Raw genomic sequence first — 55884 nt, 5'->3', positions numbered from 1 at the left:
GCCTTGCCCGCCAGGCAGAGGAAGTCTCATGAGTGGAAACGGGCGTTTATTACATCGCCGTGTAGTCCTTGCACGCTGCATAGCCGCCGCCGGCACCGGGCGCAGCCGCCGCTTCGGCGGCCTGGCGCGGATGCGGGCGGCGCTGGTGCTGTCGCTCTCGGTTTCGCTGGCGGCGCCGCTGCCGGCCGCGGCGGCCCAGGGCGGCGGCATGGAGCGCAGCGGCGGCAGCGCCAGCGAGGGCGGCCCGGCGATGCGTGCTGATCTGCAGTACCTCACCCGCGCGCAGACCCTGCTGGGCAGCAGGGTGAAGAACGCCGCCGGGGAGAATCTCGGCAAGGTAGAGGAACTGGTGGTGGATACCACCCACCAGGTCGCCCACTACGCGGTGCTCAGCTTCGGCGGCGTACTGGGTCTGGGCGACAAACTGTACGCCTACCCGGTACGCATGCTGCGGCCGACCTCCGCCGTCGGCGAGCTGACGCTGGACGTGGAGCGCGAACGCCTGCAGCAGGCGCCCGGCTTCAGCCCGGAGCGCTGGCCGGAGTGGGGAACCAGCGCCTATCTGCGCAATGTGGACCGCTACTTCGGCTCCGCCGAGGCTACCCAGACCGGCCCCACGCTGCGGCTGCTGCGGGCCAGCGAGCTGATGGGCAGCGAGGTGGTGGATGGCGAGGGCAAGGAAGCTGCGAAGGTGGCCGACCTGGTGGTCGGCCTGGGCAACGGCAGGGTTGCCTGCGCGGTGCTGGAAGTCCAGCCTGCGGAGGGTGGGCCGGTGCTCGTGCCAGTGGCGCTGTCGTCCCTGGTCTTTCCCCACGGCGGCAAGGCCGCGGTGCTGCGCGCGCCGTTGAGCGACGAGGCGATGCGCCATGCTTTCGCGCGCGATCAGTGGCCCAACTTCAACGACGAACGCTATCAGCGCGAGCTGGATAGATACCTGCGGGACAGCGAGGTGAAGAATGCACGCCCTTGAAGCCGCGGCCTTCGCCGCCGAGGACTCCACGCAGGATTTCGCCGGCGCCCTGCTCGCCGGCCTGCACGCCCAGCCCAAGCGGGTGCCCTGCAAGTTCCTGTACGACGCCGAGGGCTCCGCCCTGTTCGAGCGTATCTGCGAGCTGCCGGAGTACTACCCCACCCGCACCGAGATGGCCTTGCTCAAGGAGCATGCGGCCGAGTTCGCCCGCTACATGGGGCCGGACGTGGAGCTGATCGAGTTCGGCGCCGGCTCCGGCCGCAAGGCCAGCATGCTGCTGGACGCGCTGGAGCAGCCGCGGCTCTACATGCCGATCGACATCTCGCCGGATGCGGTGGCCGCGGCGGCGGGCACGGTGTGGCACGCCTTCCCCCGCCTCAAGGTGGTGCCGGTGGAGGCGGACTACACCGGCCCGCTGGCCCTCGAGCCGCAACGCGGCCAGCGCCGGGTGGGCTTCTTTCCCGGCTCGACGATAGGCAACTTTCCGCCGGACGAAGCGCTCGCCTTCCTGCGCCGGCTGGCCGAACTGCTGCGCGGCGGCGGCCTGTTGATCGGCGTGGACCTGGTGAAGGACCCGGCGCTGCTGCATGCCGCCTACAACGACGCCGCCGGCGTCACCGCCGCCTTCAACCGCAACCTGCTGGCGCGCGCCAACCGCGAGCTGGAGGCGGATTTCCTGCTCGACCGCTTCGCCCACTACGCCTTCTACCAACCGGTGGCGCGGCGGGTGGAGATGCACCTGGTCTCGCTGGTGCAGCAGCAGGTGCACGTCTGCGGCCAGGCCATCTCCTTCGCCGCCGGCGAAACCCTGCACACCGAGGATTCCTACAAATACTCGGTGCTCGGCTTCCACTCGCTGGCCGCCCAGGCCGGCTTCCTGCCGCGGGCGACGCGGGTGGACCCCGAGCACCGCTTCAGCCTGCACTGGCTGGAGGTGCCGGCCTGAGCCGCGGCCCGCCGCCAGCAAACGACAAGGAGATTCCCATGCTGCCCAGCACCCAGCAACGCGTACCGCTGCACACCGCAACCCATGTGAACCGGCACATCCGCGAGCAGGCCCGCGCCTCGGTGCAGAATGCCGCGCTCGGCGGCCTGCCGGGCATAGACCGCCGGCTCGCCGAACTCGACCGCGAGTGGGACGTCGAGCGCGTGCTGGAGGCCAACGCCGCCTCGCTGGTGGTGGCCGGCTGCGCGCTCGGCGCCTTTGCCGACCGCCGTTTCTTCGTCGTGCCGGCGCTGGTGGGCGGCTTCCTGCTGCAGCACGCGCTGCAGGGTTGGTGTCCGCCGCTGCCCTTGCTGCGCCGGCTGGGGATACGCACCGAGGCGGAGATAGAGGATGAGCGCCGCGCGCTGCTGGCGAGCCGGGCGGACGTCCTCGCCGCTTCCCGTGTCGGTCCGGCGGGCAGAGCGCAATGACGGCCAGCTTGCAGGACACCCCAGTGGGCCGTCTCAGCGGCCATGACATCTACCTCTTCCGCGAGGGCTCCCACACCCGGCTGTACGAGAAGATGGGCTGCCAGCTCGACGAGGGCGGCGAGGGTGCCAGCTTCGCCGTGTGGGCGCCCAACGCCCGCGCCGTCTCGGTCGTGGGCGACTTCAACGGCTGGCGTGACGATGCCGCGCCGCTCAGCCCGCGCCCGGACGACTCCGGCCTGTGGGAAGGGAATGTGGCTGGCGTGCGCTCCGGCGCGCTGTACAAGTACCGCATCGTCTGCGCCAACGGCGAGATCGCTTACAAGGCCGACCCCTACGCCGCCTACGCCGAGGCGCCGCCGCAGACCGCTTCCCGCGCCTGGCGCTTCGACTATGCCTGGGGCGACGGCGACTGGATGCAGAGCCGCTCCCGCCGCCAGGCGCTCGACACGCCGATGAGCATCTACGAGGTGCACCTCGGCTCCTGGCTGCGGCCGGAGGGCGGCGGCCTGCCCGGCTACCGCGAGATCGCGCCACGGTTGGCGGAATACGTGTCCGGCATGGGCTTCACCCACGTGGAATTTCTGCCGCTGGCCGAGCATCCCTTCTACGGCTCCTGGGGCTACCAGTGCACCGGCTACTTCGCGCCCACCGCCCGCTACGGCACGCCGGAAGACTTCATGTTCCTGGTGGATTGCCTGCATCGCGCCGGCATCGGCGTGATCATGGACTGGGTGCCCTCCCACTTCCCCAGCGACGCCCACGGCCTCGCCGAGTTCGACGGCACCCACCTCTACGAGCACGCCGACCCGCGCCAGGGCTACCACCCGGAGTGGCACTCCAGCATCTTCAACTACGGCCGCCACGAGGTTTGCGCCTTCCTGCTCTCCAGCGCCACCTGCTGGCTGGACCGCTACCACATCGACGCCCTGCGGGTGGATGCGGTGGCCTCCATGCTCTACCTGGACTACGGCCGCAAGCACGGCGAATGGATACCCAACCGCTACGGCGGCAAGGAGAACCTGGAGGCGGTCGCTTTCCTGCGCCGGCTCAACGAATCGGTGTACCGCGAGTTTCCGGATGTGCACACCATCGCCGAGGAATCCACCGCCTGGCCCATGGTGTCGCGGCCGGTGCACCTCGGCGGCCTGGGCTTCGGCATGAAGTGGAACATGGGCTGGATGCACGACAGCCTGGACTACTTCAAGCACGACCCGATACACCGCAAGTTTCACCACGGCCGCATCACCTTCTCCATCTGGTACGCCTTCCAGGAGAACTTCGTGCTGCCGCTGTCGCACGACGAAGTGGTGTATGGCAAGGGCTCGCTGATCGCCCGCATGCCGGGCGACGACTGGCTGCGCTTCGCCGGCCTGCGCTGCCTGTTCGCCTACATGTGGGCGCACCCGGGCAAGAAGCTGCTGTTCATGGGCGGCGAGTTCGCCCAGCAGGCCGAATGGAACCACGAGGGCGAACTGGACTGGGGCGCGCTGCAGGACCCGCGCCGCGGCGCGCTGCGCCTGCTGGTGGGCGAGCTCAACCACCTCTACCGCGCCCACCCTGCCTTGCACGCGCGGGACTTCGATACCGGCGGCTTCCAGTGGGTGGACAGCGAGAACAGCGACGACAGCGTCATCGCCTTCCTGCGCCGTGCCGAAGGCGGGCGGGACGTGCTGGTGGTATGCAACTTCACGCCGATGCTGCGCAACAACTACCTGGTGGGCGTTCCCCAGGGCGGCTACTGGCGCGAGGAACTGAACACCGATGCCGCGCTGTACGGCGGCAGCGACGCCGGCAACTTCGGCGGCGTGGAGGCGGCGCCCGCGCCCTGCCACGGCCAGCCCTGGTCGCTGGCGCTGACGCTGCCGCCGCTTGCGGTCCTCTACCTGGTGCCGGAGGGCGACCATGGAAGCACACAAGGATGAGCTGCCGGATGAAGGCAGGGTGCGGGCCGTCGTCGAGGCGGTGACGCCGCAGGTGGATGGCGGGCGCTTCCCGGCCAAGCGCAGCGTGGGAGAGGAACTGGTAGTCGAGGCGGACTGCTTCGCCGACGGCCATGACGCAGTGGTCGCCATGCTGTGCTGGCGGCGGGAAGGCGAGGGTGCCGACACTCTCCCCAGGGCCGCAGACCTGGGCGCTGCGGGCACCGGGCGCTGGCATGCGGTGCCGATGCGGCCGCTGGGTAACGACCGCTGGCGCGCCAGCATCCGCCTGCCGGAGATGGGCCGCTGGTGGTACACCGTGTGCGCCTGGGTGGACGGCTTCCAGTCCTGGCGCAACGAACTGGTCCGCCGCACCGATGCCGAAGACATCCGCATCGCCGCGCTGGTCGGCGCCGAACTGGCGGAGGCCGCCGCGGCCCGCGCCGGCGGCGACGATGGCCAGCGCCTCGCCGCCTGGGCGCGGCGCCTGCGCGACAGCAGCGCCGCCGCCCACATCGACGAGCTGAAGGCCCTGGCGCTGGACGCCGGCCATGCCGAACTCGCCGCCCGCCACCCGGACCGCCGCTTCGCCGCCACCCATGCGCCGCTGCCGCTGGACGTGGACCGGGAGCGCGCCCGCTGCGGCGCCTGGTACGAGTTCTTCCCCCGCTCGCTGACCACCCCGTTGCACGGCACCCTGGCGGACTGCATCGCCCACCTGCCGCGGGTGGCGGCGATGGGCTTCGACATCGTCTACCTGCCGCCCATCCACCCTATAGGCCGCGAGCGCCGCAAGGGCCCGAACAACGCCCTGGCGGCCGGTGCCGACGATGTCGGCAGCCCCTGGGCCATCGGTGCGCGCGAAGGCGGCCACCTCGCCATCCATCCCCAGCTCGGCAGCGCCGAAGATCTGCGCCGCCTCATCGCCGCCGCCCGCGGCCACGGCATGGAAGTGGCGCTGGACGTGGCCCTGCAGTGCGCGCCCGACCATCCCTGGGTGGCCGAGCACCCCGAGTGGTTCCGCCGCCGGCCTGACGGCAGCGTGCAGTACGCCGAGAACCCGCCGAAGAAATACCAGGACATCTACCCCTTCGACTTCGAGAGCGAAGACTGGCGCGCCATGTGGCAGGTCCTGGCCGGCATCTTTCGCCACTGGATCGCCGAGGGCGTGCGGGTGTTCCGGGTGGATAACCCGCACACCAAGTCCTTCGCCTTCTGGGAATGGGCCATTTCCGCCATCCGCCGCGACCATCCCGACACCATCTTCCTCGCCGAAGCCTTCACCCGGCCGCGGGTCATGCACCGGCTGGCCAAGCTGGGCTTCAACCAGTCCTACACCTACTTCACCTGGCGCAACACCCGGCCGGAGCTCACCGCCTATTTCCAGGAACTGGCCCACGGCCCCGGCTACGATTACTTCCGCCCCAACGTCTGGCCCAACACGCCGGACATCCTGCCGGAATACCTGCAGACCGGCGGCCGCGGCGCCTTTGCGGTGCGCCTGGTGCTGGCCGCCACGCTGGCCGCCACCTACGGCATCTACGGCCCGGCCTTCGAACTGATGGAACAGCGTCCGCGCGAGCCGGGCAGCGAGGAATACCTCGATTCGGAGAAATACCAGCTGCGCGACTGGCAGGCGGTGCGCCAGGAGCGCGGCGACGGGCTGAGCGAGTTGGTCGCCCGGGTGAACCGCATCCGCCGCGCCAACCCGGCGCTGCACGGCAACGCCTCGCTGCGCTTCCTCGACATCGACAACGAGCACATGCTGGCCTACGCCAAGCACGCGCCGGCGAGCACGGAGGGGGAGGAGGAGGGCGGAGCGGAGGATGCCGAGGGCGGCAACCTCATCATCGTCGTCGTCAATCTCGACCCCTACCACGTCCATGACGGCTGGCTGGCGCTGGATCTGCCGGCGCTGGGCATGGAGGCGGACGCCTCCTACCAGATGCACGACCTGCTCACCGGCGCCCGCTACCTGTGGAACGGACCCCGCAACTTCGTCCGCCTGGACCCCGCCCGTCTGCCGGCCCACATCTTCCGCGTACGCCGCAAGCTGCGCAGCGAGCGCGACTTCGACTACTTCTTCTGAGGGCCGAGCGCCATGGACACCCTGTTACCGGGCGGAGAAGGGAACACAGGCGGCAAGGACGACGACTACTGGTACAAGGACGCGGTGCTGTACGAGCTGCACGTCAAGGCCTTCTTCGACAGCAACGACGACGGCATCGGCGACTTCCCCGGCCTCACCCGCAAGCTCGACTACATCCGCGACCTCGGCGTGGATACCCTGTGGCTGCTGCCCTTCTACCCCTCGCCGCTGAAGGACGACGGCTACGACGTCGCCGACTACCACGGCGTGCTGCCGGCCTACGGCACTCGCAACGACTTCCGCAACTTCGTGCGCGAAGCTCACCGCCGCGGCCTGCGGGTGATCACCGAGCTGGTGGTGAACCACACCTCCGACCAGCACCCCTGGTTCCAGGCCGCCCGCCGCGCGCCGCCCGGCTCGGCCAAGCGCGACTACTACGTGTGGAGCGACGATCCCAACCGCTACGCCGGCACCCGCATCATCTTCACCGACACCGAAACCTCCAACTGGGCCTGGGACCCGGTGGCCAACTCCTACTACTGGCACCGCTTCTTCAGCCACCAGCCCGACCTCAACTACGAGAACCCGCGGGTGCTCAAGGCAGTGCTGCGCACCATGCGGTTCTGGCTGGACATGGGGGTGGACGGCTTCCGCCTGGACGCGGTGCCCTACCTGCGCGAGCGCGAAGGCACCAACAACGAGAACCTGGCGGAAACCCACGCCACCATCCGCGAGATCCGCCGCGTCATCGACGAGCACTACCGCGGCCGGGTGCTGCTGGCCGAGGCCAACCAGTGGCCGGAGGACGTGCGCGAATACTTCGGCGGCAACGAGCGCGGCGAGGGCGACGAGTGCCACATGGCCTACCACTTCCCGCTGATGCCGCGGCTGTTCATGGCGCTGGCGCAGGAAGACCGCTTCCCGGTCATCGACATCATGCGGCAGACGCCGGACATCCCGGACAACTGCCAGTGGGCCATCTTCCTGCGTAACCACGACGAACTCACGCTGGAGATGGTCACCGACCGCGAGCGCGACTACATGTGGCAGTTCTTCGCCAACGACCCGCGCATGCGCATCAACGTCGGCATCCGCCGCCGGCTGGCCCCGCTGCTGGAGAACAGCCGCGCCCGCATCGAGCTGATGAGCTTCCTGCTGCTCACCATGCCCGGCTCGCCCACGCTGTACTACGGCGACGAACTGGGCATGGGCGACAACGTCTTCCTCGGCGACCGCAATGGCGTGCGCACCCCCATGCAATGGACCTCGGACCGCAACGCCGGCTTCTCCCGCGCCGATCCGCAGCAGCTCTACCTGCCGCCGGTCATGGACCCCGTCTACGGCTACCAGGCGATCAACGTCGAAGCCCAGGCGCGCAACCCGCACTCGTTGCTCAACTTCAACCGCCGGCTCATTTCCACTCGCAAGCAGTACCGCGCTTTCGGCCGCGGCAGCCTCAGCTTCCTGGAGCCGGGCAACCGCAAAGTGCTGGCCTACCTGCGCGAATACGGCGACCCCGGCCCGGACGGCGGCGGCGGCGAGCGCCTGCTGTGCGTCGCCAACCTGTCGCGCACGCCGCAGGCGGTGGAGCTGGACCTGGCGCGCCACGAGGGCAGGGTGCCGGTGGAGATCTCCGGCCGCACCCCCTTCCCGCCGATAGGCCGGCTGCCCTACCTGTTGACGCTGCCCGGCTATGGCTTCTACGCCTTCGAACTCTCCTGCCAGGCGCCGCCGCCGGAATGGCACGAGGAACGCCTGCCGCAGACCGACCTGCCGGTGCTGGTGCTCACCGACGGCTGGCGCACCTTCCTGCGCATCGTCGAGAGTGCAGCCAATCGCTCCCGCCAGGCCATCGCCAGCCGCAGCCGCGCGCTGCTGCAGGACCAGGTGCTGTTGCCCTACCTGCAGACGCGGCGCTGGTTCGCCGGCAAGGGCGAAATCGCCACCCGGGTGGAGGTGCTGCAAGAACAGGAGTGGCGCAGCGACGGCAGCAGCTGGTTGCTCACCGTGCTGAAGGTGAGCTTCGCCGCCGCCGAGCCGCAACACTACTTCCTGCCGCTGGCGGTGGCCTGGGAAGAACACGGCGAGTATCCGGCCGACCGCGTCGGCGCGCTTGCGCTGGCGCGGGTGCGGGAGAAGGCGCGCGTCGGCTTGATCTACGACGGCTTCGCCGATCCGCTGTTCTGCCGCGCCCTGCTGGGCGCGATGGCGGCCGGCGAAACCCTGCCGCTGGGCGGCGGCAGCGTGCGTTTCGGCGCCGCCGCCCAGGAACTGCTGAGCGCCGCCGCCGGCGAGGAAGTGCGCCTGCCCGCGCTGGAGCAGACCAACACCGGGGTGTTCTTCGGCAAGCGTCTCTACCTCAAGGGCTACCGCCGCCTGCAGCAGGGCGTGAATCCCGAACTGGAGATGGGCTACTTCCTTGCCCGCGCCGGCTTCCCCCACATCGCCCAGGTGGCCGGCGCCGCCGAATACCTGGATGCCGACGGCAACAGCGCCGCGCTGGCCATGGCCCAGGTCTATGTCGAGAACCAGGGCAACGCCTGGGACTACACCCTGGACCACCTCGGCCGCCTGTTCTCGCCCGACACGTGGCCGGGCAGCGGCGAGGAGCGCGACGCCGAAGGGTTGAACCGCGTGTACCTGCTGCAGATGGAGTTGCTGGGCCGCCGCATCGGCGAACTGCATGCGGCGCTGGCCTCGGATTCGGCCGATCCCGCCTTCCAGCCGGAGCCGGTGACGGCGGAGGAGGTGGAGGCCTGGCGCGGCGCGGTGGCGGCCGACCTCGCCCGCACGTTGGACATGCTCGAAGCCCGCCGCTTCCAACTGGAAGGCGGCGCCGCCGATGACGCCGAACGGGTGCTGGCGATGCGCGCCGACCTCGGCGCCCGGCTGGCGACGCTGGACCTCGCTCCGATCAATATGGTGAAGACCCGCTACCACGCCGACCTCCACCTCGGCCAATTGCTGCTGGTGCAGAACGAGTTCGTCATCGTCGACTTCGAGGGCGAGCCGGCGCGGCCGATGGCGCTGCGGCGGGAGAAACACTCGCCGCTGCGCGACCTCGCCGGCATGCTGCGCTCGTTCGACTACGCCGCCCGCAGCGCCGAGGCCCGCGCGGCGCAGACCCAGCCGGAACGCGCCGCCGAATTCGCCCGCGAGCTGGCCGGCTGGCAGGCGCAGACCACCGCCGCGCTGGTCGCCGCTTACCACGAAGTCGCCCAGCCCGCCTCCTACGGCGGGCCGGACTTCCTGGTGCTCTTCGTCCTGGAGAAGCTCCTCTACGAACTGCGCTACGAACTGGAGAACCGGCCGGACTGGGTGCGCATACCGCTCGCCGCGCTGGCCGACCTGGCGGCGGGCGAGGGCGGCTGAAAGTCCGCCTGCCACGGCTCGCCGGCGAAGCGTGCGGCGAGGAAATCCAGCAGCGCGCGCACCGCCGGCGGCAGGTGGCGGCGGGAGGGATAGATGGCATACACGGTGAGCACCGCCGGCCGCCACTGCGGCAGCACCACCTCCAGCTTGCCCTCGCGTACCAGCGGGCCGACCAAGTAGGTCGGCTGCAGCGCGATGCCCGCCCCGGCGAGGGCGGCGGAGGTCAGCACCGTAGCGTCGTTGGCGGTGAGCCGTACCGGCACCGTCACCAGCCGCTCGGCGCCATCCGCCGCATGGAAGCGCCACTGGTCGCGGCCGAAGTTGGTGTAGCCCAGGCAGCGGTGGCCGGGCAGTTCGTCCGGATGGCCGGGGCGGCCGGCGGCCTCCAGGTAGGCCGGCGCCGCCACCAGCACCGAGGCGCATTCCGCCAGCGGCCGCGCGATGAGGCCGGCATCCGGTTCATGGCTGATGCGGATGGCGAGGTCGATGCGGGCCTCGACCAGGTTGAGCGCGCCGTCGCTCACGTCCAGATGCACCTTCAGCTGCGGGTGCAGGCCGAGGAAGTCCCCCAATGCCGGCGCCAGCTGCGCATAGCCGAAGGACACGCTGGAGGTCAGCCGCAGCTGGCCGCGCAACTGGCCATCGGTGGAACAGGCGTCCTCTTCCACCTCCTGCACGATGGACAGTACCTGCAGGCAGCGCCGCAGGCATTGCTCGCCGGCGTTGGTCAGCTTCACGCTGCGGGTGGTCCGCTGCAGCAGCCGCGTCCCTAGCCACTGCTCCATCTCGGCGACATAGCGCGTGACCATCGCCCGGGACATGTCCAGGCGGTTGGCGGTGCCGGTGAAGCTGCCGCTGCGGGCAACCTCGGCGAAGACGCGCATTGCGGTCAGTCTGTCCATGTCCTTAGGGGAAACCTGGTCGATTGAAGAAACAAACAAGCCCATTCTGATGGGTTTATTGGCGTCGTTTCAATACCTAAAGTGGCGGCATCGTTTCATCCCATCAAAGAGGAGTCGCCATGAAAGTGCTTCACACCCTGTTCGCCGCCGGCCTCGCGCTGGCCGCCACCGCCGCTGCCGCCGGCGAAGCTCTGAGCCTGAAGGTTTACAACGCCGATGCGCAAAGCTTCAACGTCAACTCGGTGCTGATCTCCGGCCCCACCGAAGCGGTGGTGGTGGATGCCGGCTTCACCCGCGCCGATGCCTACCGCATCGCCGCCAACGTGCTCGACAGCGGCAAGAAGCTCACCACTGTGCTGGTCAGCAACGCCGACCCGGATTACTACTTCGGCGCCGAGGTGCTCAAGCAGCTGTTCCCGGATGCGCGGGTGGTGACCACCCCGGCGGTGCGCAGCCGCATCCAGACCAAGATGCAGGCCAAGCTCGGCTTCTGGGGGCCGAAGATGGGCGCGAACGCGCCGCAGTCGCCGGTGCTGCCTGACCTGCTGCAAGGCAACACGGTGACGGTGGACGGCGAAGCCCTGGAAGTGCGCGGCACCACCGGCCTGCTGGCGCACCGCCCCTATGTGTGGGTGCCGGCGCTGCGCGCCGTCGTCGGCAACGTGGCGGTGTTCGGCAACATGCATGTGTGGACCGCCGACACCAAGACGGTGGAAGAGCGCGCCGCCTGGATCGCCCAGCTGGACGAGATGGCCGCGCTGATGCCGGCGGTGGTGGTGCCCGGCCACATGAAGGCCGGCACGCCGATCGACGCCGCCAACCTGAGCTTCACCCGCGACTACCTGAAGCGTTTCGACGCCGCAGTGCAGGAATCCGCCGGCAGCGCCCAGCTCATGCAGGCCATGCAGGCTGCCTACCCGCAGCTCGGCACCAGCCTGTCGCTGGAGATAGGCGCCAAGGTGGTCAAGGGCGAAATGCCCTGGTAAGCCAGCCTCCGGCAACTGCGCGCCAGCTGCAGGAAAGGCGCCGAGCCGGCAGGTGCCCGGCGCTGGGGCAAACCCGCGGCCTGCGAAACGCCCACCCATCCAGGTGGGCGTTTTGCTTTGCGCGCCGGCTTTCCTTTGCTGCCTTTCGGCGCGCGCCGGGCCGGCGGACGAAACGTTTGCCGGGCGCGCGGCCTCGAAGCTCCAGGTGCCGGTGCACCGGCCTGTCTCGCAAGCCCGCGCCCGTGGTCGGCACCCATGGGGCGTGGAACAGGAGATCACACCATGAGCGCATCGCCTGCCCACATCGCCGTCTCCACCAGCAAGGATTTCAGCGCCAGCGCCGAGCAGGTGTTCGATGCCTGGCTGGACCCGGCCCAGGTGGCGAACTGGTTCGCACCCGGCCTGGGGCCGATGTGCCGCATCGACATCGACGCCCGCGTCGGCAGCGGTTTTCACCTCGACCAGGAGCGCGCCGGCGGCATCGCCCGCCATCAGGGCGAATACCTCAAGCTGCAGCGTCCGCGCCGCCTGGCCTTCACCTGGCAGGTAGAGGGCGGCGAAGGCTACAGCCTGGTGCAGATCGACATCCAGCAACTGCCGGATGGCGGCTGCCGCCTCGAGCTCATCCACACCATGGATGCCGTCTGGGCCGATTACGCCGATCGCACCCGCCAGGGCTGGGCCAACATGCTGGAGGGCATGGCGCGCGGCCTGTCGCGCGAGGCGGAGCAGGGCGGCGCCGAGCGCAAACTGGTCATCACCCAGGCTTTTCCCGCCACGCCCGAGGTGCTCTATGCCGCCTGGACCGATCCGGTGGTGGCCGGCGGCTGGCTGTTCACCGGCGCTGGCAGCGAACGGGCCGAGCATCTGCTCGACGTCCGCCCCGGCGGCCGCTGGCAGATCACGGACCGCCGCGACGGCACCGACTACACTGCCTGTGGCGAGTATCTCGCCGTGGAACCGGCGCACCGGCTGGTCTTCACCTTCGCCATGCCCCAGTTCTCGCCCGACAGCGACCGGCTCAGCGTCGAATTCGAGCCAGCCGGCGACGGCTGCCTGCTGCGCTTCACCCAGGAAGGTGCAGGCGTCGCCACCGAACTCGCCAGCCTGCCCGACGGCACCGTCAGCGGCAGCGAAGCAGGCTGGCGGGAAATGTTCGATCGCCTCGCCACCCTGCTGATCCGCAGCAGCGGCCGCGCCGAACAGCCGGATACCGCCACCCTGCATTTTGAACGCCTGCTGCCCGGCAGCCCGGACCAGCTATGGCCCTGGCTGACCGACAGCGACAAGCGCGCCCTATGGCTGGCAGCCGGTGAAATGCCGCAGGGCGTGGGCGACGCCTTCGAACTGCACTTCGACAACACCCGCCTGTCGCCGCGCCGTTCGCCCGTCCCCGAACGCTTCCGCCGCTACGACCAGGCCTGCACCACCGCCCACCGGCTCACCTGCCGGGAGGCGCCCCATCGCCTCGGCTTCACCTGGGGCGGCGAGGGCGAGGAGGCCTCGGCGGTGCACATCGAGCTGTCCGCTGCCGGTGACCGGACCCGCCTGACCCTCACCCACGACCGCCTGGTGGACGGCGCCGAACGCATTGATGTCGCCAGCGGCTGGCACACCCACCTCGCCATCCTCGCCGACCAACTCGCCGGCCGGACCCCGCCGCCGTTCTGGCTGCTGTTCGAGGGGCTGGAGACGGACTATGCGAAGCGGCTGAAGGCCGCCGATCTGGACGTGGGGGTTTAGCGCAGGGAAGACGCCAAGCCCGGCGATCTCGCGCGCTGACCGGCATCGCGGCGGCGGCCCCGGCAGCCAGACCGTCCCGGCGGCGCTGCGGTAGCATCCGGCGCTCCTACTGACTGGAGCCCGCAATGGCAATCGAGCTGAACAAGGACGCGCGCCGCGAGGCCATCGCCTCCATCGAACGCTACTTCCGCGAATACATGGAAGAGCCCATAGGCAACATCGCCGCCGGCGGCCTGCTCGGCTTCTTCCTGGAGGAGATAGGCCCGGCGATCTACAACCAGGCGGTGGCGGACGTGCAGGCGCGTCTGCAGGCGCGGGTCATGGAACTGGACATCGAGATCCATGAGGAGGAGTTCCAGTACTGGCGGAAGCTGGAGCGGGGCGGGAAGGGGAGGAGGTGAGCTTGTGTGAGGCCGCTGCCCGGGTGGGTGGAGTTCTGCATTGCGGGGGCAGGCGGCTTCCGAGCAGCGCGACCATTGAACCTTGAGGAGGGCTGTCGTTCAACGTTGAAGCTGAGCCGCGAGCCGCCCGCTTGGCCCACGGTCTCAGGCAATCTGCTCGATACGGCACGCCGCACAAAGCGGGTAGGGGCAATGAAGCCGGAAAGCAGGTGCTTCATTCTCTTGAACAACTCGCCATACATGTAGAAGGCCAAACTAGGCCGCAGCATCATCAAGGGGCACGAGCAGATGAAGAAGCTTGCGCTGCGCTTCATGCGCTCTCTTTGCCAACCGTAGGCTTCACTCAAAAACCACTTGAACTTCGATGAGTGAAGTTGCGCCTAGGGTAGCCTTGCAAAGGCGGCCAATTTCCACGGTCTCTGCCAGGATAGCCATTCGCTTCGCGTCTTCAGCAGAAATCTTCATCATTTCTTGATAGGCCTCGATTTTTTCTGGAGAGACGTCTTTTGGAGCTTCGTGCTGAGGAGTGCAAGTAAGAATTAGGTTATCTCCTGAGTATGTCGCATTTATACCCCGTGTCGTTTCATCATCTATGCCTTTTAAGACCTGTTTTTTATCGATTTTTAAACTGTATTGGTCATGCGAAAAACTGCCCCCCAACACGCAAAGATCTATGTTTGACGACACTTCACCAATTTTCACCGAGTTCGATTGACACACTGGCTTTCCGGGTTTCGACACGATTTTGAGCCTTGGAGCGTCCTCTGCTATGACGACTGACGATAAGGAGGTCAAGGAGATCAAAGTCAATAAACTGGCTGAAAAGCGCGTATTCATAAAGAGTTCCTTCAGGAGAGACGGATCAATAATTAAACCTAATAGGTCGATGCAACAGTAATTCGCAGATGGGCGGTGAAAAATCCGACCCCTCAAAAGCGTCTCCAAGACGTTTTTTTCACCGAGGGAAGGGCTGGGCCGCCCCCCGAAAATCGTCATGTTCACAACTTCAATGGGTTCTGCATCACCCTGTTAACCTTGCTTTAGGGGCCACAGTCTTGCCGCATAACATCGGCATGTCTGCTCACATGCTCTGTAAGTTACTGATTGGAAGCAGGAGCTACACAAGGCAACATAACAAGACAGGAGAAGCTGCAGCCGACGGCATGGTGAGTGTACGGTTGACAGCGCACACAGGCCAAAAGCATACCTCCTCGCCGACGTGGCAGCTATCTGGACGAGGAAGACTGGCGGCATCTGGCCGAAAGCGCTTTTTCCGGGTGTATAAGCCCGGCTAGAAGCTGCAGCAATCCAAACAAATAGCCCCGGCGTCCTGAACAAGGACGCCGGGGCTATTTGTTTCGCGGCCGCGAATTCAGCCCATCGTCAGAACCGATGCCCCAGCACCAACTGGAAGGTTTCCAGTCCGGGGTTGGGGAGGTCTATGCCGGCGTTGGAGTAGTGGGTGACGCGGGCGCCCAGCCAGGTTTCGCCGGTGCCGCCGCGGCTGCCGCCCCAGGCGACGCCGAGGCCGATGTATTCGCCGAACTGGAAGCGGGTGGAGAAGTCCTTGGAGCCGAGGTTGTTGCGCGACAGCACGTTGAGGCCCAGGCCGAGTTCCAGGTAGGGCCTCAGCGTTTGCACCGGCGGTTCGAAGCGGAAGTTGGCGAAGGCGCCGCCCTGCCACATGTCGTCGCCTTCGTGGTGGTGCAGGTTCAGCTGCAGTTCCGGCGAGCCGGTGATGCGCCAGCCGCCGGGGGTGCTGGTAAACCAGGGTGCCATGGTCCACTGCAGGCCGTAGCTGTCCACGCTGTTGCGGGTGCCGCCGAGCAGGGCGAAGCTCTGCTGGGCGAAACAGGCGGGGGCGATGCCCGCAAGCGCGCCGGTGAGGGCGAGGGTGGCGGCCAGCCGGGAGCCGCGCTGCGGGCTGCGGCGGGTACGAGCGGAATTGGCATTCTTCATGGTGTTTTGTCCTTGTTTTCACCGCGGCGCGGCGACGCGCTGACCCAGCAAAACCTGTTCCCGCCGGTCCGGGCAGTCAGGCCGGCCCCGGCGGCGCCCCGGGAGTGCGCCCGCGGGGCCGGAGCGCATCCATTTTGTTCCTCTTCGCTGTAATTCCTACCGCTGCGGCTCGCCGGGGCTGTCTTGCCGCTGCCGGCCGGTCGGGAACAGGCTTTGCACCGCGATAGCTTGTGCAATTGCCAGTGCGAGCGAGCGCCGCATGGAGGCTATCGAATGGTGAGAGAGGCGTGTGATGGATCTGCTGGCTCATACCGGCGTGCCGCTTGAGGATCAGATGCTGACCTGGCGCGAGATGGCCGGGAAGCCGATCAGCAAGTTGGACGACGACGCCTTTACCCGGGTGAGGGTCATCCTTATGAACGCGCTGGAGCTGGATGCGATGCGCCTGCAGGATTCCGGTGCCCGCAACGAGGCGGACTTGCGCCTGTCGCTGGCCTGCGTGCGCCGCATCGAGCAGCACCAGGCCACGGCGGTGAGCTGGATGCTGTCCGCCGACCACTCCGCGCTGGAGGCCACGGTGGCCTGCGAGCAGGTGGCGGTGGAATTGACCGCCGCCATCGCCCAGCACGAGCAGGATCCCTACCTCGCCCAGGTGTACCGCTTCGGCCTGCTGGAGAACCTGGACCGCCTCTACCGCTATGCCGCGCTGCTCGACCGTCTGGAGGGCAAGGATGCCAACAACATCCTGCAAGGCTACACCGACATCGTGCCCGGCCGGCCCACCCCCGAAACCCATCGCGCACCGCGCGACGACCTGCGCCGCCCCAGCGGCCCGAAGGCGAGGCTGGCATCCCGTTTGCACATGATCCTGGTGGCCGCGGCGGCGCTTCGGGCGCGGGATTACTACATGACCGTAGGCCCGGCCTTTGCCGACCCGGTGGCACGCGAGCTGTATGCGGAGATCGCCTCCTGCGGCGAGCAGCACGCCACCCAGTACGGCACGCTGCTGGCGCCGGGGCGGACATTCCTCGAGAACTGGCTGCTGCACGAGGCGGCCGAGGTGTATGCCTACTTGAGTTGTGCTCAGTCAGAAAGCAATCCGCGCATACGCGCGGTGTGGGAGCGCTTCTGTGACTACGAGCTGGGCCAGCTGCAGCATGTGGGAGAACTGATGCGCCGCCATGAACACCGCGACCCGGCCGAGCTACTGGCCCCCGGCCTGCCGGCGCCGCTCGAGTTCCGCAACCAGCGCGACTTCGTGCGCGACGTGCTGAGCGAGGAGGTGCATCTGCGTGCCCGCGACAGCGGCTTCGTCGACCGGGGCGGCGAAAGCGCCGAATCGCTGGATTACCGCCGCCGGGTGAATGCAGACGGCTCACCCTCCACCCAGGTGGCCCAGTCTTACCACTGGACGGCCGGCACCGAACTCAACCGCCCGCGGCCGCCGTCCTGAGCCTGCTCACTTCCTTCCGCCGCGCCTGCGGCTTGCCGAGGATTTGCGATGAATGCAGCCGATACCCCTGTTTCCCGCTTCGTCCGCCGACGCCCCCGCAGCGGCGCCGCCGGCTTCAACCGCACTGGTGCCCAGACCTCGCCGCTGGCCTTGCGCAGCATGCAGTCCTACGCCGACGAGCAGGTGGCGCTGCCGACACCGATTGCCGACAGCGCTGCCGGCAAGGGTATCGCGGCGATGCGGCTGGCCTATGTGCGCGATGCCGGGGAGGTCGGATCGGTACCCATGCCTGGGGCCATCACCGGCGCCTTCGCCCTCTGCGCCACCCGCCTTGCCGGTGGCGCGGCGGAGCTGCTGGTGGACAAGCTGGGCGAGCGCCTGGCCTGGGAGCGCAGCAGCGTGCGCCTCTATCAGGCCTTGATCGACAAGGCCACCGCGCTGGCGGCTAGCACCGCGCTGCCGCTGGAGGTGGAGGAGCTGCGGCAACTGCGCGACGAGGCGCTGGAGCATATGCACATCGCCACCTCGGCGCTGGACTCCCTGGGTGCCGACTCCTCGGCCCTCACACCCAGCGCCGCCATCTCCGCGCTGGTCACCCACGGGATCACCCAGGTGCTCACCGATCCCCGCACCACGCTGCACCAGTGCCTGGAGGCCATCCTCACGGTGGAACTGGCCGACGAGGCGAGCTGGGAGTTGCTGATGCGCCTGGCCGAGGCGGCCGGGCAGGACGAACTGCTGTTCCACTTTCACCGCGCCTTCCGCCACGAGCACACCCATGTGAGGAAGCTGAAGCGCTGGCGCGACGAACTGGTGCTGGGCGCGCCGGACCACTGAACCGACGCCGGGCGGTGCGCCCGGCATTCCGCGTCCCGCCAGGGCGCTTCACCAGCAGGAGGACATCATCATGGAAGAAACCCGCTTTCCGCCCGACCCCAAGGATCCGGTGCAAGGCAACGGCCAGCGCGCGGACGCAAGCCGCGCGGGCGATGACGACGTCAAGATCTACTCCAGCGACAGCGGCCACCAGCTCGGCCCCCAGCCGGACGCCGGCGAGGGCGACCAGGGCGAACAGGACGGTGCGCACAACGGCCGCCTGGCTACGATGGATGCCCGCTGCCGGGAGCAGTTCGCCGAACGCCCCTGGACGGTGTTGGGCGTCGCCACCCTGGCCGCCGGCGCCCTGGGCGCGGTGGCCGGCTACTGCTGCGGCAAGCGCCACGGCAGCCTGTTCTGACGCGCGGCTGGCAGGGGCCCACCACGGCTGCTGAAGGCCGCGGACGGCCCTTGCCGTCGCGCACCCTTTCCCCCGATCAAGAGGACGACACGATGAGCGGAAACGAATCCGGCAAGAGCCTGCCGCCCCAGCATCAGGAAACCCAGCCCGGCCATGTCGCGCCGATGACGCCGCAGCCTTGCGACGAGATGCGCGGCTATACCGGCGCCGGGAAGCTCAAGGGCAAGGCCGCCATCGTCACCGGCGGCGACAGCGGCATCGGCCGCGCGGTGGCCATCGCCTTCGCCAAGGAGGGCGCTGATGTGACCGTGGTCTATCTCAACGAGCATGAGGATGCCGCCCATACCCAGCGCAAGGTCGAGGCCGAGGGCGTGCGCTGCCTGCTGCTGGCGGGTGACGTGGGTGACGAAGGTTTCGCCGCCCGGGTGGTGGTCGAGACCACCCAGGCTTTCGGCCGGTTGGACATCCTGGTGAACAACGCCGCCGAGCAGCACCCGCAGGACAGCCTGGCGGCGGTGAGCCGCGAGCAGGTGGAAAAGACCTTCCGCACCAACGTCTTCTCCATGTTCGACCTGTGCCGCCATGCGCTGCCGCAGCTGAAGGAAGGCAGCTGCATCATCAATACCACCTCGGTCACTGCCTATCGCGGCAGTTCCCACCTGCTGGACTATTCCGCCACCAAGGGTGCCATCGTCGCCTTCACCCGCTCGCTGGCGCAGGCGCTGGCGGAGAAGGGCATACGGGTGAATGGGGTGGCGCCGGGGCCGATCTGGACGCCGTTGATTCCCTCCACCTTCGAAGCGGAGCAGGTGGAGAAATTCGGCGCCAAGCAGCCGCTGGGCCGTCCCGGCCAGCCGGACGAAGTCGCGCCCAGCTACGTTTTCCTCGCCAGCGCGGACTCCAGCTACATGAGCGGGCAGGTGCTGCACCCCAATGGCGGCGAGGTGGTGAACGGCTGAACGCAGCCGGGCCTGCCGGCCGTTGCCTGCCGCCGCCCCCGGCGCCGGCCTGCTCCTGCCGTGGATACGCCGGGGCGCGGCGCCGAGGGCGCTTAATGCGGCGCAGGCGGGCCGTGCAGCAGCGCCGGCAGCACCACCCGCTCGGCGCAGTACCAGCCCTCGTCCGCATGGGCGAACACCAGCTTCTGCGCCGGCGCCAGCGTCTGCTCGCCCACCTCGGTGACCAGCGCGCCGGCGGCCTCCAGTGCCGCGTTGCGCAGCCGTACGGAGGCGCTCTCCGGCAAGGTCCGGGTGCCGGCCTCGCAGCCGGCCACCGTGCCGGCGGGCAGGCCGAGCAGGGTGTCCAGCTCGTCCTGGGTGCGCTCCAGGACGCGGCGCAGGAAGTGGATGCCATCCGGGGCCAGGCGGTGATGGGAGCGGCTAAGCTCCAGGGTGATCGCCCGCATCAGCCCGTCCGGGTCGCGGTACTGCACGCCGCCGCCGGCAAGCTCCTCGTAGCCGTTCTTCAGCCACAGCTCGTTCAGGCCGCCGATGTGTTCCTTGTGCATGAGTCGCCCTCCAGGCTCGAAACGGTTCCGCGCACGGCTGCAAACCACGTTCCGTGGCGTCGGTGGAAGAAGCGCCGGCGCGGTCCGGCGGGGCACGCCCGGGGTATGGCGCGCGGCTGCGCCTCCCGGCGGTGCTGGCTGCCGCATCCATGCCGGCATGCAGGCGCCGCCCGCCGCGTCGGACCGCGCCGGCGGGAGGGGATTCCCGCGGCGGCCCGGCGCCGGAAGCGGTGCACGCGGAGAAGCAAGCGAGGATTTGCGTCGCGGCTCCTGCGGAACGTGTCTTGCAGCTTCCCCTCCGTACAGGCGCCGGCATCCGGCCGCGCCGCTTTTTTCGGGGGATACACCATGGCTCAATCCGAACTTTCGTCCGAGATGATGGCCTGCATCCAGGCTTGCCGGCATTGCCAGCGCATCTGCCTCAACATGGCCACCGGCCACTGCCTGGAGAAGGGCGGCCGGCATGTGGAGCCGGAACACCTGCGCACCATGCTCGTCTGCGCCGAGATCTGCGGCACCGCGGCCGACGTGATGACCACCGGCTCCACCCTGCATCGGCAGGTCTGCGCGGTCTGTGCCGACATCTGCGATGCCTGCATCTCCAGCTGCCGCGATCTCGACGAGATGGACGAGTGCATCGACGCCTGCGAGCGCTGCAAGGACAGCTGCGAGGCGATGACCTCGGAGTGAGGCGCTCGCTCCATCACTGGCAACGGGGGCAGCTTCCCGTTGCCGATGCAGCCGCCCTTGCAGGGCGCTCCCTCTGCCCAGCCCTCCCGCGAGGCGCGCCCAGGCAGAACCGCGCATGGGAATGAAGACTTGCAGACTGCAGGGCCGGGGTGGAGCCCGGGCGCAGCCGGCCACCTTCGGTGCCATCCTTCGTCCAGCTGATTTATCCCTCAGGCGGGCAAGCCCTCCGCGCGCCAAGGCGGGGCCGCTCCTCCGCCGCTTCCGCCCGGCCCATGCCGACGGCTACAGATCCGGATTCCTGTCCTCTCCGGTGCCGATGTCCAGCCGCCCATCCGCCGCGCGGCTGGCGCCCGGCGCTTCTTCCTTGTCCGCTTTCAGGGTGCCCATGCGTTCGCCGAGCGCGACAAGGTCCAGCCGGCTCTTGCGCGCCAGCGGGAAGATCACCTTTTCCACCTGGTCCATGTGCTGGCCCAGGCGCTCGGCGAGCTTGTCGAAGGCATCGCGGTAGCAGCCATCGCGGTCTTCACCGCCATCCACGCCCTGGTCCACCGTGACCAGGCCTTCCGCCTGTTCCAGCAGCTTGCAGTTGATCTCATGCTCGGCGCGCGCCTGGCCTACGGCGGGGTCGTCGCAGACCTCGGCCAGGGCGGGGTAGAAAACTTCGCTTTCGAGGCGGCAGTAGTGGATGAGCCGGCGCCGCAGCGCCGGCAGGGTCTCGCGCAGGGCGAAGTCGCCGCGCGCAGGCGCGCTGGGCGACACGCCGATGGCGACCGTATCAGCTTTTTCGCGCGCGGCGGCGAACAGCGAACGCAGGTCGCGGTGCTGGGCCTGGAGTAGCTCCAGGGCATCGGGGCTGCGGGTTTGCTTCATGGTCGTCTCCTTCCCGGCCGGGCCGGTTGAACGCGAACGCGGCCAGTGCGGCCGCCCGGCGGCTACGCAAGACCCATGCCGCCGTGGCGGGCGCGGAATCTCTGCCCGCTCGTCATGAGGCGGCGGGTAGGAATTACATCGGGCGGTAAGAATTTCGCGCCTTTCCGGGCCGCAGGAACGGGCTTTTCCCGTGGCCTCTCCGCGCCGCGCGCCAGTCTCTGGGGCGCCGCCCGGCGGCGCGCTGGCGGCTTGGGCGGCTTTGCGCCGGGCGGGGTGGGCTGCGCGGCCGGGCGGCGGGGCTTTCCTTCCCGCGCCGGGGGACGGGCCGGGGTGTGGAATGGGGTTTGCTCAGTCAGCGCAAGCGGTTTGGTGCCGCGAGTATCCCTCCGTCAAGTCTTGTGAGGTCTAGCCATGGAAACCCGGACCATAGAAGCCACGACAGTCGAAAGCTCCCCGCTGATCAATGGCATTCACTGGAGCGCCATCTTCGCCGGCCTGGCGGTAGGCCTGGGCGTGCATTTGCTGCTGATGCTGGCCGGCATTGCCGCCGGTTTCGCCGTCTACGGCGCTGGGGCACGGCCGGATGGTGGAAGCGTGTCCGTCGCGGCGGCGGTGTGGAACACCTTGAGCATGCTGATTTCCGCCTTCGTGGGCGGCTATGTGGCGGCGCGCAGTTCCGGTCTGCGCCGCAGTTCAGACGGCATGCTGCACGGCGTGGTCTCCTGGGGGGCGACCATGCTGTTCTTCGCTGTCATCACTGGCTCCCTCACCGGGAACGCGGTTACCGGCATGTTCGGCATGGCGGCTTCCACGTCCACCGCGGCGGTGGCGCAGGCGGACGATTCCACCGTGGGCGAGTTGTTCGCCAGCCTGGAGCGGGGCGACCGAGCCAGCGCGGTGAACCTGTTGCGCGACCGCCTCGGCTTGAGCGAGGAGCAGGCCGGCCGGGCGGCAGACCAGGCAATGGCGATGATGGGCCGGACCAGCGCAGGCGCCCAGCCGGGCACCGTCAACGATGCTGCGCAGGCCGCCTCCATCGCCAGCACCTGGCTCAGCGTCGCCATCCTGCTGTCGCTGATGGCAGGTGCGGCCGGCGGCACCGTGGGCGCCCGCAGCGCCCGTATGCGCGCCATGCCGGGCCGTTACGGCGAGCGTCGCGTGGTGCGCACCCGCAGCACCGCCCATCGCGTGCCTACCGCGACCTGAACCCCCGTGTGATGCCGGCGCCGGTGCCAGCCGGCCAGCGCCGGCTGCGCACGATCCCGGAAGAAGGAGACCCAGTACATGACTGCAAGCACGTCGTCCCGCAGCGGTCTGGCCGGCCTGGGGCCGGCCCAGCCCGGCGAGGAGCCAGCAAGCTCGGTAGGCAGTGAAACCGGCCGCGCCGGGGAGGTCGATCCCTTCGTGGGTTCGGCCGAGGTGCCACCGGATGCCGCCGCCAGCGGCGAGATCCAGGGCGCGGAGCGGTCCCGCTTGCCCTCCGGCCGCAGCGATGGCGATGTGATCGCGGTGGACCGGCTGCAGGGCCAGGAAGTGAGCGGGGCGGGCGGTGTCCTTCTCGGCCGCGTCCGCCATGTGCTGGCAGATCTGACCGGCGGTCGCATCGCCTTCCTGGTGCTCGAACTGGAAGGTCGCGGTGGCGACTGGCTGTGCGCCGTGCCCTGGCCCGCCTTCCGGCGCAAAGGGGAAAGGCTGGAGCTCCCCCACGGCGCCGAGGAACTGCGCCAGGCCCCGGGCTTTTCCGCGGGCAGCTGGCCTTCCTTCGCCGACCCGGACTGGCTGGAGCAGCTCTATTTCTTCTTCGACTGCATGCCCTATTGGGTTGCCGACCGCCGCTGACGGCGGGCGGGCCCGCCCGGGAACGTCGCTTGCAGGCAATTGGCGGACAAGGCAACAGCGGCGGGCGTTTCCGCCGCCGGCGACGGTGAGGGAGCCAGCATGGCGAGGGTGATCTGGAAAGGCGCGGTGAGTTTCGGGCTGGTGCACATCCCGGTCTCGCTGCTGCCGGCCACCAATCGCGGCGGCGTGGACTTCGACTGGCTGGACCGCCGCAGCATGGACCCGGTGGGCTACAAGCGCATCAACAAGACCACCGGCAAGGAAATCAGCAGCGAGAACATCGTGCGCGGCGTGCAGTACGAGAAGCACCGCTACGTGGTGCTGGAAGACGAAGAGATTCGCGCCGCTTACCCGGAGGCCACGCAGACGGTGGACATCGTCTCCTTCGTGGACAGCCGGGACATCCCGCCGATGTTCATCGACACCCCTTATTACCTCGCGCCCGAGCGCCGCGGCGAAAAAGTCTATGCGCTGCTGCGCGAGGCCTTGCGCAAGACCGGCCGCGCCGGCCTCGCCCGGGTGGTGTTGCACAGCCGCCAGCGGCTGGCGGTGCTGCTGCCGGTAGGGCCGGCGCTGGTGCTCAACACCCTGCGCTGGGCGGCGGAAGTGCGCGGCATCGACGAGATCGGCCTCAAGGCCGAGACCCTGGAGGCCAGCGTCGCCAAGAAGGAGCTGGACATGGCCACCCAGCTGATCGAGGGGATGAGCGAAGACTGGGCGCCGGAGCAATACAGCGACAGCTTCGAGGCCCGGATCATGCAACTGGTCGAGCGCAAGGCCCGCGCCGGCAAGCTGGAGACGGTGGAGAGCGGCCGGGTTGAGAAAGAGGGCGGTGGCGGCGCCGACGTCATCGATCTGGCCGAACTCCTCAAACGCAGCCTGGCCGGCAAAGGCAAGCCGGCGGCGGCGAAGACCCCGGCGCGGACCAAGGAAGGCGAAACCCGCAGCCGCCGCAGCACCCGCAGAAAAGCCGGCTGAACAGACCGGCGCCCTGACAGGGAGAGACCTCCAACCCCGACACCGAGAGCACGCAGAGGCCAGGACGACAGAGAGCCCCGGCAGAGAGACGGATCACGGCCCGCTTCCGGAAGAGGAGCGGGGCAGGCAGGCGGGGCGCGGTGGCCGGTAAGGCTGCCGCGCCCCGCGGATGAAAGACACCGCGTGGCAACAGCGCGCCCGGCGAAGCCGGGGCTGGAGGGAGAAGGGCATGGAGGACGTGGGAAGAGGGGACTCTGTGGGGGAGTCCGCAGGGCGCAAGGCCGACGCCGCGGGCGAGGGCGGCACCGCCGCCCTCGCCGAGTACGACCGCAAGCGCGATTTCACCGCGACGGCGGAGCCGCCCGGGACGCGCGGGAGCGGCGAGCGCAAGCATGCCGCGGCTGCCGCTGCCGGGCTGCGCTTCGTCGTGCAGAAGCATGACGCCAGCCACCTGCATTACGACTTCCGCCTGGAGATGGACGGCACGCTCAAGAGCTGGGCGGTGCCCAAGGGCCCCAGCCTGGATCCCGAGGTGAAGCGCCTGGCCGTGCAGGTGGAGGACCACCCGCTGGAGTACGCCGGCTTCGAGGGCCACATCCCGGAAGGCCACTACGGCGGCGGCGACGTCATCGTCTGGGACCAGGGCGCCTGGCAGCCGGCCGAGGCCGATCCCGCCGCCGCCTACCGCGCCGGCAAGCTCAAGTTCCATCTGCTGGGCGAGAAGCTCTCCGGCGGCTGGACGCTGGTGCGCACCCGCTACGGCGACGCCGCCAGGGACAAGGCACAGTGGCTGCTGATCAAGGAGGCGGACGAGGCTGCCCGCAGCGAGGGAGAGTACGACATCCTGGCGGAGCGGCCGGAGAGCGTGTTGAGCAAGGCGCTGCTGCCGCGCGAGCAGGGCGGCGGGAAGGCCGCCGGGAAGGCCGCCGGGGGCAAGGCGCGTACCGCCGCCAAGGCGGTGAAGGTGCCGGCCGGGGCGGAGAGCGCCCGCGCCGCCGCGCGGGCGACCGGAACCGCGAAGGGGGCCGGTACGCAGGCGGAGCCCTCGGCCGGGAAATCCACCGGCCGCGCCGTCGCGGCCGCTGCCGTGGCGGACAAGCCGTTGCGCCGTGGCCGCAAGGCTGGCCTGCCGGCCTGGATCGCGCCGCAACTCGCGGTGGCGGTGGACCAGCCGCCGCCCGGGCAATGGCGCTACGAACTCAAGTTCGATGGCTACCGCCTGCTCGCCCGGCTGGAGAACGGCAAGGCCCGCCTGCTGACCCGCAACGGCCACGACTGGACGTCCAGGCTGGGCCCGCTCAAGCGCGCGGTCGAAGCCCTGGGTTTGAGCAACGCCTGGCTGGATGGCGAGATCGTGGTGCCGGACGAACGCGGCGTACCTGACTTCCAGGCCCTGCAGAACGCGCTGGAAGAGGGCCGCAACGGCGATATCCGCTACTACCTCTTCGACCTGCTGCATGTGGACGGCGAAGACCTGCGCAGCCTGCCGCTGGACAACCGCCGCGCTCGCCTGCGCCAGCTGCTGGGGCCGGAGGGACATGAGCACATCTACTACTCGGAAGACTTCGCCGTGCCGGTGGAAGACATCCTTGCCGGCGCTTGCGAGCTGCACATGGAAGGCGTGATCGGCAAGCGCGTGGGCAGCTACTACCGCTCCGCCCGCAGCACCGATTGGATCAAGCTCAAATGCAAGCTGCGCCAGGAATTCGTCATCGTCGGCTATACCGCGCCGCAGGGCGGCCGCCAGGGTTTCGGCGCGCTGCTGCTGGGCGTGCATGACGAGCGCGGCGTGCTGCGCTATGCCGGTCGAGTCGGCACCGGCTTCACCAGCGAGAGTCTGAAAGCCTTGCACGCCCGGCTGCAGCCGCTGCGCCGCGACGTGCCGGCGGTGGAAGGCGCGCCCGCCAGCGGCGTGCGCAGCCGCGGCGTCAGCTGGCTGGCGCCGGAGCTGCTGTGCGAAGTGGAGTTTGCCGCGTGGACGCGCGAAGGCGTGGTGCGCCAGGGCGTCTTCCACGGCTTGCGCGACGACAAACCGGCGGCGGCCATCCGCCGCGAGCCGCGGCTGGCCGCCGCCGCACTCGCGGTCGAAGCGGGGGACAAGAAGATGGAGCGGAAAGCAGCCAAGGGCAGGGCGGGGCATACCAGTACCGGCAATGGCGCCGGCAAGCGGGCGGTGAAATCCTCGCCGCTGGTGTCGCCGGGCGACGCGCCGGACGAAGCTCCGCCGGCGGGCAGCCACGGTGCCAGGGCGGCCTCGCGCGGGGCCGCGCCGGCAGGGGCGAATGTGGCGGCCACCGCCGGCAAGGCCACCAAGGCCACCAAGGCCACCAAGGCCACCAAGGCCACCAAGGCCACCAAGGCCACCAAGGCGGCCCAGGCGGAGGCCGGCGCTGCGGCGGCCAGCGCCGGGAGGGCGGGGAAGAAAGCCGGAAAGCCGGCAGATACCGCCTCCACCGGAGCGGCGGCCGGGTCGTCGCGGCGCAAGTCCGCCCGGCACAGCCCCGAGCGCGTCGCCGACATCGGCATCAGCCACGCCTCCCGCGTCATCGACGAGGCCAGCGGCTACACCAAGGGCGAGCTGGCCGCCTTCTACTGCCGCATCGCCGACCATCTGCTGCCCCACCTCAAGGGCCGGCCACTGTCGCTGCTGCGCGCGCCCACCGGCGTCGCCGGCGAACAGTTCTTCCAGCGCCACGCCGAGAAGATGAGCATGCCCGGCATGCGCCTGCTGCCGGCCGAGCTGGACCCCGGTCACGATCGCCTGATGCAGGCCGACGACCTGGAGGCGGTGGTGGGCGCGGTGCAGATGGGTGCGATCGAGTTCCACACCTGGAATGCCGCGTCCGCCCGCATCGAGCGGCCGGATCGCATGGTCTTCGACCTCGACCCAGATCCCGCGCTGCCGTGGTCGCGCATGGTCGAAGCCACCCGGCTGGTGCTCACCCTGCTGGACGAACTCGGCCTGGAGGCCTTCCTCAAGACCAGCGGCGGCAAGGGCATGCATGTGGTGGTGCCGCTGGCGCGCCGGCACGGCTGGGACGAGGTCAAGGCCTTCGCCCGCGCGGTGTCCCTGCACCTGGCGCGCACGCTGCCGCAGCGCTTTGCCGACCGCATGGGGCCCAAGAACCGCGTCGGCAAGATCTTCGTGGATCACCTGCGCAACCAGCGCGGCGCCAGCACCGTCAGCGCCTACTCGGTGCGCGCCCGGCCCGGTCTGGGCGTGTCGGTGCCCATCGCCCGCGAGGAACTGGAGCGCATAGACGGCGCCGCCGCCTGGACGGTGAATACTGTCGAAGCCCGCCTCACCAGGCTCAAGCGCGACCCCTGGGAAGGCTACGCCTGCCGCCAGACCCTGACCCGCGCCATGGCCCGCCGGCTGGGGCTGAAGGCGGAGGAAAGCGGAGAGGGCTGGGAGGATTGAGGGCCGCCAGCCTCTGCGGGGCCCGCCCCTTCCCGCGCCCGCGCCTGGCCCGGCAACTGCCGCCGCATCCGGCGGACGCACCCCGGCCGCTGGCGGAGGCCCTTGTCTGCCCGCCGCCGCCTGGCTGATCTCACACCGTCCCCCAGGCCGTTCCCGGTTTCCCCCGGCGAGAAACAAAGGCATCGGTGCCGCTGGTGCCCACTGTGCCTTGTAGACAGCACCGGGCGGCTCCGGATTTCGCCCTGCTCCGTTCGAACGGATCAGGGCCCGCCTGTCCGGCCTGCGCGCTTCTGCGGCAGACTCCCGCTTTACCGCTATCGCGCGTGGGCGCCGGTTTGCACAAGGGGGGCCGCCGCGCGCTCCTGCTTCGTCTCGCCAAACCAGCTATCAGGGAGAAAAAAATGGGCAAACCGGGCCGGACTCCGGCAAGCATGCCAAGGCGGCGCATCGCCGCCGTACCGCGGTGGCTGGCTGCCGCTTGGGCTCCGTTCCCGCGGGCTGGTGGCGCGCAGTGGGGCCGGGGCGCCCGGCGTGGCGGCATCATGCGGGCCCGGCGGCGGGCGGGGCTGCGTTTGACCCTGGCCGCCGGGCTTGCCCTGGCCGCCTTGCTGCCGCCCATCGCCGCCATCGCCGCAACCGGGTCGCCGCCACCGCTGCCCGCGCTCGGTCTCGACACCGGCCGGGTTTCGCTGTCCGGTCTGTCCTCCGGTGGTTTCCTCGCCGTGCAGTTTCAAGTGGCGCATGCCGATATCGTGCAGGGGGTCGGCATCATCGCCGGCGGCCCTTATTACTGCGCCCAGGGGCAGCTGCGGCGGGCCTTGAAGGACTGTATGTGCGCAGACCCGGAGCAGTGCCGGGGGGATGCGCTGAAGGCCGACATTCCGGCCGCCATCGCCTACCTCAGGAAGGCGGCAGTCGCCGGCGAGGTCGCCGATCCGGCCCAACTGGCCCGCCAACGTGTGGTGCTGCTCTCCGGCGGCGCCGATACGGTGGTGCCCCCGGCGGTGGCCGACCGCCAATTGGCCGAGTTCTACCGCGCGGCGGGCGTGCCGCCGGAAAACCTGCTGCGCCCGCCGCTGCCGCCGGCCACCGCCCATCAACTGCCAACCCTGGATGCCGGCACCGACTGCGGCAAGCAGGTGCCGCCCTACATCGGCCGCTGCGGCTTCGATAGCGCCGCCGCCATCCTGCAAGGCATCTACGGCGAGCTGCGACCGCCCGCTGCGGAGAAAGCAGCCAACTGGATCGCCTTCGACCAGCGCCCTTACGACCCCCGCCGCCAGCGCGGCGTCTTCGGCATCAGTGGCGTGCATTTCTTCCCCTCCGGCCTGGATGACAGCGGCTGGCTCTACCTCCCCGACGCCTGCCGCGCTGGCGAGCTCTGCCGCCTGCACATCGCCCTGCACGGCTGCCGCCAGGGCCAGAACTACGAGCTCGGGAACGAGGAGGGCGGCAGCAACGGCCGCTTCGGCATGCTCTACGCAAAATCCACCGGCCTCGCCCGCTGGGCGGAAAGCAACCACATCGTGCTGCTCTTTCCGCAGGCGAAGCCGATATCGCCGCTTCCGTACTTCTACGCCGCCAACCCGCTGGGTTGCTGGGACTGGTGGGGCTACAGCGGCGCGGCTTACGCGACGCGGAATGGCGTGCAGATCCAGGCGTTGAGGACGATGGTGGATAGACTGGGGGCGGGGCGGCAGCGCAAATGAGCTTGCATTGGCGCCGCTGGGAAATGCTGGTAAGGCTGATGGGATAAATGACGTTTGACTGAATGGGGGCCCTGTGAGCTAATCAGGACGTTCAACATTCTTCCAGGAAGGTTGATCCTGATTAGTCGCCTGTTCGCCGCTGGATTCGCTGAAGGCTTTGAAGCAGCGGCTTCTTTCTTCGATCTACGTATCTTTTAAGGGATTCAAAGGGAGGTATGAATGCCATACGCCTTGATTTCGTTCTTGATGTTCGCTTTATGGTCTTTTGTGGTGTTCTTTTTTTTTCGACCATTTAGCTATTTTTCGATCTTCCTTTTTGTTTCGCTTGGAACGGTGCTTGCCGAATTGATTGCGGCGAGCTCAAAGAGCCTGAAGCCGAGAGTGAAGATCAAGTCAGTAGTGTTGCTTGCAGCGGCGAACGCCATGGTCGCCGCAACTTTTCTCGTCACGTTCTTCCACCTTGTTTTGGCCGCCATCCAGATATCCGGACCGGGGTTGCCATATACCCCGCCACCTCTGGGTGTCCTCTTCGGAAGATATTCAATATGCGTTTTTATATCGTCGTTTCTAGCGCTGCTGCTCGTGCGCTGGCTTTGGTCACCACCCCGCGCTCAGGGTGAGCTTCCACAGGCCGAGAGGTAGTGTTCTGTGGGGTGTCGAGACGCTGGAGGTAACTGCGTTTGCTTCTTGGTATCAAGCATCAGAAGGGGCTGATGGGGATTCTGATTTTCGTTGCCCCGTAGCTGGCGCTCTGGACATTTATTGCATGGGATAGACGCCGCTTGACGACAGCGGGCTTGAACCCGGCCCCGTCAGCCCGACAGCGATGACGCTGGGCCACAACAGCTGAGGTGGATGCGGTCATGGCGCAGGCCGGCGCGGCGGGAGCAAACATCGTCAAACCCGCGCAGGGCACCTTCTACGGCGGGTATGCCGGCTACTTCCAGGACCCGGATGGACATCTCTGGGAGGTGGCCTGGAATCCGCAATGGTCGGCTGAGACTGGGGCCGGGTCTGGGGCCAATGGAGCCTGAGGCCGGGCCGGCTCTCCATCGGCTGATGGCTTTCGCCAGGCTTTCAGGAAGTGCCCGGCCTGCAATGCCGGTCGCGCGCTGCATGCCAGAACGGCCGTAAGAACGCCGTTGCCGGGAAGGGCGAGCCTGAATCGTCCTTTCACTATTGCCTCAGCGGCTTTTGCCGATGGTGCTTGTACCTTCTTCCTGAGTGCCATCCTCCCGCGCCCGCCTCCCCATGTACGACCGCTCCCCCGCCGGCGCCGACTCCGCGCCAGGCAGCCCGGCGCGATGCACCTGCAGCGTCGGGTGATCGTGCAGCGCTGCCTGCAGCGCGGCGACCACGTCGGCGCGCAGCGCGGTCCAGGCGGGGCCGCCGGCGGTGGCGTGGCGCTGGTTGAGTTCCAGTTCCACGCCGATGTAGCGCGCGGCCGGGTAGCGGCGGCGCAGCCAGGTGCAGAAGCCGTCGGAGCGGCCGGTGTAGGGATAGTTGCGGCGCAGGCGGAGTTTGGGCGCGCGGCCGTGCAGGGCGGCGAGCCAGCGCTGGCAGAGGGCGACTTCGCCGGGGCGGCCGGGGTCGTAGAGGAAGCCGACGTCGGCGTTGCGCACCCGGCCGTCCATGATGGGGGTGAAGCTGTGGCTGGAGAGGTGCACCACGGTGGCGCCGCGGGCTATGGCGGTGGCGATGAGCTTCTCCACTTCTTCCCGGTAGGGCAGGTAGTGCTCGGCATGGATGCGGGCGCGCACTTTGTGCGGCAGCGGCCGGGTGATCTCGGAGTAGCGCCTGGGGTGCCCGGGTGAGCGGTTGAGGTCTACCAGCAGCCGGCTTGTGGTGGCGGCGACCAGCGGGGCGTCCAGCGCGGCGGCCATTTCCTGGGCGAGGAGGAGGGCGCCGGGGTCGTGGCCGCGGTGGCTGTCCAGCAGCGGGGCGTAGCCGGCGAAGTGTTCCCGGTACTCCGGCGGGATGTGCTTGCCGCCGTGCTCGCAGCTGACGAGGACGAAGAGGCCGCCTGCGGGCGCGGCCGGCGCGGCGGTGGCGCCGTGGCCTTTCAGCGGCGGGCGCCGTACTGGCGGTTGTCTTGCAGGCATGCGCTCAACTCCCGGTAGACGTCGCGCAGGCGGCCCGGGGCGTCGTCCAGCGCGATGGCGAGGCGGCGGGCCAGCGGCCCGTGCTCCTGGATGAAGCGCAGCGGCGCGCGCGCCTCCGCCGGCAGCTGTCCCCTGGATTCGAAGCGGGCGAGCAGCGCCGACCACAGCTCGCCGGCGCTGCACGGCCCCGTGCCGCAATCCAGCAGTTCGAGGTAGCGGGCGTCATCGATCTCGGCGCGCTCGGCGTCGCGTATGCAGCGCTCGAAGAGGGCGACCAGGGCCGGAGTGTCCAGGCCGGCGTCGGCCTGGGCGCAGGCGCCGTCGTAGAGGTGGCGCACCAGGGCGACGGTGGCGGCGGCGATGGCGAGGTCGGCGCTCGGGCATTCCTGGGTGTCCAGCACCCGGATCTCGATGGCGCTGCGCTCGAAGCGGGGTGCGGCGCCGCGCACGTTCAGCCATTCGTGGCGCAGTTCGCCGGCGTCGCCTTTGCACGGTACCGCGCCGTATTCCGCCACTTCCCGGTACATCGGCGCCAGCACCTGGGCGCGGTATTCCGCTTCGGAGTGGCTGGGTTCGGGAATGCAGTCGCCCATGGAGGAGGGCACCTCGCGCTGGTGCTGGCGGTATACCGCCAGCCGGTAGTCCATGCAGCCGGTGGGGCGGCTGTCGGCCCAGGGCGAGCTGGCGGCCAGCGCCGGCAGGATGGGCAGGGCCAGGCGGATGGCGGCGTGCAGGCGGGCGAATTCCCCGTCGCCGGCGAAGGGCAGGTTGAGGTGCATGCTCTGCAGGTTGCCCCAGCCGTGGCGGCGGCAGTTGAAGATGCGGTCGTAGCAGCTGTAGAGCGCGGCGCGGTCCCAGGTCCACAGCCGGGTTTCGGTGCTGGGGTCCATCCAGGGGTGCATGCCGCCGGGCAGCAGCCGGGCACACATGCCGGCCAGCAGCTCGTTGGCGGCGCGCACCTCGGCGTGGAAGGCCTCCGCCAGCCCTTCCAGGCGGGCGACCGGCGCCGGGTTCTTGATCTCGATGACGTGCAGCGCCAGCTCGTTGGACCAAGCCATGGCGCCGCGCGGCACGTCCGCCGCCGGGTGGCCGGCGGCGGCGCACAGCAGCTGGTCGGCGATGGGCTTCACGTCGAGGTGGGCCTGGTCGACGATCATGTATTCCAGTTCCACCCCGTAGCCGGAGAAGGCGGGGAGGGGCCGCGCGGCCGGGGCCGGCGGGAGATGCGTGTCGCTCATGCTTCGCCTCCGTCGCGGCGGCGTTCCAGCCGGCGCAGGAAGACCCCCATGACTTCGCGGTACAGGGCGTCCTTCAGGATGCCGTCCTCGTTGCCCGCGTCCACATTGGGGTTGTCGTTGATCTCGATGATGCAGTAGCGGTTGCCCGATTGCTTGATGTCTACGCCGTAGAAGCCGTCGCCGATGAGGTTGGCGGCACGCAGGGCGATGTCCACCACTTCCTCCGGCGCCTCGCCCACCGCCAGCGCCTCGGTGGCGCCTTCGCGCGGGCCGCCGTCGGCCTTGTGGTCGATGATCTGCCAGTGGCCTTCGGCCATGTAGTACTTGCAGACGAAGATGACGCGGCGGTCGAGCACGCCCACCCGCCAGTCGAAGTCGGTGGGCAGCCATTCCTGCGCCACCACCAGGTCGGACTTCTCCAGCAGGGTATTCACCTGTTCGCGCAGTTCCTGTTCGGTCTCCACCTTGTCCACGCCGGAGGAGAAGGAGCTGTCCGGCTGCTTGAGCACGCAGGGCAGGGCCAGCAGCGGCACTACCTGGTCGATGTTGTCGCGGTGGATCAGCAGGGTGCGCGGCGCCGGCAGGTTGTGGTGGGCCAGCAGCTCGGCCAGGTAGACCTTGTTGTTGCACTTGAGGATGGAATCCGGATCGTCGATCACCACCAGGCCTTCGCCTTCGGCGCGGCGGGCGAAGCGGTAGGTGTAGTGGTGGACGAAGGTGGTGTCGCGGATGAAGAGGGCGTCGAACTCGGGCAGGCGGCCGAAATCCCCCGGGGTGATGAACTCCGGGCGCATGCCCAGGGCGGCGGCGGCGCTGGCGAACTTGTCCAGCGCGGCCGGGTTGGAGGGCTGCTCGCCACCGTCCGGGTTGTGCAGGATGGCGAGCGCGTAGTCGCGCGCCGGGCGGCCGTCGTCCAGCCGGGCGCGGGTGGAGAAGTGGCTGGCGGCGGCTTCGTAGAGGAAGTTGCGGTGGGTGTCGGAGAGCTCGTTGATGCCCAGCAGCCGCACGCTGCGGGTGTGCCAGTGGCCACCGGCGCGTTCGAAGCGCACCCGCAGCAGGGGCGCCTGCAGCAGCGCGAACAGCTGCTGGGCGAGCACGTTGTAGCGCTGGGTGAGGTTGCGGCCGAAGTACACGCTGAGCTCGAAGCGGTCTGCCTTCAACGGCGCCAGCGTCTGCTCCACCAGCTGCGACAGCGTGGCGGTGAGTACCTGCACCAGGTTCTGCGACTGCAGATCCTCTATGGTGCCGGCGCGCGGCCACGGCCGGTGGCCGCGCGCCTCGGCCAGCAGGGAGACGTAGTAGCCCAGGCTCTGGTAGCGGTAGGAGCGGCACAGGTTGAATACCCGCGCCGCCCGGTCTTCGCCGTAGGCGGGGTCGGTGAGGTAGCGGCGGGCGGGGACCACGGTGATGCCGGCCCCGCCCGCCGGCCAGTCTCCGGCGTCGTCTACAACGATCAAGGTGCTCATGGCTGGTCTCCGGTGTGGTCGTGCTGCCGGCGCGGTGCGATCACCAGCAGGTTGGCGTCGTGGGTGACGATGCCCAGCAGCACGGCGTTGAACACGCGGTCCATGCGTATCCAGTAATCGCGGGTGCCGCCGTAGGGGTGGGGGCCGTAGGGGTCGGCCACCAGCAGCTTGCGCGCCGGCCTGTCGTAGCCGGCGATGACGACGAAGTGGCCGGCGGGCTTGCCACGCACGTCATCGGGGATGTCGGTGGGGCCGTACTCGCGCGCGGTGCGGTAGAGGAAGGTGGAGCTGAGGCCGGTGATGATGGGCCAGCCGCGCCGCAGCAGGCCGCGCACCAGCGGCGGCGAGAGGTCGCTGAAGCGCAGCTTGCCGCCCAGGCGCAGGAATTCCAGGTAGCCCTCGGTGGCGTGCAGCAGGCGCGGGTCGGTCTTGAACTCGCGCTGCATGCGCAGGCGTTCGGCGATGTCCATGCGCTGGCGGAACCAGGTGGGGTCGAACACGGTGACGTTGTAGGTGTAGATGGTGGCCGAGTAGCCCCGGGCGAGCGCGTCGCAGGCGAGGAAGACGGCGAAGGTGCCGCCGTGGGTCAGCGTGCGGGTGCGGCCTATCACTTCCTCCAGCGGCGCGTCCTCCCCCCAGTAGCGGTAGATGGACTGCAGGCAGGTGGGGCCGCAGGTGGTCTCGGTGGGCTGGGGCATCATGTTCAGCGGCAGATGCAGGGAACTGGGCAGCATGGCGGGCTCCCCCTTTCAATGGCGCGTGGGCGGCGGAACCTCCACGTTCAGGGGTTCTTCCATCGGCGGTACGGGCTCCGGCTCGGGATCGCGCAGCGGGTCGCGGTTGGGCACATGTTCCGGCACCGGGTCGGGCGCGGGGTTGGGCACCGGCTCAGGCCGGTGGGCCCGCATCTGGCCGCCTGGCCATCCTGCCGCGAACAGCGCTGGCACCCCTGCAGGGGGCGTGGCGGGCAGGGGGAGAACTGTCTCCATCGGAATGTGCATATCGACCTCCGGATCATCGTGGCTGGGGATGTCGCAAATGGCGTGCCTCGCGTCGGGGCGGCCGGGGCGGCGCCGGCCGGGCGAAGCCCGCGGGTACGGGGCTTGCAGCCCCCAGATGCAGCATAGACCCGCTGGGGCGCGTCCTCAGCTGTTCGGTCTGATGCTGATTTTCCTCAGTCATATCAAGGAGGTGCATCATGCTGGTACGAGAAGCGATGACCAGGGACGTGAAGCTGGTCAATCCGAGTCAATCCATACACGAGGCCGCGCGGATGATGGCGGACTGCGACGTCGGCTCCCTGCCGGTAGGCGAGAACGGCCGCCTGGTCGGCATGGTCACCGACCGCGACATCGCCATCCGCGGCGTGGCCGCCGGCATGGCTGGCGAAACCGAGGTGCGGAAGGTGATGAGCGAACAGGTGAAGTACTGCTTCGACGACGACGAACTGGACGGCGTTGCCCGCAACATGGGCGACATCCAGTTGCACAGGCTGGTGGTGCTGGATCACGACAAGAAGATGGTGGGCATCATCTCCCTGGCGGATCTTGCCAACCGCCAGGGCGAGCGGCCGGCGGGGCAGGCGGTATGCGGCATCTCGCAGCCCTCGCACAGTCCGGGCAGTTCTGCCTCTCCCCCCGCCGGCCGCAACAGCGGCGGGCCGGGTTCCAGCACGCAGATGTCCTGAGCCGTGGCTGGCGGCGGCCGGCCTGAACAAGGAAACGCCCCCTGCGGCGCCGCCGCAGGGGGCGTTTCCCTGAAGGCGCGGCGCAGCGCAGGCCGCCGCGCCCGTCGCTATATCGCGCCCATCAGCAGCAGGATGAGGACGACGACCAGGACCAGGCCGATGAGGCCGCTGGGCCGGTAGCCCCAACCGGCGCTGTGGGGCCAGGTGGGCAGGGCGCCAACCAGGAGCAGGATGAGAATGACCAGCAGGATGGTCGATACGGTCATGGCATGTCCTCCTTTTTATGGCGGCGGGGCCGCGGTGCCGGCAAAGGCGCAGCTTTCATGCCCGGCGCCGCGGGGGTGCGACCAAGCCCGGCAGCCTGTAATAGTTACCGGTCAGATGGCGTTTTTTCAGGGATTTCCGCCGGAAAAGGCCGAGCGTGCGCCGTGGCTGGCGGAAAAGGCGTGAAAGCAGGGGGCTGAACCGGCGGGCACGGCGCAAAACCGGAGAAGTGCCCCGGCTATCAGCGGCTTTCCCTGCACGGAGGGGCAGAAGTCGCGGGAAAAATCACCCTGAAGGCCGGCGGGAGGACGGGAAACGGCCGTCGCCGGCGGGGGCGGGCGACAGGCGGTGGGTCATAGGCGAGGGCCGGAAAGCGGGCGCAAGCGGAGCCGCCATTCTCCCCGCTCCCGGCCGCGAGCCGCCGGGGAAGGCACGCTGTTTGCTGCCGCGAGGGTCGTAAACAGCCGCTTCCGGACCGAGGAGGTCAGCCATGCTCTATTACGCCGCGGTTTTCCTTGTCATCGCCATCATCGCCGCCCTGTTTGGCTTCGGTGGCATCGCCGCCGGCGCCGCCGGCATCGCGAAGATCCTGTTCTACATCTTCCTGGTGGTCTTCGTGGTGTCCCTGGTGCTGGGTGTCCTGCAACGCTAGCCAGGGAGGCCGATGAGCATGAACAGCATGAGCCCCCCGATTTCCCTGGGCGCAGCCGCCGCCGCCAGCCTTGCCGGTTTTCACGGTGCCGGCGCGTTGCCGCCCCTGCTTGCCGTCGTGCGCGGCGACCTGCCCGCCCGTGGTGGGACGGCACGGCGGCCACGCCCGGCTCGCCTGTTCGTCACCCTGTTCGCCGTCTTCAGCCTGGCGCTCGCCGGCTGCGGCGACAAGATCCAGACGGAGGAAGGCCCCACCTCGGTCAGTGAAACCTCCCGCCCCACGCCGGAGCCGGTGAACGACGATGTGCTGAGGGCGCGGGTGAACGCCGCCCTGGGCGCGGACAGCCGGGTGCAGGCCAGTGCCATCACCGTCACCGTCGCCCGTGGCCAGGTCACCCTGGACGGGCTGGTACCGGCGGACCAGATCACCCGGGCGGATGCCATTGCCCGCGAAGTTGCCGGCGTGGAGGAGGTGATCAATGCCCTCCGCCCGGCGATGCCGGCGTCGTGAGCCGTTCCGCGGCGCGCAGCGCCAGCCGCGCCACCGCGCGCTGGAGCCGGCGAGAGCACCGCGACCCGGCAGGCACCGGCCCGCGCACCCGCGCTGGCCGCGAGGACGCCGCCGCCGCTCCGCAGGTGGCGCGCGATTCCGAATCCAGGCTTTCCAACCACCGGAGGAACCCGGCGATGATGAACAGACGATCCATGTTGGGCGCCGCAGCCGCGGCACTGGCGCTGCCGCTGCTCGCGGCCTGCGCACCCACCGCAACCCGGCAGTCCACCGGCGAGTACGTCGATGACGCAACCATCACCGCCCGGGTGAAGGCCAGGCTGGTGGACGACCCGGTAGTGAAAGCCCGTGAGGTGAAGGTGGAGACCTATCGCGGCGTGGTGCAACTGAGCGGCTTCGTCGCGACCGCGGCAGAAGCGCGCCAGGCGGTCGAACTGGCGCGCGGCGTCCCGGGGGTGCAGTCGGTCAAGAATGACATCCTCATCAAGCCTGCGCCCTGAGCCTGCGGGCTCGCGCCCTGAGCCGACGGGCTCTGGGCTTGAGCCGGCGAGCCCGCATCCCGAGCCGCCAGCCCCCGCGGGCAGGCGCCGGCCGCAGTGGGGGCTGCTGCTCCTGCTGTGCGCCTTGCTCGGTGCCTGCGTGTCCGGCCCGGCCGCCACGCTGCCGGAGGCGGCCGGCACGCCGCGCCTCGCCGAGCTGCGGGTGGAGGACGAACGCGGGCCGCTCAGCGCCCGCCGCGCCGAGGCCGCGCTGCGCCGCCTCGGGCGGGATGCCAGCGAGCAGAGCCTGCTGGCGCACCACCTCGCCCAGGTGGAGGGGGTGGTCAGCTCGCCGCTGGTGCTGGGCAACGATGCCCACCTGCTGGTGGATGGCCCGAAGACGCAGGACGCCATGTTCCAGGCCATCGCTCAGGCGCAGCATCACATCGATCTCGAAACCTACATCCTCGAAGCCGACGGTGCCGGCGAGCGCTTGGCCGAGTTGCTGGAGGAGCGGCGGGCGAGAGGCGTTGAAGTGCGGGTGCTGTACGACAGCGTAGGCTCCATCGCCACCCCGGCGGCCTATTTCGACCGGCTGCGCGCGGCCGGCGTGGCTGTGTGCGAGTTCAACCCGGTGAATCCGTTGCGCCTGGCGGGCGATACCCAGCTCAACATCAACAACCGCGATCACCGCAAGATCCTGGTGGTCGACCGCCAGGTCGCCTTCACCGGCGGCATCAACATCAGCGCGGTCTACAGCTCCGGCTCCTTCGGCCGCAAAGTGAAGACGCCGGACCCGAAATCCGGCTGGCGAGACACGCACGTCATCGTCCGCGGCCCGGTGGTTTCCCAGTTCCAGAACCTGTTCGACGAGGGCTGGCAGGGCCAGCGCTGCCAACCGGCGGCGCCGCCGCGTGAGGCGGTGCAGGACAAGGCGCCCGGCCGCGCCGGCGCGATGGCCATGCGGGTAGTCGCCGCCGACCCGGCCAGCCAGCGCAGCGAACTCTACGTTGCCCTGCTGTCCGCCATCGACCACGCCAGCAAGCGGGTGTGGCTCACCTACGGCTACTTCGTGCCGGATGAGCGCACGCTGGAATCGCTGATCGCGGCTTCCAGGCGCGGGGTGGACGTGCGCCTGGCGCTGCCCGGCTTCAGCGATTTCTGGGCGCCTTTCCACGCCGGCCGCTCCCATTACGACACCTTGCTGGAAGCCGGCATCCGGGTGTTCGAGCGCCGCGACGCGCTGCTGCACGCCAAGACGGCGGTGATAGACGGCGTGTGGTCCAGCGTAGGCTCCACCAACCTGGACTGGCGCAGCTTCGTCCATAACTACGAGGCCGACGTACTGGTGCTGGATGCCGGCTTCGCCCGCGAGATGGAGGCCTTGTTCGCCCGCGACGAGGCTGCCTCCCACGAGATCCTGGCGCAGGAATGGAAGCGCCGCGATGTCGGCAAGCGCTTCCTGGAGTGGCTGGCCCGGCGCTGGGAATACTTCCTGTGAAGGCGCCACTGCGCGGCAGGCAGGCGGGGCGCCTCCCCGCCGGCGGCGCGGGCCGCCGCGGCCTCACATCATCCGCAGAATCCGGGGGCGTCCATGCCTTGGCTGAAAGTCTTTCACTTCGCCGCGCTCATCGTCTGGTGCGGCCTGCTGCTCTACCTGCCGGTGCTGGTGCGCGCCGCCTGGGCGCCGCAGGACGCCGACGAAGACCGGCTGCATGCACGGCTGGCGCGGCTGCTCTTCATCGGCATCTCGACGCCGGCCGCCTTGCTCGCCATCGCCTCCGGCACGGTGCTCTTCGTGCGCGAGGACGTGGTCCAGCTATGGCTGGTGGCCAAGCTCACCGCGGTGGCCGGCATGGTGTGCTGTCACGCCGGCTGCGGCGCGTTGATCCTGAAGGTGGAGCGCGCGCCGCCGCCGCCGCTGGGCTTGCGGCGGCGCGCCAGCGCTTGCGGGCTGGGCGCGGCGGTCTTCATCGGCCTCACGCTGTGGCTGGTGCTGGCCAAGCCCTTCCAATGAGCGGCGCCGCCTTGCCCTCAGGCGCCGCCGCTGCCGTCGGCCTCGGCCGCGGCGGTGCCCGGCGGCACATGCGGCTCCACCAGGCGGCTCTTGTGATGCACGCCGACCGCATGCTCATAGACCAGCCGGCCACCGAGGTAGCCGGCCAGGGCGATCAGCACTGCGGTGAGCAGGGAGAGCCAGGGCCCGGCCAGCGCCACGCCGTCTTCCGCGCGCAGGCGCACCAGCCAGTTGAGCGAGGCGGCGGAGAGCATCATCACCGCGATCAGCGCATGGCACCAGGCGGTGATCTTCTCGCGGATGCGCGGCACGGTGAGCAGGTCCACCAGCCCCATGGCGCTCGCCACCCAGCCGCCGCCGGCGCCCACCCCGGCCAGCCACAGGCCGGCACGCGCCCAGAAGGGGTCGCCGGTGAGCCACCAGCCGGCATCCACCGCCACCAGGCCGATCAGCGCCGCCACCGGGAAGTGGATCAGCATGGGATGCAGCGGATGGCCGCCGATGGCGGCGCGGCTGCGGATCGGCTCCGGCACTTCGTCCGGCAGCGGCGGCGCCAGCGGCAGGTCGGGCAGATGGGGGCGGTGGGGCATGCGGGTCTCCTGGAGTCTGGGCTGGGGGGAGCCGTCCGGTGCGCGGCCGGCAGCGGGGAGCCGGGGCGGCCGGCGGCGACGCGGGGCAATGGCGATGCCTGCCGCCGCCTTCTCGGCCTGCTGGCCCTGGCCTGCGTGTTGGCCTGTGTCCTGGGCGGCTGCGCCGGACCGGTCTCCACCCTGCAACCTGCGGGCCCGGCGGCGCGGGAGGCGGCGCAGTTGTGGTGGGGCATGCTGACGGTGGGAACGATCGTGCTGATCGGCGTAGTGGCGCTGTGGCTGCATGCGCTGCGCCGGCCCTCGGCCATGGTCGGGCCTGTGGAAGCGAAACGCATCACCTTGCTCTGGCTGGTGGGCGGCGGGCTGCTGTTGCCGGGCTTCGCCATCATCGCCTTGCTCGCTTTCGGCATTCCCGCCGGCCACCGCATGCTGCCTCTGCCGCCGGCCAGCGGCGAGGCGCCGCTGCGCATCGAGGTCATCGGCCACCAGTGGTGGTGGGAGGTGCACTACCCGGACACCGGCGTGGTGCTGGCGGACGAGCTGCACCTGCCGGCCGGCCAGCCGGTGGACGTGGTGGTGCGCAGCGCGGACGTCATCCACTCGTTCTGGATTCCCCGCCTGGCGGGCAAGATCGACATGGTGCCGGGGCGCAGCAACCTGATTCGCCTGCAGGCGGACGAGGCGGGCGAGTACCGCGGCCAGTGCGCCGAATATTGCGGCGTCAGCCATGCCTTCATGGTGCTGCGGGTGGTGGCCCACGAACCGGCGGCCTACGCCGCCTGGCAGCAGGAGCGCGGCGGATGAGCGGCGACGCGAGGGACTGGCCGCTGCCCCGGGGCGGCAGGGAGGGCGAGGGTGCCGGCGAAGGCGGCGGCGCGGGCACCGGCCCGGCCGACAAGGCGCCGCAGTCCAGCGGCGGCGATCCCGACCCCGCCCGCCTGCACGAGGACTTCAACGCCGTCTGGGGCAACCCGCGCGGCTGGCGCGCGGTGACCATTGTCAACCACACCGCCATCGGCCTGCGCTTCATGCTCACCGGGCTGGGCTTCTTCCTGTTCGGCGGCCTGCTGGCGATGCTAATCCGCACTCAGCTGGCGCTGCCCGGCCACACCATCATGACGCCGGAGGTGTATGCCCAGGTCTTCACCATGCACGGCACGGTGATGATGTTCCTGTTCGCGGTGCCGATGATGGAAGGCCTGGCGGTGTACCTGCTGCCCAAGATGCTGGGCGCGCGCGACCTGGTGTTTCCGCGCCTGTCGGCGCTGGGTTACTGGTGCTACCTGTTCGGCGGGCTGATCCTGTGCGCCAGCCTCTTCCTCGGCATCGCGCCGGATGCCGGCTGGTTCATGTATACGCCGTTGGCCAGCGCCACCTACACGCCGGGGCCGAACTCCGACTTCTGGCTCATCGGTGTCACCTTCGTCGAGATCTCCGCGGTGTCCGCCGGCGTGGAACTGGCGGTGTCCATCCTGCGCGCCCGCGCGCCCGGCATGGCGCTGGACAAGATGCCGCTGTACGCCTGGTACATCCTGACCATGGCAATGATGATCGTCATCGGCTTCCCGCCGCTCATCCTCGGCAGCATCCTGCTGGAGCTGGAGCGCGCCGCCGGCATGCCCTTCTTCGACCCCACCCGCGGCGGCGACCCCATCCTGTGGCAGCACCTGTTCTGGCTGTTCGGCCATCCGGAGGTGTACATCATCTTCCTGCCGGCGGCCGGCATCGTGTCCACCCTGCTGCCGGTGTTTGCCCGCCGGCCGGTCGTCGGCTACGCCTGGGTGGTGGTGGCGGTGCTCACCACCGGCTTCATCAGCTTCGGCCTGTGGGTGCACCACATGTTCGCCGTCGGCATCCCGATGCTGGCGCAGGCCTTCTTCTCCGCCGCCAGCATGCTGGTGGCCATCCCCACCGCCATCCAGGTGTTCTCCTGGATCGCCACCCTGTGGCTGGGGCGGCCGGTGTTCCACCTGCCGATGCTGTGGCTCACCGGCTTCCTCGTCATCTTCGTCGCCGGCGGCCTCACCGGCGTGATGCTGGCGCTGGTGCCCTTCGACTGGCAGGTGCATGACACCCACTTCGTCGTCGCCCACATGCACTACGTGCTGGTGGGCGGCATGTTCTTCCCGCTGATCGCCGGGCTGTACTACTGGCTGCCGCACTTTTCCGGCCGCATGGCCTCGCCGGCGCTGGGGCGCTGGGGCTTCTGGCTGGTGTTCGGCGGTTTCAACCTCAACTTCCTGGTGATGCACTGGACCGGGCTGCTGGGCATGCCGCGGCGGGTGAACACCTACGAGGCCGGGCTGGGCTGGGACCTGCCCAACCTCATTTCCTCGATCGGCGGTTTCGTCATGGCGGCCGGGGTGGTCACGGTGCTGGCGGACATCCTGCTGCACTTCCGCTTCGGCCGGCCGGCGCCGGACAACCCGTGGCAGGCGGACACGCTGGAGTGGGCCACCGCGCTGCCGCCCAATCCTTACAACTTCATCAGCCTGCCACGGGTGGAAGGCCGCCACCCGCTGTGGGACCAGCCCGGCATCGGCCGCGAACTGGCCGCCGGCCGTGGCGGGCTGGCGGTGATAGACCACGGCCGCCGCGAAACCTGGGGTACCGACCCGGCCAGCGGCGAGGTAAGGGAGATCATCCATCTGCCGGGCAACACCGCGCTGCCTTTCCTCGCCGCGCTGGCACTGGCGGTGGTGTGCATCGCCTTGTTGGCCAAGGCCTACGGCGTGGCGCTGGCGGCGGCGGTGGTGGTGGCCGGGCTGCTGCTGCGCTGGTCGTGGGAGAACGGCGCCCATCCGGCCGCCGCGCCGGACGCCCGTACCGCGCCCGGCGATCCGCCGCTGCATTCCCGCACCGCCGATGGCCCAGGCCTGTGGGGCATGGCGCTTACCCTGCTGGCGGACGGCGCGCTTTACCTGGCGCTGCTGTTCGGCTGGTTCTACCTGTGGACGGTGGGGCCCACCTGGGAGGTGCCGGAGGGCGGCGGCATGGCCGGCCGCGCCGGCCGCCTGCTGTTGGCGGCGGCGGTGGCGCACACCCTGGCGCAGTTCGCCATGCAGCGCTGCGCCCGGCGGATGGCGCAGGGCAGGGGGCCGAAGCACGGCGCTGCCGCCTTCGCCGCGGTGGCGGCGGGGGGCGCGCTGGCGCTGGGACTGGTCTACGCCGCGCTGCGGGCGGCCGGGCTGGTGGTGACGGCCACCGCCCATGACGCGGTGATCGCGGTGGTGCTGGGCTACTCCTTGGTGCACCTCGGCATGGCCACCGTGGTCACCCTGCTGCAGGCGCTGCGGGTACGCCGCGGCTATGTCGGCCTGGAGGCGCCCTACGAGCCGCTGGTGGTGGCACGGCTGTGGCACTACAACGGCGGCGTGCTGTGGAGCAGCTATGCGGCGCTGGTGCTGTTCCCGCCGGCCTGGGGCGGCATATGAAGCCGCCGGCCTTCCATCCGGCGCAGATTCCGCTCGGGCTCACGCTGTGGAGCCTGTGGTTCGTCGCCCTCTACGGCGGCACTGCGGTGGCCTGCGAGCGGCTGGCGGCGGGCCCGGAGGAAGCCGGGCCCGCCGCCATCAACCTGGGTTTCCTGCTGTTTACCCTGGCCGCCGCCGCCGTGCCCGGCACTTACGCCTGGGGTTGCTGGCGAGCCGCCCGGCTGTCCGCCGGCCGGCCATCGCAGGAGCGCTTTGCCGCCCGCGTCGGCGCCGCGCTGCATCTGGTGGCGGTGATCGCGATGCTGTTCATCGGCCTGCCGCTGCTGGGGTTGCCGCCATGTCTGTGAAATACCCGGCCGGAGCTGGCCGGGCGGTGCGGACCGCCCTGGCGGCTGGGGCGCCGCCTGGGCTCCGCCATGCGGCAGCGCTGCTGGCGACGGCGCTGCTGGGGGCTGCGCCGGCGCTGGCCCACAACCCCTTGGACGCCGGCCAGCCGGATCGCCTGCCGCTGCTCGCGGGCGCGCTGCTGATGACGGCCGCCTGGCTGCTCTACCTGCGCGGCGCGCGGCTGCGCCCGCCGCCGCCGGGAGCGCGCACCGCCTTCCATGCCGGTATGGCGATCGCCGTGCTGGCGGTATTCGGCCCGCTGGACGAGTGGGCGGAGACCAGCACCGCGATGCACATGATTCAGCACATGGCTTTCATGGTCGTCATCGCGCCGCTGTGGGCGCTGGCCGCGCCGCTGCCGCAATGGCGGGCGGCGCTGGGCGGCCATGGCCGGCCGCTGTGGCGGGCGCTGATCCGTGCCGGGCGGCAGCCGGCGGCAAGCGCCACCGTGCATGGTGCAGTGGTATGGATATGGCATGTGCCTGCGCTCTACCTGCTGGCGCTGGAAGACCCTTGGTGGCACATGGTGGAGCATGCCTGCTTCCTGTTCACCGCCTGGCTGTTCTGGTGGGCAGCGCTGCGGGCGGCGCGCGCCGAGGTGGGGGCCGCACTGGTGGCGGTGACGGTAACGCTGATGCACACCGGCCTGCTGGGCGCGCTGATGACTTTCGCCACCGTGCCCTTCTACGGGCCGGAACGCAGCGTGGCCGACCAGCAACTGGCCGGTCTGATCATGTGGGTGCCGGGTTCGCTGTTCTACCTCGCCGGCGCCGGCTGGATGACCTGGCGCTGGCTGGAGCGCGGCCAGGCTTCGGAGCGGGTGATTGCCCGGGAGGAGGAGAGCGGATGAGATTCGACAGCGACGGCGAAGCAAAGCGGCAGCAGGACGCGCTGCGTGAAACGCGCCGGGCGGCGACGCATGCCCAGGGGCGGTCGATGGCAGAGGCTGCCGGCGGGGCCCTGGAGGAGGGCGGCCGGGCAGCGCCGGTGGTCGTCATCACCGGCGGTTCTGCTGGCATAGGCCGCGCCACCGCGGTGGAATTCGGCCGCCATGGCTGGCGGGTGGCGATCCTGGCACGTGGCGAGGAACGCCTGCGCGAGGCCTGCACCGAGGTGGCGCTGGCCGGTGGCAAGGCCATCGGCCTGGTCGTGGATGTGGCGGACGAGGTGCAGGTGGAGGCGGCGGCGGAGCGGGTGGAGCGGGAGTGGGGGCCGATCTCGGTGTGGGTGAACAACGCCATGGCCACCGTCTATGCCGACGTCGCCCGCATGCAGGCGGAGGATTTCCGCCGCGTCACCGAGGTGAGCTACCTGGGCGCGGTGTGGGGCACCCAGGCGGCGCTGCGCCGCATGCGCCCGCGCAACCGCGGCACCGTGGTGCAGATCGGCTCGGCGCTGGCCTACCGTTCCATTCCGCTGCAGTCCGCCTACTGCGCGGCCAAGGCCGCGCTGCGTGGTTTCACCGATGCGTTGCGTACCGAGCTGTACCACGACGATTGCGACGTGCATCTCACCATGGTGCAGCTCTCCGCCTTCGACACGCCGCAGTTCGACTGGGGCCGCAACCGCATGCCGGGGCGGCCGCGCCCGGTGGGCCGGGTGTTTCCGCCGGAACGGGCCGCCCGCGCCATCTATCGTGCCGCGCACAGCCGCCGGCGCGAACACTGGGTCGGTCTGCCGGCGGCACTCGCCATCGTCGGCACCCGGGTGTTGCCCGGCTTCCTCGACCGCAAGATGGAGCGGGACGCCTGGGAAGGACAGCTGGAGGATGCCGGCGGCGGGGCGCACGCCTGGCTACGCGACGGCAACCTGATGCGGCCGGCGCCGGGGCGGCAAGGCGCCCGGGGGCGCTTCGGCGCAGAGGTGGCGCGGGCGCAGCAGAGGGACGCGGGCATGCTCGCCGGCATGGCGCTGCTGGCCGCAGGACTGCTGGCGGTACTGGGGAAGCGCCGGCCTTGAGTCTGGCGTCGGGTCCGGTATCGAGCGCCGGCCGCAGCCGTCCATGGTGGTGCGCGGCGAGCGGCGCCGGTGGCCGCTCCCGGCTCGACTGCGCTCAGGGCGCCGTGGCGCTCACCCGCCAGCAGGCGGCGGTGAAGCGCGCTTCGCCGCCCCGCACATAGGGCTGGAAGGCCTGGCGCAGCACCGCCAGCACCCGGCTCCGCGTCTGCGCGTCGCTACGTTGCAGCGCCTGGCCCACCGGCCCCAGCCAGCTCAGGTAATGCAGCAGATCCGCTTCCGACATGCGGCAGTCCACGTCCAGCGGCTGCAGCGCCGCCTCCTGCCAGCCGCTCTCGTCCAGGATGCGGCGCACCCGGCCCGCATCGGCAAAGGCGAACTGCCCCGGCCCGCCCGCGCGGCGCGGCGGCAGCGCCGGCATCAGCGGTGCCGCCGCGGCCTCGGCGGTGGTCATGAAGGGGTTCTCGGCGGGGCTGCGCCAGGCCACGAAGTCCAGCGTCGCGCCCGGCCTTGCGGCAGCACGCAGGTTGGCGAAGGCCTGCACCGGGTGGTCGAAGAACATAACGCCGAAGCGGGAGACGAGGTGGTCGAAACCACCCGGCTCGAAGGCATGGCGCTGGGCATCCGCAAGAATGAAGGCGGCCGGCAACACTGCGCGAGCTGCCCGGCCCTGTGCGGCTTCTATCATCGGCCGGGAGAGATCGATGCCGGTGCTGCGCCCGGGGGCGGCCAGGCGTCTCGCCAGCGCCAGCGTCAGCGCCCCGGTGCCGCAGCCCACGTCCAGCACCCGCCTGCTGGAACCTTCTGCCACGGTGCCGGCCAGCAGCGCTTCGAACGGCTGGAAGAGGCGATCCAGCACTGCCTGCGCCTCCACCCAGGCCCGGCCCGCGGGCCCGTTCCAAAGCCGCTCCTGTTCCTCCCTGATGGCGTCATCACTGCTCATGGCAGCCTCCCTGTGATTGCAAAGTCCACAGCCTGCCATTTCAAGTCGACTTGAAGTCAAGGGGGCTTCAGGCCGTGAGGACGGACAGTTTGGCGGCAAGGGGGGCGCCGCAGCGTGGCCCCGGCTGCCGCGGTCCTGCCACGCCGGAACCGCCGCCCTGCGCGCATCGCGGTCGGCGTGCTTGCGGTTCAGCCGGGGAGGGCGGCTGTCAGCCGCCGCAAGCGCCCTTTTCCCCGGCCGCAGCGGGCGGGAGAGACGGGGCGCCCATCAGGGGGACCCGGCTCCAGCCTCCCGGTGGCTTCCCCTCGCGCCCCACCCGCCGCCTCGGCCGGGGAGGCGCTGCTGCGCTTTTCCGCCTGCGCCGCGGGAGCGGGAGGCAGGCTCGTCGCTGCCTGCATCGCTTAGAGGCCAGCCCCGGGCTTCGCTGTGGGCCGCATGCGCCCTGCCGCAGATCCAGTGCCGCGCACCTGCCCCTAGCGTGCGACTTCCACCTCCAGCTCCGCTTGCGGCGCCGCCTTTCGTCCTTCGGCGGCGCCGGCCGGCTTCGTCTCCAGCCGCTCCCCGGCCACGCCGTGGGCGGCGAGGTAGTCATGCACGACCTGTCCGCGATGCTCGGCCAGGGCCTGTAGCGCCTCGTCCGCCAGGCCCTGGTGCTGCAGCAGGCGGTTGAACAGTTCGCGGTGCAGGGCGGTTTCGTTGCCGGCCTGGGGGCCGCGGGCGAATTCGTCGCGGAAGGCGGCCAAGGCCTGGGGGCCGGCGGTGGCTTCGAAACGGCTTGCGACGGCGCCGCGGATGGCGCTGTCGCCGAAATCCAGTTGGTTCACCGGTCCCTTGCCCGGAGACTGGCCGGCGGCGCTGGCGATTTCGCGGCGGGTGGCCTGCAGGCGCAGGGCGGCGCCGTCGTCGGCGGTGAGGTAGGTGCCGCGGATGCGCAGCCTGAGCTGGGGCCGCTGCGCCAGCGCGCCGGCGAGCTGCTGCAGCTTTTCTTCCTCCACCGGCGACAGGCGCTCGCTGCCGGCTTCGAAGGCGACCGCCTGCAGGCTGTCGTCCTCACCGCGGCCGACCAGGCGGGCGAGCAGGCGGAAGGGGGCGGTGACGGCGCGCTTGAGCACGTTGCCGATGGCATCGCGCACCAGCTGGCCATACTCGAAGCGGGCGTCGCCGACGTTGCCGCGCACCGGTACTTCGAGGTGGACGCGGCCCTGGGGATCCTTGAGCAGGGCGAGGGCGAGTTCCAGCGGCAGGTCCATGGCGTTGGGGGCGTCCACCCGCTCGCCCAGGGTGAAGTCTTCCAGGGTGACGGCGTTGTTGCCGTCCAGCTGCCAGTCGAGCACCCGGTAGCGCACGTCCAGCCACAGCTTGCCGCGGGCGATGGTGCGGCCGGCGAAGGTGGCGCTGTAGGGGGAGAGCTGGGACATCTCGACGTTGTCGAAGCGCACCGCGACGTCGGTGAGTTCGTTGGGGGCGAAGGGCCGCAGCCGGCCTTCGACGCGGACTTCGCCATAGGGCGGAATGGCGCCGCGGGCGTCGATCACCGCCTCGCTGCCGGCGGCGTTGTCCACGCCCAGCACCTGGCCGTTGAGCCCTTGCGCCTGGGCGGAGAAGGGCAGGATCAGGCTCTGGTCGGCGAAGTCCACCGTGGCGTTGCGCAGTTCGACGCGATCCACCCGCAGCGGGAAAAGGTCTGGCGCGTCTTCCGCCACCTTGGCCGCCACTTTGCGGGCGGTGTTCCGGGTGACCGCCTGGGCGCCGCCGTCCGCCGCCGGGTTGTCGCGCTGGCGCAGGATCTTGCCGAGGTTGAGCTGGCGGTCGCGGTCCACGATGAGGCGGGCGTTGGGCCGGTCCATGACGACGGTGGCCAGCGCCAGCCGGTCCGGCGCCAGTTGCAGGCTGCCGCGGGTGGCGATGCTGCGGGCGGAGAACAGCGGCTCGCCGCTTTCGGCGACGTCGAAGCGGATGCCGTCCAGCCGCGCCTCGCCCTCGGCGCGCAGGCGCGGCTCGCCGTCGCGGGCGTAGCGGATCTGCAGGTCGCCGCCCAGCTTGCCGGCCAGCAGCTTCAGCGTGGTGTAGCGCTCCACCAGGGCGCGGGCGGGGGCGAGTTCCACCCCGTCCAGGCGCAGCCGGCCCTGCAGCCGGCTGGCGTCCTGCGCGGCCTCGCCCTGCATCTGCAGCCGGCCGCCGCCGGCCACTTCCAGCTTCACATCCACGCCCAGCGGGCCGGCCTCTCCGCTGGCGACATTGGTGAGCTGCACGCCGCCCTGCACCCGCAGCTGCAGCGGGGTGCTGGTGCGCTTGTCGTGGAAGCCGAGGTCCAGGCCGTCTGCGCTTACCCGTTCCAGGGCGTAGGACCAGGGTTGGCCGGCCTCTGCCTGCCGGCCCTGGGCCGGCTGCGCCGGCGTGCCCTCGCGGGCGGCTTGCGGCACCAGCCCGCCGGGGATGAAGACGGTGCCGTCCGGCTCGATGGCGAGGTCCATCCTGCTGCCGGACAGCGCCAGTTCGCGGGCGGTGAGGGCGCGCCTGGCGGTGTCCACGCTGGCGCCGGCGAGGCGGATGCGTTCCACCGTGAGCGGACTGGCATCGCCGCCGGCGAAGCGGGGCCGCTGCAGGGTGGCATCCAGCGCGTCCACCCGCAGGCCTTCATCGCCGGTGGCGACGGTGATGTTGCCGCCGGCGTCCAGCCGGGCGACGTCCAGCCGGCGGCGGGCATCCGCCTGTTCGCGGTAGTGCAGGGCGATGTTTTCAAGTCGCGCTTCCGGCAGCTGGATGTGCCAGGGCGCCTCGCCGGCGGCCGGCGGCTTGTCCGCGCCGCGCTGCAGACTGGCCCAGTCCAGCCTGCCTTCGGCATCGACGATGACGCTGAGCTCGCCCTCCGCCAGCCGCAGGCCCTGCAGACTGAGGCGGCGCCCGCCCAGGGTGAAGCTGCCGCCGCCGATCTCGGCGCGGCGCAGCGCCAGCATGGGCGCGTCCTCGTCCTGGCTGCCGGCGCGGGCGAGGCGCAGATCATCCGCGGCGAGGCTGAGCGCTTCCACCGCCAGGTCGAAGCCGCCCGCCGTCATGCCGGCCTGGTAGTGACCGCCGAGGGCGATGCGGCCCTGCGGCGGTGCCAGGTCCAGCTGCCGCGCCAACAGCGGCCACCAGCCCTGGAGCTGGGCCTCGTCGATCTGGATGCGGCCCTGGCTGCTGCGGCCGGCGAGGGCGAGTTCGCCATCCGCCTGCAGGCTGCCGCCGCCGGGCAGGCGAGCGCCCAGCTGGTAGGTGGCGGCGCCCGCTTCAGGATCGGAGGCGAGTCCATCGGCCCGCAAGTCTATGCCTTCGATGGCGACCGGCGGGGCATCGGCGGCCGCTTCGCGCTCACGAAGGGCGATGCTGCCGCCGGTGACGGCGAGGTGGCGTATCAGCAGCGGCGGCAGGGGGGCTTCCGTGGCGGGGCCGGCCGCGCCGGCATCCGTGCCGGCGGGCGGAGTCTCCGCAGCGGGGGAAGGCGCCACCGGCTCGCCAGCGGGGGCCACGCTGCCGCTGGCCTGCTGCCGGGGCGGGGTGTCCTGCGCAGGAGTGGGACGGGGCAGGGAGAAGCTGCCGTCGCCCTCCCTGACCAGGGTGAGGCGCGGGTTGTCCAGCACCGCTTCGGCCACTGTCCAGCGGCGGGCGAAGAGGCCGGACCAGTCCATGTCGACCCGGGCACCGCCGGCTTCCAGCAGGCGGTTGCCGTCCGGCTGGGTGAGCGCGATTTCATCCGCTTCGGCGCGCAGCAGGAAGGGATTGATGCGCAGCGCCCCCAGGCTCAGCGTGAGCCCCAGGCGCTGCTCCAGCAGCGGCGGCAGTTCGCGTTGCAGCAGCCAGGGCAGCAGCAGGAAGCCGGCCAAGGCGTAGAGCAGCACCAAGGCGGCCAGCGTGCCGCCCAGCCACCAGGGCCAGCGCCGCCGGCGCGGCGGCGCGCTTGCGGATGTCGCCGGCACCGGCGCACCTTCAGCGGTGGGCTGCGGAGCCGGGCGGCGGGGCTGCGGCGTGTTCATTCCTTGCCTCCACCAGCTTCAGCGTCTGCCGGGTAAGACCGCGGCAAGCGGCATTCGGCTTCCCGGCGGCCGGGCCGCAGCTTCCGCTGCGGCTTTTGGGCGAACAAGCTGGCGGCAGGCCGCCGCCGTGAACAGGCCACGAGCGGCGCCGGGCTCACGCCCGCTCCCCCGCGGCGGCGCCGCCCTCCGCCGGGGCCGGCGAACCGGCCGGTTCGTCCGGCTCCACGTAGAGGGTGCGCACCAGCACCATGCCGGTGGCGGCCAGCGGGGTGGCGAAGACCACGCCCAGGGCGCCCAGCAGGGCGCCCAGCAGCACCTGGGCGGCGATCGCCAGGGCTGGCGGCAGATCCACGCTGCGCAGGTCCACCAGCGGTGACACGATGTAGTTCTCCGCGGCCTGCACGCCAAGGTAGAGCAGGCCGACGTAGAGGGCGTCGGTCGGGCTCATGGCCAGTGCCACCAGCAAGGCGGGAAAGGCGGCCAGCGCCGGGCCGATGTAGGGCACGAAGTCCAGCACGAAGGCGATCAGGCCCAGCGCCAGCGCCAGCGGCATGCCCAGCAGCCACAGGCCGATGCTCACCGATACGCCGACCACCGTCATCTTCACGAAGGTGCCGATGAGCCACCAGCGCAGGGTGTGGCCCACTTCGTCCATCACCTCGCTGGCGCGCTCGCGGTTGCCGCGCGGAAACAGGGCGAGGAAGCCGCGCTGGTAGGTGCCGGGATCGGCGGCGCCGTAGAGGCCGATGAAGACGACGATGAGGAAGCCGCCAATGGCGCCCACCGTGGTGGAGAAAAGGCCACCGAGCTGGGTCAGCCATTCCTGGTTCTCCGGCATCATCGCCCGCAGGTTGCGTTCGTTCAGCAGGGCGCGGCCCCATTCGTAGCTGTTGATGGCGGCCAGCATCTTGTCCCAGGCTTCGCGGGTGCGCGGCCCCAGCTGTTCGAACTGGGTGGCGGCCTCGGCGCCGAGGAACAGGCCGCCCAGCGCCAGCAGGGCGAGCAGGGCCAGTACTACCGCGACGAAGGCGACCATGTCAGGCAGGCCGGTGGCGCGGCGCAGGGCGTCGGTGAAGCCGCGCAGGAAGATCGCCAGCAGCATGCCGGCGAACACCAGCAGCACCACGTCCGCTATCGCCCACATCACCAGGCCGAAGCCCACCAGCAGTACCACCGCACCCACCACCACGATGGAGCGGTCGGCGCGGCGGGCATCGGCGGCCACGCCGGGCGCGGCCGGCCCCAAGGCCGCGGCGCGCGGGCGCCGGCGGCGGGGCTGGGGTGCGGGGGGCGCGCTCAACCTGCCTCCCGCGCCGTCTCCGGCACCTCCACCGCCACGTACACCGCGGATTCGCCGCGGCGCACCAGCAGCGGCGCATAGCCGCCCGGCGTGGAGGCGAGCAGGCGATCGAACTCATGCCGGTTGCCGAAGCTGCGGCCGCCGACCTTGAGGATGACGTCGCCATTGCGGATCGCGTCGTCCGCCAGCGCCGGCGGCGCCTTGTCCACCCGCAAACCGTAGGCGATGCCGAGGCGCTTGCGTTGCTCGGCGGGCACTTCGCTCAGGGTGAGATGCTTGTCGGCGGCGGAGCTGTGGGTGGCCTTTGGCGGTTCCGCCCTGGTTTCGCCCATGACGACGGTGAATTCCTGGCGGCGGCCTTCGCGCCACACCATCACCTTGCGCTCGCTGCCGGGCGTGGCGGCCGCGATGAGCTGGGGCAGGCGGTCCGGCCCGGCGAGGCGGCCATCCAGGCCGATGATGACGTCGCCGGAGTGCAGGCCGGCCTGCTCCGCGGCGCTGCCGTTTTCCACCGTGCCCACCACCATGCCTTCGCCTTCGAAGCCGAAGGCGCGCGCCAGCTCGCGGGTGACCGGCTGGATGGTGACGCCCAGGCGGCCGCGCCGCACCGTGCCTTCGCGTTCCAGTTCGGCCGCCACTTCCAGCGCGGATTCGATGGGAATGGCGAAGGACAGGCCCATGTAGCCGCCGGTGGGGCTGAAGATCATCGAGTTGATGCCCACCACCTCGCCGCGCAGATTGATCAGAGGGCCGCCGGAGCTGCCGGGGTTCACCGCCACGTCGCTCTGGATGAAGGACACCAGGTCGCCATCGGCCAGCGCGCGGCCGGTGGCACTGACGATGCCGGCGGTGATGGTGTTGGCGAAGCCGAAGGGCGCGCCGATGGCGGCCACCCAGGTGCCCGGTACCACCGAGGCGGAACTGCCCAGCCGCGCCACCGGCAGGCCGTCGGCGTCGATGCGCAGCACCGCGATGTCGCTCTGCGGATCGGCGCCGATGACGCGGCCGGGGTACTCGCGGCGGCCGTCGGCCAGGCGCACGGTGATGGAGGTGGCGCCGGCCACCACATGGGCGTTGGTGAGGATGAGGCCGTCCGGCCGGATGATGAAGCCGGAGCCCAGCCCTTCGGACGGTGTGTCCTGCCTCGGGGTAAAGGGTTCGACCGAGGTGGAGGTGGGCTCGCCGGGCAGGCCTTCCAGCCCGGGCGCGTCCGCCGGCCGCACGCTGACGATGTTCACCACCGCTGGCCCCTGGGCGCGCATCAGCGGACCGAAGTCGGGCATGGCCGCGCTGCGGCTGGCGGGCTGCTGGAACCAGGCGGCCATGTTGCGGATCGGCGCGTCTCCCGTACCGGCGTCGCCTGGCGTGCAGCCGGCCAGGGCGCTGAGCAGGGCGGCGCCCAGCAGCAGTCCGCCGAGGAGCGCGGCGAGGGGGTGCCTTTCCCGAGTCGGCAGGGCTTGGGGCAGGGGCCGGACCGGTGCGGGGCGAGCGGTGGCGAGCGGGCGGCAAGTATTGTTTTTGCTATGGGCAGGCATGATCTGAACTCCCGGGACAGACCCGACCGCAGCGGTAGAGCAAGTGTCATGCCCTATGTCGATTCGCTAGCGATACCGTCCGGGTACGCCGTTTGCGACCTCCCTGCCGGACCGCCCCCGGGCGGCCGAAAACGCCCGCCCGCCGCCTCCCGGCGGCGTGGGCTCACACGGAGGAATGCCAGAATGAATACCAGAAGATCCTTCCTGAGCGTGCTCGCCGCGGGTGCCGCGGCATCGGTCCTGGCCAGTGTTTCCCATGCGGCCGGCGATACCCATTCCGGTGAGAGGACGACCGGGGAATACATAGACGACAAGACTTTGGAGGCCAAAGTGAAGTCGGCGCTGATCGGCAACGATCAGGTGAAGGCGCGCAATGTCGAGGTCGAAGTGCGCAATGGCGTCGTCCACCTGGGCGGCACGGTGGACTCCGCCGCCGAGGCCGAAGCCGCGGTGCTGGTCGCCCGCCGGGTGGAAGGCGTGAAGTCGGTCCAGAGCGCGCTGATGCCCAAACCCGCGCGCTGATCGTGGGTATGCCAACGGCCTGGAAAAACGCTCCGCAGGCTGTATGCCTTACCGGGCAGTGTAAGTTTTACAAAACATTTCAGTCCGCCATCGCCCCTCGCCCGGGGCCGGCGGACGACTCAAGGAGTCCCCCCATCATGATCAAGTGGGCCATCATCTTTTTCGTCATCTCCCTGGTCGCCGGTCTGCTCGGTTTCACCAACATCGCCGCCGGTGCCGCCGGCATTGCCAAGGTGCTGTTCTTCATCGCGCTGGCGATCTTCCTGATCGTGCTGATCTTCGGGGTCGGCCTGGGAACGCTGGTGTTCTGAGCCGGGTGACGCGGCCGCGCCGGTGGCGCCCGCCACGGGGCGGTCCGGCCCTGCCGGCGTTCACCTTCCCGACGGCCTGCGCTCACGTCCGCGCCGGCAGGCCGGCCGCGGGGCTCACTGCAGTTCGTCTTCCACCTGCAGGCACAGGCTGGCGCCCGCGGTGTCGCGGCAATCCAGGGAAGCCGGCAGATCGCCCTCCAGCAGCCTTCGCGCTGCGGCCTCATTGCCGCGATAGCGCTCGGTGGGCTGCAACGGTTCGCTGAAATCCGCCAGATCGACCACGCCGTAGTTGTGGTCGGCGCAGCCGCTGCCGCCGCAGCTGTGGTCCACGACCAGATAGCCGCGCCCGCCGTGGGCCACGCAATGCAGCCGCAGGAAATCATTCTCCGGCTTGAACCGCAGCACCCGCCGCTCTCCGCCGCGCTCCAGGGTGACGACGAAATCCTGCAGCCAGACATCGCCCCGCGCCTGCGCCGTCGTGGCATGGACCACGCTGTCGCCGCAGACAAAGGGCGGCGCGCCGGCGGCGTGGGCCGGCAGGAGGGGGCTCAGGAAGGCGGAGCAGGCAAGCAGGCTCAGGGTGGGGCGCATTTGAGGTGTCCGGTGACGAGCGGAATCAGCGGTACCTGATGCAGTAGCCGTGTTCGCAGGTCTGTTGCGGGTAGTTCTGGAGGATGAAGCGGTCCAGCGCGGGGAAGCGCTCGTTCATCGGGCGGCCGTCGATGCGGTAGGACCAGAAGGTGGAGGAATACACCAGGGCCGCCGGCCGCGCGTTCGCCAGGCTCTGGATGAGTTCGTCCTCGTAGGCCGCGCTGGCGTAGACCGGGTAGATGAAACGGCTGCAGGCGGGCAGCCGGGTGAGGCCGTTGATGATGCCGTTGTTGGAGAGGTCGAAGACGCAGCCCACCTTGTTCCTGAGCAGTTCGGAGGCGACCCACTGCATTGCGGGTTCGGCGCTCTGCCAGTTGCTCTGAGGGGCACGCAGGCTCTGCAGCCAGGCGTAGCTCTCCAGGTCGC

53 protein-coding genes (2 of these 53 running past the window's edge) are annotated in these 55884 nt (G+C 70.0%); 35 read left to right on the top strand and 18 right to left on the bottom strand.

Annotated features, from left to right (window positions below; translation table 11 throughout):
- The 7 genes in view from C7389_RS05880 to treS are tightly spaced (at most 38 nt apart) and all read left to right on the top strand, a layout consistent with a single transcriptional unit that may run on beyond the window.
- On the top strand, positions 1-32 hold the end of the coding sequence (locus C7389_RS05880; protein ID WP_133589278.1) for a hypothetical protein. The gene continues 322 nt to the left of window position 1, outside the view; only the last 32 of its 354 coding nucleotides appear in the window; the start codon falls outside the window, past its left edge; its stop codon occupies positions 30-32.
- Entirely contained in the window at positions 29-970 is a 942-nt protein-coding gene (locus tag C7389_RS05875) for a PRC-barrel domain-containing protein (protein ID WP_133589277.1), read from the top strand. Before C7389_RS05880 ends, C7389_RS05875 begins: the two co-directional genes overlap by 4 nt.
- On the top strand, positions 957-1916 hold the full coding sequence (gene egtD / locus C7389_RS05870; RefSeq protein WP_133589275.1) for an L-histidine N(alpha)-methyltransferase: 960 nt from the start codon (positions 957-959) through the stop codon (positions 1914-1916). The genes C7389_RS05875 and egtD overlap by 14 nt, the downstream gene beginning before the upstream one ends.
- A 38-nt stretch (positions 1917-1954) precedes the next feature.
- Positions 1955-2386, top strand: coding sequence for a YgaP family membrane protein (locus C7389_RS05865; protein WP_133589273.1), 432 nt, complete (start codon positions 1955-1957; stop codon positions 2384-2386).
- A complete protein-coding gene (gene glgB, locus C7389_RS05860) occupies positions 2383-4308 on the top strand; it encodes a 1,4-alpha-glucan branching protein GlgB (protein ID WP_133589271.1) in 1926 nt (641 codons plus the stop codon). The genes C7389_RS05865 and glgB overlap by 4 nt, the downstream gene beginning before the upstream one ends.
- Positions 4289-6394 (top strand): alpha-1,4-glucan--maltose-1-phosphate maltosyltransferase, encoded by a 2106-nt coding sequence (locus C7389_RS05855; protein WP_133589269.1) that lies wholly within the window; start codon positions 4289-4291, stop codon positions 6392-6394. Before glgB ends, C7389_RS05855 begins: the two co-directional genes overlap by 20 nt.
- Before the next feature lie 12 nt (positions 6395-6406).
- Complete coding sequence (treS, locus tag C7389_RS05850; protein WP_133589267.1) at positions 6407-9766, top strand: maltose alpha-D-glucosyltransferase; 3360 nt, start codon at positions 6407-6409, stop codon at positions 9764-9766.
- On the opposite strand, the gene C7389_RS05845 is transcribed toward treS, so the two are convergent.
- On the bottom strand, positions 9685-10668 hold the full coding sequence (locus C7389_RS05845) for a LysR family transcriptional regulator (RefSeq protein ID WP_133589265.1): 984 nt from the start codon (positions 10666-10668) through the stop codon (positions 9685-9687). The two genes, treS and C7389_RS05845, sit on opposite strands and share 82 nt — an antisense overlap.
- A 119-nt stretch (positions 10669-10787) precedes the next feature.
- On the opposite strand from C7389_RS05845, the gene C7389_RS05840 reads away from it, so the two are divergent.
- The 3 genes from C7389_RS05840 (at position 10788) to C7389_RS05830 (ending at position 13798) form a co-directional block, all read left to right on the top strand.
- Positions 10788-11654 carry an MBL fold metallo-hydrolase gene (locus C7389_RS05840; protein ID WP_133589263.1) on the top strand — a complete coding sequence of 289 codons (867 nt, stop codon included), beginning with the start codon at positions 10788-10790 and terminating at the stop codon, positions 11652-11654.
- Between the two features lie 282 nt (positions 11655-11936).
- A complete protein-coding gene (locus C7389_RS05835; protein WP_162851681.1) occupies positions 11937-13397 on the top strand; it encodes an SRPBCC domain-containing protein in 1461 nt (486 codons plus the stop codon).
- Between the two features lie 125 nt (positions 13398-13522).
- Complete coding sequence (locus tag C7389_RS05830; RefSeq protein WP_133589259.1) at positions 13523-13798, top strand: DUF2164 domain-containing protein; 276 nt, start codon at positions 13523-13525, stop codon at positions 13796-13798.
- A 339-nt stretch (positions 13799-14137) separates the two neighbouring features.
- Here the strand turns inward: C7389_RS05830 and C7389_RS05825 are convergent, their stop codons facing one another.
- Both C7389_RS05825 and C7389_RS05820 read right to left on the bottom strand, forming a co-directional pair.
- Entirely contained in the window at positions 14138-14794 is a 657-nt protein-coding gene (locus C7389_RS05825; RefSeq protein ID WP_133589257.1) for a hypothetical protein, read from the bottom strand.
- 387 nt (positions 14795-15181) lie between these two features.
- Complete coding sequence (locus C7389_RS05820; protein WP_133589255.1) at positions 15182-15757, bottom strand: acyloxyacyl hydrolase; 576 nt, start codon at positions 15755-15757, stop codon at positions 15182-15184.
- Between the two features lie 292 nt (positions 15758-16049).
- Between C7389_RS05820 and C7389_RS05815 the strand changes: the two genes are divergently transcribed.
- From C7389_RS05815 to C7389_RS05800, 4 genes are all read left to right on the top strand, one after another.
- The gene (locus C7389_RS05815; protein ID WP_133589253.1) at positions 16050-17210 is read left to right on the top strand and encodes a hypothetical protein; all 1161 of its coding nucleotides are present in this window, start codon (positions 16050-16052) and stop codon (positions 17208-17210) included.
- A 48-nt stretch (positions 17211-17258) separates the two neighbouring features.
- Complete coding sequence (locus tag C7389_RS05810; RefSeq protein ID WP_246034645.1) at positions 17259-18047, top strand: ferritin-like domain-containing protein; 789 nt, start codon at positions 17259-17261, stop codon at positions 18045-18047.
- Between the two features lie 70 nt (positions 18048-18117).
- On the top strand, positions 18118-18447 hold the full coding sequence (locus C7389_RS05805; RefSeq protein WP_133589251.1) for a hypothetical protein: 330 nt from the start codon (positions 18118-18120) through the stop codon (positions 18445-18447).
- Positions 18448-18539: 92 nt separating this feature from the next.
- Positions 18540-19406 (top strand): SDR family oxidoreductase, encoded by an 867-nt coding sequence (locus C7389_RS05800; RefSeq protein WP_133589249.1) that lies wholly within the window; start codon positions 18540-18542, stop codon positions 19404-19406.
- Positions 19407-19498: 92 nt separating this feature from the next.
- Here C7389_RS05800 and C7389_RS05795 read toward each other — a convergent pair whose 3' ends face one another.
- Positions 19499-19954 (bottom strand): helix-turn-helix domain-containing protein, encoded by a 456-nt coding sequence (locus tag C7389_RS05795; RefSeq protein WP_133589247.1) that lies wholly within the window; start codon positions 19952-19954, stop codon positions 19499-19501.
- 348 nt (positions 19955-20302) lie between these two features.
- Between C7389_RS05795 and C7389_RS05790 the strand changes: the two genes are divergently transcribed.
- Positions 20303-20644: a four-helix bundle copper-binding protein gene (locus tag C7389_RS05790; protein ID WP_133589245.1), complete on the top strand. Its 342-nt coding sequence runs from the start codon at positions 20303-20305 to the stop codon at positions 20642-20644.
- 282 nt (positions 20645-20926) lie between these two features.
- Here the strand turns inward: C7389_RS05790 and C7389_RS05785 are convergent, their stop codons facing one another.
- On the bottom strand, positions 20927-21514 hold the full coding sequence (locus tag C7389_RS05785) for a hemerythrin domain-containing protein (RefSeq protein WP_133589243.1): 588 nt from the start codon (positions 21512-21514) through the stop codon (positions 20927-20929).
- Between the two features lie 411 nt (positions 21515-21925).
- Between C7389_RS05785 and C7389_RS05780 the strand changes: the two genes are divergently transcribed.
- The 7 genes from C7389_RS05780 to C7389_RS05750 all read left to right on the top strand — a co-directional run bounded on the left by C7389_RS05780 (position 21926) and on the right by C7389_RS05750 (position 30495).
- Positions 21926-22720: a hypothetical protein gene (locus tag C7389_RS05780; protein ID WP_133589241.1), complete on the top strand. Its 795-nt coding sequence runs from the start codon at positions 21926-21928 to the stop codon at positions 22718-22720.
- A gap of 78 nt (positions 22721-22798) precedes the next feature.
- The gene (locus C7389_RS05775; RefSeq protein ID WP_133589239.1) at positions 22799-23353 is read left to right on the top strand and encodes a PRC-barrel domain-containing protein; all 555 of its coding nucleotides are present in this window, start codon (positions 22799-22801) and stop codon (positions 23351-23353) included.
- A 99-nt stretch (positions 23354-23452) separates the two neighbouring features.
- Complete coding sequence (gene ku, locus C7389_RS05770) at positions 23453-24331, top strand: non-homologous end joining protein Ku (RefSeq protein WP_133589237.1); 879 nt, start codon at positions 23453-23455, stop codon at positions 24329-24331.
- A 256-nt stretch (positions 24332-24587) separates the two neighbouring features.
- Positions 24588-27752: a non-homologous end-joining DNA ligase gene (gene ligD, locus C7389_RS25370; RefSeq protein WP_281275358.1), complete on the top strand. Its 3165-nt coding sequence runs from the start codon at positions 24588-24590 to the stop codon at positions 27750-27752.
- A 572-nt stretch (positions 27753-28324) separates the two neighbouring features.
- On the top strand, positions 28325-29461 hold the full coding sequence (locus C7389_RS05760; protein ID WP_246034644.1) for an extracellular catalytic domain type 2 short-chain-length polyhydroxyalkanoate depolymerase: 1137 nt from the start codon (positions 28325-28327) through the stop codon (positions 29459-29461).
- 219 nt (positions 29462-29680) lie between these two features.
- Positions 29681-30103 carry a hypothetical protein gene (locus C7389_RS05755; protein ID WP_133589233.1) on the top strand — a complete coding sequence of 141 codons (423 nt, stop codon included), beginning with the start codon at positions 29681-29683 and terminating at the stop codon, positions 30101-30103.
- 221 nt (positions 30104-30324) lie between these two features.
- Entirely contained in the window at positions 30325-30495 is a 171-nt protein-coding gene (locus C7389_RS05750) for a VOC family protein (protein ID WP_425455557.1), read from the top strand.
- 150 nt (positions 30496-30645) lie between these two features.
- Here C7389_RS05750 and C7389_RS05745 read toward each other — a convergent pair whose 3' ends face one another.
- Genes C7389_RS05745 through C7389_RS05725 form a run of 5 tightly spaced genes read right to left on the bottom strand, consistent with a single transcriptional unit; the run spans position 30646 to position 35256 of the window.
- The gene (locus C7389_RS05745; RefSeq protein WP_133589231.1) at positions 30646-31563 is read right to left on the bottom strand and encodes an N-formylglutamate amidohydrolase; all 918 of its coding nucleotides are present in this window, start codon (positions 31561-31563) and stop codon (positions 30646-30648) included.
- On the bottom strand, positions 31524-32801 hold the full coding sequence (locus C7389_RS05740) for a carboxylate-amine ligase (protein WP_133589229.1): 1278 nt from the start codon (positions 32799-32801) through the stop codon (positions 31524-31526). Before C7389_RS05740 ends, C7389_RS05745 begins: the two co-directional genes overlap by 40 nt.
- Positions 32798-34267 (bottom strand): RimK family protein, encoded by a 1470-nt coding sequence (locus C7389_RS05735; protein WP_133589227.1) that lies wholly within the window; start codon positions 34265-34267, stop codon positions 32798-32800. The genes C7389_RS05740 and C7389_RS05735 overlap by 4 nt, the downstream gene beginning before the upstream one ends.
- Complete coding sequence (locus C7389_RS05730) at positions 34264-35001, bottom strand: cysteine peptidase family C39 domain-containing protein (protein ID WP_133589226.1); 738 nt, start codon at positions 34999-35001, stop codon at positions 34264-34266. The genes C7389_RS05735 and C7389_RS05730 overlap by 4 nt, the downstream gene beginning before the upstream one ends.
- Positions 35002-35016: 15 nt before the next feature.
- Positions 35017-35256, bottom strand: coding sequence for a hypothetical protein (locus tag C7389_RS05725; protein ID WP_133589224.1), 240 nt, complete (start codon positions 35254-35256; stop codon positions 35017-35019).
- Between the two features lie 209 nt (positions 35257-35465).
- Here C7389_RS05725 and C7389_RS05720 point away from each other — a divergent pair, with 209 nt between their 5' ends.
- Positions 35466-35954 (top strand): CBS domain-containing protein, encoded by a 489-nt coding sequence (locus C7389_RS05720; RefSeq protein WP_133589222.1) that lies wholly within the window; start codon positions 35466-35468, stop codon positions 35952-35954.
- A 107-nt stretch (positions 35955-36061) separates the two neighbouring features.
- Here the strand turns inward: C7389_RS05720 and C7389_RS05715 are convergent, their stop codons facing one another.
- A complete protein-coding gene (locus C7389_RS05715) occupies positions 36062-36220 on the bottom strand; it encodes a DUF3309 family protein (protein WP_133589220.1) in 159 nt (52 codons plus the stop codon).
- A 488-nt stretch (positions 36221-36708) separates the two neighbouring features.
- On the opposite strand from C7389_RS05715, the gene C7389_RS05710 reads away from it, so the two are divergent.
- The 5 genes from C7389_RS05710 to C7389_RS05690 all read left to right on the top strand — a co-directional run bounded on the left by C7389_RS05710 (position 36709) and on the right by C7389_RS05690 (position 39876).
- The gene (locus C7389_RS05710) at positions 36709-36870 is read left to right on the top strand and encodes a DUF1328 family protein (protein WP_133589218.1); all 162 of its coding nucleotides are present in this window, start codon (positions 36709-36711) and stop codon (positions 36868-36870) included.
- A gap of 27 nt (positions 36871-36897) precedes the next feature.
- Positions 36898-37380 (top strand): BON domain-containing protein, encoded by a 483-nt coding sequence (locus tag C7389_RS05705; protein WP_162851680.1) that lies wholly within the window; start codon positions 36898-36900, stop codon positions 37378-37380.
- The gene (locus C7389_RS25800) at positions 37377-37880 is read left to right on the top strand and encodes a BON domain-containing protein (RefSeq protein WP_342773494.1); all 504 of its coding nucleotides are present in this window, start codon (positions 37377-37379) and stop codon (positions 37878-37880) included. Before C7389_RS05705 ends, C7389_RS25800 begins: the two co-directional genes overlap by 4 nt.
- A 139-nt stretch (positions 37881-38019) precedes the next feature.
- Positions 38020-39360: a phospholipase D-like domain-containing protein gene (locus tag C7389_RS05695; RefSeq protein WP_246034643.1), complete on the top strand. Its 1341-nt coding sequence runs from the start codon at positions 38020-38022 to the stop codon at positions 39358-39360.
- 93 nt (positions 39361-39453) lie between these two features.
- Entirely contained in the window at positions 39454-39876 is a 423-nt protein-coding gene (locus C7389_RS05690) for a CopD family protein (protein ID WP_133589212.1), read from the top strand.
- Between the two features lie 17 nt (positions 39877-39893).
- Here the strand turns inward: C7389_RS05690 and C7389_RS05685 are convergent, their stop codons facing one another.
- The gene (locus C7389_RS05685; protein WP_133589210.1) at positions 39894-40466 is read right to left on the bottom strand and encodes a DUF2231 domain-containing protein; all 573 of its coding nucleotides are present in this window, start codon (positions 40464-40466) and stop codon (positions 39894-39896) included.
- Between the two features lie 135 nt (positions 40467-40601).
- On the opposite strand from C7389_RS05685, the gene coxB reads away from it, so the two are divergent.
- The 5 genes from coxB to C7389_RS05660 are packed head-to-tail and all read left to right on the top strand — an operon-like array spanning position 40602 to position 46246.
- Positions 40602-41270 (top strand): cytochrome c oxidase subunit II, encoded by a 669-nt coding sequence (gene coxB, locus C7389_RS05680; protein ID WP_211342499.1) that lies wholly within the window; start codon positions 40602-40604, stop codon positions 41268-41270.
- On the top strand, positions 41267-43900 hold the full coding sequence (gene ctaD / locus C7389_RS05675) for a cytochrome c oxidase subunit I (RefSeq protein ID WP_133589206.1): 2634 nt from the start codon (positions 41267-41269) through the stop codon (positions 43898-43900). Before coxB ends, ctaD begins: the two co-directional genes overlap by 4 nt.
- Complete coding sequence (locus tag C7389_RS05670) at positions 43897-44247, top strand: hypothetical protein (protein ID WP_133589204.1); 351 nt, start codon at positions 43897-43899, stop codon at positions 44245-44247. The genes ctaD and C7389_RS05670 overlap by 4 nt, the downstream gene beginning before the upstream one ends.
- Positions 44238-45137, top strand: a complete 900-nt coding sequence (locus tag C7389_RS05665) for a cytochrome c oxidase assembly protein (protein WP_133589202.1) — start codon at positions 44238-44240, stop codon at positions 45135-45137. The genes C7389_RS05670 and C7389_RS05665 overlap by 10 nt, the downstream gene beginning before the upstream one ends.
- Complete coding sequence (locus C7389_RS05660; RefSeq protein WP_246034642.1) at positions 45134-46246, top strand: SDR family oxidoreductase; 1113 nt, start codon at positions 45134-45136, stop codon at positions 46244-46246. Before C7389_RS05665 ends, C7389_RS05660 begins: the two co-directional genes overlap by 4 nt.
- Positions 46247-46340: 94 nt before the next feature.
- Here C7389_RS05660 and C7389_RS05655 read toward each other — a convergent pair whose 3' ends face one another.
- From C7389_RS05655 to C7389_RS05640, 4 genes are all read right to left on the bottom strand, one after another.
- A complete protein-coding gene (locus C7389_RS05655; protein ID WP_133589200.1) occupies positions 46341-47186 on the bottom strand; it encodes a class I SAM-dependent methyltransferase in 846 nt (281 codons plus the stop codon).
- A 473-nt stretch (positions 47187-47659) separates the two neighbouring features.
- Positions 47660-51199 (bottom strand): DUF748 domain-containing protein, encoded by a 3540-nt coding sequence (locus tag C7389_RS05650; RefSeq protein WP_133589198.1) that lies wholly within the window; start codon positions 51197-51199, stop codon positions 47660-47662.
- A gap of 154 nt (positions 51200-51353) precedes the next feature.
- Entirely contained in the window at positions 51354-52499 is a 1146-nt protein-coding gene (locus C7389_RS05645; RefSeq protein WP_133589196.1) for an AI-2E family transporter, read from the bottom strand.
- Positions 52496-54034: a trypsin-like peptidase domain-containing protein gene (locus tag C7389_RS05640; protein ID WP_246034641.1), complete on the bottom strand. Its 1539-nt coding sequence runs from the start codon at positions 54032-54034 to the stop codon at positions 52496-52498. The genes C7389_RS05645 and C7389_RS05640 overlap by 4 nt, the downstream gene beginning before the upstream one ends.
- A 183-nt stretch (positions 54035-54217) precedes the next feature.
- On the opposite strand from C7389_RS05640, the gene C7389_RS24815 reads away from it, so the two are divergent.
- Together C7389_RS24815 and C7389_RS05630 are read left to right on the top strand one after the other, a co-directional pair.
- Positions 54218-54556, top strand: a complete 339-nt coding sequence (locus C7389_RS24815) for a BON domain-containing protein (protein WP_162851679.1) — start codon at positions 54218-54220, stop codon at positions 54554-54556.
- 137 nt (positions 54557-54693) lie between these two features.
- Complete coding sequence (locus C7389_RS05630; protein WP_133589192.1) at positions 54694-54867, top strand: DUF1328 domain-containing protein; 174 nt, start codon at positions 54694-54696, stop codon at positions 54865-54867.
- Positions 54868-54981: 114 nt separating this feature from the next.
- On the opposite strand, the gene C7389_RS05625 is transcribed toward C7389_RS05630, so the two are convergent.
- Together C7389_RS05625 and C7389_RS05620 are read right to left on the bottom strand one after the other, a co-directional pair.
- Entirely contained in the window at positions 54982-55458 is a 477-nt protein-coding gene (locus tag C7389_RS05625) for a hypothetical protein (RefSeq protein ID WP_133589190.1), read from the bottom strand.
- A 25-nt stretch (positions 55459-55483) separates the two neighbouring features.
- A protein-coding gene (locus tag C7389_RS05620; RefSeq protein ID WP_133589188.1) for a hypothetical protein crosses the window boundary here: on the bottom strand, positions 55484-55884 show its 3' portion. 1210 nt of this gene lie beyond the right edge of the window; only the last 401 of its 1611 coding nucleotides appear in the window; the start codon falls outside the window, past its right edge — the gene reads right to left on this strand; it ends in the stop codon at positions 55484-55486.

Source organism: Azoarcus indigens (assembly GCF_004361735.1).
Taxonomy (GTDB): Bacteria; Pseudomonadota; Gammaproteobacteria; order Burkholderiales; family Rhodocyclaceae; genus Azoarcus; species Azoarcus indigens.
The sequence above is the reverse complement of the archived record's forward strand: the minus strand, read 5'-3'. Positions and strand labels throughout refer to the sequence as shown.

Coding starts and splice junctions, on each gene's coding strand:
- C7389_RS05875 (WP_133589277.1), top strand. CDS start 29: ATGAGTGGAAACGGGCGTTTATTACATCGCCGTGTAGTCCTTGCACGC.
- egtD (WP_133589275.1), top strand. CDS start 957: ATGCACGCCCTTGAAGCCGCGGCCTTCGCCGCCGAGGACTCCACGCAG.
- C7389_RS05865 (WP_133589273.1), top strand. CDS start 1,955: ATGCTGCCCAGCACCCAGCAACGCGTACCGCTGCACACCGCAACCCAT.
- glgB (WP_133589271.1), top strand. CDS start 2,383: ATGACGGCCAGCTTGCAGGACACCCCAGTGGGCCGTCTCAGCGGCCAT.
- C7389_RS05855 (WP_133589269.1), top strand. CDS start 4,289: ATGGAAGCACACAAGGATGAGCTGCCGGATGAAGGCAGGGTGCGGGCC.
- treS (WP_133589267.1), top strand. CDS start 6,407: ATGGACACCCTGTTACCGGGCGGAGAAGGGAACACAGGCGGCAAGGAC.
- C7389_RS05845 (WP_133589265.1), bottom strand. CDS start 10,668: ATGGACAGACTGACCGCAATGCGCGTCTTCGCCGAGGTTGCCCGCAGC.
- C7389_RS05840 (WP_133589263.1), top strand. CDS start 10,788: ATGAAAGTGCTTCACACCCTGTTCGCCGCCGGCCTCGCGCTGGCCGCC.
- C7389_RS05835 (WP_162851681.1), top strand. CDS start 11,937: ATGAGCGCATCGCCTGCCCACATCGCCGTCTCCACCAGCAAGGATTTC.
- C7389_RS05830 (WP_133589259.1), top strand. CDS start 13,523: ATGGCAATCGAGCTGAACAAGGACGCGCGCCGCGAGGCCATCGCCTCC.
- C7389_RS05825 (WP_133589257.1), bottom strand. CDS start 14,794: ATGACGATTTTCGGGGGGCGGCCCAGCCCTTCCCTCGGTGAAAAAAAC.
- C7389_RS05820 (WP_133589255.1), bottom strand. CDS start 15,757: ATGAAGAATGCCAATTCCGCTCGTACCCGCCGCAGCCCGCAGCGCGGC.
- C7389_RS05815 (WP_133589253.1), top strand. CDS start 16,050: ATGGATCTGCTGGCTCATACCGGCGTGCCGCTTGAGGATCAGATGCTG.
- C7389_RS05810 (WP_246034645.1), top strand. CDS start 17,259: ATGAATGCAGCCGATACCCCTGTTTCCCGCTTCGTCCGCCGACGCCCC.
- C7389_RS05805 (WP_133589251.1), top strand. CDS start 18,118: ATGGAAGAAACCCGCTTTCCGCCCGACCCCAAGGATCCGGTGCAAGGC.
- C7389_RS05800 (WP_133589249.1), top strand. CDS start 18,540: ATGAGCGGAAACGAATCCGGCAAGAGCCTGCCGCCCCAGCATCAGGAA.
- C7389_RS05795 (WP_133589247.1), bottom strand. CDS start 19,954: ATGCACAAGGAACACATCGGCGGCCTGAACGAGCTGTGGCTGAAGAAC.
- C7389_RS05790 (WP_133589245.1), top strand. CDS start 20,303: ATGGCTCAATCCGAACTTTCGTCCGAGATGATGGCCTGCATCCAGGCT.
- C7389_RS05785 (WP_133589243.1), bottom strand. CDS start 21,514: ATGAAGCAAACCCGCAGCCCCGATGCCCTGGAGCTACTCCAGGCCCAG.
- C7389_RS05780 (WP_133589241.1), top strand. CDS start 21,926: ATGGAAACCCGGACCATAGAAGCCACGACAGTCGAAAGCTCCCCGCTG.
- C7389_RS05775 (WP_133589239.1), top strand. CDS start 22,799: ATGACTGCAAGCACGTCGTCCCGCAGCGGTCTGGCCGGCCTGGGGCCG.
- ku (WP_133589237.1), top strand. CDS start 23,453: ATGGCGAGGGTGATCTGGAAAGGCGCGGTGAGTTTCGGGCTGGTGCAC.
- C7389_RS05755 (WP_133589233.1), top strand. CDS start 29,681: ATGCCATACGCCTTGATTTCGTTCTTGATGTTCGCTTTATGGTCTTTT.
- C7389_RS05750 (WP_425455557.1), top strand. CDS start 30,325: ATGGCGCAGGCCGGCGCGGCGGGAGCAAACATCGTCAAACCCGCGCAG.
- C7389_RS05745 (WP_133589231.1), bottom strand. CDS start 31,563: ATGCCTGCAAGACAACCGCCAGTACGGCGCCCGCCGCTGAAAGGCCAC.
- C7389_RS05740 (WP_133589229.1), bottom strand. CDS start 32,801: ATGAGCGACACGCATCTCCCGCCGGCCCCGGCCGCGCGGCCCCTCCCC.
- C7389_RS05735 (WP_133589227.1), bottom strand. CDS start 34,267: ATGAGCACCTTGATCGTTGTAGACGACGCCGGAGACTGGCCGGCGGGC.
- C7389_RS05730 (WP_133589226.1), bottom strand. CDS start 35,001: ATGCTGCCCAGTTCCCTGCATCTGCCGCTGAACATGATGCCCCAGCCC.
- C7389_RS05725 (WP_133589224.1), bottom strand. CDS start 35,256: ATGGAGACAGTTCTCCCCCTGCCCGCCACGCCCCCTGCAGGGGTGCCA.
- C7389_RS05720 (WP_133589222.1), top strand. CDS start 35,466: ATGCTGGTACGAGAAGCGATGACCAGGGACGTGAAGCTGGTCAATCCG.
- C7389_RS05715 (WP_133589220.1), bottom strand. CDS start 36,220: ATGACCGTATCGACCATCCTGCTGGTCATTCTCATCCTGCTCCTGGTT.
- C7389_RS05710 (WP_133589218.1), top strand. CDS start 36,709: ATGCTCTATTACGCCGCGGTTTTCCTTGTCATCGCCATCATCGCCGCC.
- C7389_RS05705 (WP_162851680.1), top strand. CDS start 36,898: ATGAGCCCCCCGATTTCCCTGGGCGCAGCCGCCGCCGCCAGCCTTGCC.
- C7389_RS05690 (WP_133589212.1), top strand. CDS start 39,454: ATGCCTTGGCTGAAAGTCTTTCACTTCGCCGCGCTCATCGTCTGGTGC.
- C7389_RS05685 (WP_133589210.1), bottom strand. CDS start 40,466: ATGCCCCACCGCCCCCATCTGCCCGACCTGCCGCTGGCGCCGCCGCTG.
- ctaD (WP_133589206.1), top strand. CDS start 41,267: ATGAGCGGCGACGCGAGGGACTGGCCGCTGCCCCGGGGCGGCAGGGAG.
- C7389_RS05670 (WP_133589204.1), top strand. CDS start 43,897: ATGAAGCCGCCGGCCTTCCATCCGGCGCAGATTCCGCTCGGGCTCACG.
- C7389_RS05665 (WP_133589202.1), top strand. CDS start 44,238: ATGTCTGTGAAATACCCGGCCGGAGCTGGCCGGGCGGTGCGGACCGCC.
- C7389_RS05660 (WP_246034642.1), top strand. CDS start 45,134: ATGAGATTCGACAGCGACGGCGAAGCAAAGCGGCAGCAGGACGCGCTG.
- C7389_RS05655 (WP_133589200.1), bottom strand. CDS start 47,186: ATGAGCAGTGATGACGCCATCAGGGAGGAACAGGAGCGGCTTTGGAAC.
- C7389_RS05650 (WP_133589198.1), bottom strand. CDS start 51,199: ATGAACACGCCGCAGCCCCGCCGCCCGGCTCCGCAGCCCACCGCTGAA.
- C7389_RS05640 (WP_246034641.1), bottom strand. CDS start 54,034: ATGCCTGCCCATAGCAAAAACAATACTTGCCGCCCGCTCGCCACCGCT.
- C7389_RS24815 (WP_162851679.1), top strand. CDS start 54,218: ATGAATACCAGAAGATCCTTCCTGAGCGTGCTCGCCGCGGGTGCCGCG.
- C7389_RS05630 (WP_133589192.1), top strand. CDS start 54,694: ATGATCAAGTGGGCCATCATCTTTTTCGTCATCTCCCTGGTCGCCGGT.
- C7389_RS05625 (WP_133589190.1), bottom strand. CDS start 55,458: ATGCGCCCCACCCTGAGCCTGCTTGCCTGCTCCGCCTTCCTGAGCCCC.